The 47,611-nt window shown below is 41.3% G+C and carries 34 protein-coding genes, 1 tRNA gene and 14 pseudogenes; 32 read left to right on the top strand and 17 right to left on the bottom strand.

Going from position 1 to position 47,611, the window contains the following annotated elements; translation table 11 throughout:
* Together C3Z13_RS02025 and C3Z13_RS02020 are read right to left on the bottom strand one after the other, a co-directional pair.
* Nucleotides 1–443: pseudogene (locus C3Z13_RS02025) on the bottom strand (aromatic amino acid transport family protein); the annotation flags it as partial.
* Nucleotides 444–1,014: 571 nt separating this feature from the next.
* Nucleotides 1,015–1,818, bottom strand: a complete 804-nt coding sequence (locus tag C3Z13_RS02020) for a gluconate 5-dehydrogenase (protein ID WP_103854843.1) — start codon at nt 1,816–1,818, stop codon at nt 1,015–1,017.
* A 438-nt stretch (nt 1,819–2,256) separates the two neighbouring features.
* Between C3Z13_RS02020 and C3Z13_RS02015 the strand changes: the two are divergent.
* From C3Z13_RS02015 to truB, 11 genes and pseudogenes are all read left to right on the top strand, one after another.
* Nucleotides 2,257–3,695, top strand: a pseudogene (locus C3Z13_RS02015) (alanine/glycine:cation symporter family protein).
* A 23-nt stretch (nt 3,696–3,718) separates the two neighbouring features.
* Nucleotides 3,719–4,447 carry a BUD32 family EKC/KEOPS complex subunit gene (locus C3Z13_RS02010; protein ID WP_415777239.1) on the top strand — a complete coding sequence of 243 codons (729 nt, stop codon included), beginning with the start codon at nt 3,719–3,721 and terminating at the stop codon, nt 4,445–4,447.
* Between the two features lie 81 nt (nt 4,448–4,528).
* Nucleotides 4,529–4,606, top strand: a tRNA-Met gene (locus C3Z13_RS02005).
* Between the two features lie 122 nt (nt 4,607–4,728).
* Entirely contained in the window at nt 4,729–5,184 is a 456-nt protein-coding gene (rimP, locus tag C3Z13_RS02000) for a ribosome maturation factor RimP (RefSeq protein WP_103854841.1), read from the top strand.
* Nucleotides 5,185–5,203: 19 nt separating this feature from the next.
* A pseudogene (nusA, locus tag C3Z13_RS01995) lies at nt 5,204–6,687 on the top strand (transcription termination factor NusA).
* 16 nt (nt 6,688–6,703) lie between these two features.
* A pseudogene (gene infB / locus C3Z13_RS01985) lies at nt 6,704–9,250 on the top strand (translation initiation factor IF-2).
* Nucleotides 9,251–9,320: 70 nt separating this feature from the next.
* The gene (locus C3Z13_RS11810) at nt 9,321–9,548 is read left to right on the top strand and encodes a hypothetical protein (protein ID WP_219827870.1); all 228 of its coding nucleotides are present in this window, start codon (nt 9,321–9,323) and stop codon (nt 9,546–9,548) included.
* A gap of 413 nt (nt 9,549–9,961) precedes the next feature.
* Nucleotides 9,962–10,093, top strand: a complete 132-nt coding sequence (locus C3Z13_RS12590; protein WP_281258757.1) for a hypothetical protein — start codon at nt 9,962–9,964, stop codon at nt 10,091–10,093.
* Between the two features lie 275 nt (nt 10,094–10,368).
* On the top strand, nt 10,369–10,905 hold the full coding sequence (locus C3Z13_RS01975) for a cysteine--tRNA ligase (protein ID WP_103854839.1): 537 nt from the start codon (nt 10,369–10,371) through the stop codon (nt 10,903–10,905).
* 2 nt (nt 10,906–10,907) lie between these two features.
* A complete protein-coding gene (gene rbfA, locus C3Z13_RS01970) occupies nt 10,908–11,336 on the top strand; it encodes a 30S ribosome-binding factor RbfA (RefSeq protein ID WP_103854838.1) in 429 nt (142 codons plus the stop codon).
* 30 nt (nt 11,337–11,366) lie between these two features.
* Nucleotides 11,367–12,254, top strand: a complete 888-nt coding sequence (gene truB / locus C3Z13_RS01965) for a tRNA pseudouridine(55) synthase TruB (protein ID WP_245872498.1) — start codon at nt 11,367–11,369, stop codon at nt 12,252–12,254.
* 53 nt (nt 12,255–12,307) lie between these two features.
* Here the strand turns inward: truB and C3Z13_RS01960 are convergent, their stop codons facing one another.
* Entirely contained in the window at nt 12,308–13,330 is a 1,023-nt protein-coding gene (locus tag C3Z13_RS01960) for a branched-chain amino acid aminotransferase (RefSeq protein WP_103854836.1), read from the bottom strand.
* Nucleotides 13,331–13,813: 483 nt separating this feature from the next.
* Between C3Z13_RS01960 and C3Z13_RS01955 the strand changes: the two genes are divergently transcribed.
* The 10 genes and pseudogenes from C3Z13_RS01955 to oppF all read left to right on the top strand — a co-directional run bounded on the left by C3Z13_RS01955 (nt 13,814) and on the right by oppF (nt 25,919).
* A complete protein-coding gene (locus C3Z13_RS01955) occupies nt 13,814–14,704 on the top strand; it encodes a transcriptional regulator GcvA (RefSeq protein ID WP_103854835.1) in 891 nt (296 codons plus the stop codon).
* Entirely contained in the window at nt 14,697–15,284 is a 588-nt protein-coding gene (rlmM, locus tag C3Z13_RS12795; RefSeq protein ID WP_342750329.1) for a 23S rRNA (cytidine(2498)-2'-O)-methyltransferase RlmM, read from the top strand. Before C3Z13_RS01955 ends, rlmM (C3Z13_RS12795) begins: the two co-directional genes overlap by 8 nt.
* 156 nt (nt 15,285–15,440) lie before the next feature.
* Nucleotides 15,441–15,785, top strand: a complete 345-nt coding sequence (rlmM, locus tag C3Z13_RS12790; protein WP_342750328.1) for a 23S rRNA (cytidine(2498)-2'-O)-methyltransferase RlmM — start codon at nt 15,441–15,443, stop codon at nt 15,783–15,785.
* Nucleotides 15,786–15,930: 145 nt separating this feature from the next.
* Nucleotides 15,931–18,065, top strand: a pseudogene (gene uvrD / locus C3Z13_RS01945) (DNA helicase II).
* Nucleotides 18,066–18,367: 302 nt separating this feature from the next.
* Complete coding sequence (ggt, locus tag C3Z13_RS01940) at nt 18,368–20,131, top strand: gamma-glutamyltransferase (RefSeq protein ID WP_415777289.1); 1,764 nt, start codon at nt 18,368–18,370, stop codon at nt 20,129–20,131.
* A 248-nt stretch (nt 20,132–20,379) separates the two neighbouring features.
* Nucleotides 20,380–22,020: an ABC transporter substrate-binding protein gene (locus C3Z13_RS01935; RefSeq protein WP_103854833.1), complete on the top strand. Its 1,641-nt coding sequence runs from the start codon at nt 20,380–20,382 to the stop codon at nt 22,018–22,020.
* Between the two features lie 75 nt (nt 22,021–22,095).
* Nucleotides 22,096–23,016, top strand: a complete 921-nt coding sequence (gene oppB / locus C3Z13_RS01930) for an oligopeptide ABC transporter permease OppB (protein WP_103852558.1) — start codon at nt 22,096–22,098, stop codon at nt 23,014–23,016.
* A 29-nt stretch (nt 23,017–23,045) separates the two neighbouring features.
* Nucleotides 23,046–23,942 (top strand): annotated as a pseudogene (oppC, locus tag C3Z13_RS01925) (oligopeptide ABC transporter permease OppC); the annotation flags it as partial.
* Between the two features lie 9 nt (nt 23,943–23,951).
* Nucleotides 23,952–24,941 carry an ABC transporter ATP-binding protein gene (gene oppD / locus C3Z13_RS01920; protein WP_103854831.1) on the top strand — a complete coding sequence of 330 codons (990 nt, stop codon included), beginning with the start codon at nt 23,952–23,954 and terminating at the stop codon, nt 24,939–24,941.
* A 1-nt stretch (nt 24,942) separates the two neighbouring features.
* Nucleotides 24,943–25,919: pseudogene (gene oppF / locus C3Z13_RS01915) on the top strand (murein tripeptide/oligopeptide ABC transporter ATP binding protein OppF).
* Nucleotides 25,920–26,000: 81 nt separating this feature from the next.
* Here oppF and dolP read toward each other — a convergent pair.
* The 4 genes from dolP to C3Z13_RS01895 form a co-directional block, all read right to left on the bottom strand.
* Nucleotides 26,001–26,564, bottom strand: a complete 564-nt coding sequence (dolP, locus tag C3Z13_RS01910; protein ID WP_103854830.1) for a division/outer membrane stress-associated lipid-binding lipoprotein — start codon at nt 26,562–26,564, stop codon at nt 26,001–26,003.
* A 73-nt stretch (nt 26,565–26,637) separates the two neighbouring features.
* On the bottom strand, nt 26,638–27,222 hold the full coding sequence (locus tag C3Z13_RS01905; RefSeq protein ID WP_103854829.1) for a D-sedoheptulose-7-phosphate isomerase: 585 nt from the start codon (nt 27,220–27,222) through the stop codon (nt 26,638–26,640).
* Between the two features lie 15 nt (nt 27,223–27,237).
* The gene (locus C3Z13_RS01900; RefSeq protein WP_103852552.1) at nt 27,238–27,600 is read right to left on the bottom strand and encodes a YraN family protein; all 363 of its coding nucleotides are present in this window, start codon (nt 27,598–27,600) and stop codon (nt 27,238–27,240) included.
* 1 nt (nt 27,601) lies between these two features.
* Entirely contained in the window at nt 27,602–29,326 is a 1,725-nt protein-coding gene (locus C3Z13_RS01895) for a penicillin-binding protein activator (RefSeq protein ID WP_103854828.1), read from the bottom strand.
* Nucleotides 29,327–29,401: 75 nt separating this feature from the next.
* On the opposite strand from C3Z13_RS01895, the pseudogene rsmI reads away from it, so the two are divergent.
* Nucleotides 29,402–30,243 (top strand): annotated as a pseudogene (gene rsmI, locus C3Z13_RS01890) (16S rRNA (cytidine(1402)-2'-O)-methyltransferase).
* A gap of 50 nt (nt 30,244–30,293) precedes the next feature.
* Here the strand turns inward: rsmI and C3Z13_RS01885 are convergent.
* Both C3Z13_RS01885 and C3Z13_RS01880 read right to left on the bottom strand, forming a co-directional pair.
* Nucleotides 30,294–30,521, bottom strand: a complete 228-nt coding sequence (locus C3Z13_RS01885; RefSeq protein WP_207763683.1) for a helix-turn-helix domain-containing protein — start codon at nt 30,519–30,521, stop codon at nt 30,294–30,296.
* Between the two features lie 69 nt (nt 30,522–30,590).
* The gene (locus C3Z13_RS01880) at nt 30,591–31,019 is read right to left on the bottom strand and encodes a type II toxin-antitoxin system RelE/ParE family toxin (protein WP_245872497.1); all 429 of its coding nucleotides are present in this window, start codon (nt 31,017–31,019) and stop codon (nt 30,591–30,593) included.
* Nucleotides 31,020–31,186: 167 nt separating this feature from the next.
* Between C3Z13_RS01880 and C3Z13_RS01875 the strand changes: the two are divergent.
* From C3Z13_RS01875 to cra, 9 genes and pseudogenes are all read left to right on the top strand, one after another.
* Nucleotides 31,187–31,736: pseudogene (locus C3Z13_RS01875) on the top strand (L-threonylcarbamoyladenylate synthase).
* Nucleotides 31,737–31,822: 86 nt separating this feature from the next.
* Entirely contained in the window at nt 31,823–32,803 is a 981-nt protein-coding gene (gene rluB, locus C3Z13_RS01870; RefSeq protein WP_342750330.1) for a 23S rRNA pseudouridine(2605) synthase RluB, read from the top strand.
* 63 nt (nt 32,804–32,866) lie between these two features.
* Nucleotides 32,867–33,837, top strand: a pseudogene (gene cysB / locus C3Z13_RS01865) (HTH-type transcriptional regulator CysB).
* Between the two features lie 119 nt (nt 33,838–33,956).
* Nucleotides 33,957–34,899: pseudogene (locus tag C3Z13_RS01860) on the top strand (2-hydroxyacid dehydrogenase).
* A gap of 70 nt (nt 34,900–34,969) precedes the next feature.
* Nucleotides 34,970–36,159, top strand: a pseudogene (locus tag C3Z13_RS01855) (lipoprotein-releasing ABC transporter permease subunit).
* Between the two features lie 103 nt (nt 36,160–36,262).
* The gene (gene lolD, locus C3Z13_RS01850; protein ID WP_103854846.1) at nt 36,263–36,952 is read left to right on the top strand and encodes a lipoprotein-releasing ABC transporter ATP-binding protein LolD; all 690 of its coding nucleotides are present in this window, start codon (nt 36,263–36,265) and stop codon (nt 36,950–36,952) included.
* A complete protein-coding gene (gene lolE / locus C3Z13_RS01845; protein ID WP_103854826.1) occupies nt 36,953–38,206 on the top strand; it encodes a lipoprotein-releasing ABC transporter permease subunit LolE in 1,254 nt (417 codons plus the stop codon).
* A 133-nt stretch (nt 38,207–38,339) separates the two neighbouring features.
* Entirely contained in the window at nt 38,340–39,425 is a 1,086-nt protein-coding gene (aroG, locus tag C3Z13_RS01840; protein ID WP_103854825.1) for a 3-deoxy-7-phosphoheptulonate synthase AroG, read from the top strand.
* A gap of 181 nt (nt 39,426–39,606) precedes the next feature.
* The gene (gene cra / locus C3Z13_RS01835; protein ID WP_103854824.1) at nt 39,607–40,593 is read left to right on the top strand and encodes a catabolite repressor/activator; all 987 of its coding nucleotides are present in this window, start codon (nt 39,607–39,609) and stop codon (nt 40,591–40,593) included.
* Here cra and C3Z13_RS01830 read toward each other — a convergent pair.
* A complete protein-coding gene (locus tag C3Z13_RS01830; protein WP_103854845.1) occupies nt 40,590–41,288 on the bottom strand; it encodes a SanA/YdcF family protein in 699 nt (232 codons plus the stop codon). The genes cra and C3Z13_RS01830 overlap by 4 nt on opposite strands.
* Nucleotides 41,289–41,473: 185 nt before the next feature.
* Here C3Z13_RS01830 and metX point away from each other — a divergent pair.
* A pseudogene (metX, locus tag C3Z13_RS01825) lies at nt 41,474–42,554 on the top strand (homoserine O-acetyltransferase MetX).
* 64 nt (nt 42,555–42,618) lie between these two features.
* On the opposite strand, the gene C3Z13_RS01820 reads toward metX, so the two are convergent.
* From C3Z13_RS01820 to C3Z13_RS01795, 7 genes and pseudogenes are all read right to left on the bottom strand, one after another.
* Nucleotides 42,619–43,986, bottom strand: a complete 1,368-nt coding sequence (locus C3Z13_RS01820; RefSeq protein WP_103854823.1) for a sodium-dependent transporter — start codon at nt 43,984–43,986, stop codon at nt 42,619–42,621.
* Nucleotides 43,987–43,994: 8 nt separating this feature from the next.
* Nucleotides 43,995–44,630, bottom strand: a complete 636-nt coding sequence (gene nth / locus C3Z13_RS01815) for an endonuclease III (protein WP_103854822.1) — start codon at nt 44,628–44,630, stop codon at nt 43,995–43,997.
* 6 nt (nt 44,631–44,636) lie between these two features.
* Nucleotides 44,637–45,329 (bottom strand): electron transport complex subunit E, encoded by a 693-nt coding sequence (locus C3Z13_RS01810; protein WP_103854844.1) that lies wholly within the window; start codon nt 45,327–45,329, stop codon nt 44,637–44,639.
* A gap of 56 nt (nt 45,330–45,385) precedes the next feature.
* Complete coding sequence (gene rsxG, locus C3Z13_RS01805) at nt 45,386–46,012, bottom strand: electron transport complex subunit RsxG (RefSeq protein ID WP_103854821.1); 627 nt, start codon at nt 46,010–46,012, stop codon at nt 45,386–45,388.
* Nucleotides 46,013–46,015: 3 nt separating this feature from the next.
* Complete coding sequence (locus C3Z13_RS12955; protein WP_483860524.1) at nt 46,016–46,354, bottom strand: RnfABCDGE type electron transport complex subunit D; 339 nt, start codon at nt 46,352–46,354, stop codon at nt 46,016–46,018.
* Nucleotides 46,355–46,368: 14 nt separating this feature from the next.
* A complete protein-coding gene (locus C3Z13_RS01800) occupies nt 46,369–47,088 on the bottom strand; it encodes an RnfABCDGE type electron transport complex subunit D (RefSeq protein WP_483860523.1) in 720 nt (239 codons plus the stop codon).
* Between the two features lie 9 nt (nt 47,089–47,097).
* Nucleotides 47,098–47,611, bottom strand: a pseudogene (locus tag C3Z13_RS01795) (hypothetical protein); the annotation flags it as partial.

The raw sequence follows: 47,611 nt of genomic DNA, 5'->3' as shown, positions 1-47,611 counted from the left end.
ATAAACGGGTGAGTGCGTCCACCGCACCAGTGCTGATGACGATAAACACGCCTAGCACCACTGTGAATAGCACGATAGAAACGGAAGTCGCATTATCCCCTAAAAATGGCAATAATCCCGCTAATAACGAACCGCCACCTGTTACATAGGCGGAAAGAATGGCGTACATAAAAATCACTAGCGAAAGGGTCGCTAACACACGCCCTGTAATACCGAAGTATTGTTCAGCGAGTGTCGCAATTCCTGCGTCTTTGCGTTCAGCTTTTTGATACACTTCAACAAACAGCAACGCACTGTAAGAAAGCAAAATCCACAGGATAAAGAGCAACGCAAGGGTATAGCCAAAACCCATTTTCTGCTGAAGTGAGCGGCATCGCCAACATTCCCGCCCCAATTGTCGTCCCCGCAACAAGCAAGGCACTTCCAAATGTCTTGTTTTTCATAATATTTTCCTAGTTAAACTAAAAGTGCGGTAAATTTTACCGCACTTTTTAGAAAATGTAATCATTTTTTTACAGGGTGTTTTTATTTGTTTACAAGGTTTTTTCTTTGTTGTTAAGAACGAATTTTGCTCCTTGAGCGATCTTCTTTCTTTTGTTTGTTAGAAGGTAGGCAAAGAAAAAAGTCTTCGACTAAATTACTGATCTTTATTTGTTTCAAATTTTTTTGACGAAGAGTAAGCCTATACTAGCTATGCTGTGTTGAGCCGTTACTTTTCCTAAAATTTTATCTACATTTAGATGATGTTAGCTGGGATATGATCAGTATTAATAAAAATAAACAATTGGTTTAGGTTTTTAATCTGTTTAAGTGAAATAGTACGGGGAATCAAAAGCTAAGATTATTTTGATCGACTTTGTAATATAGGCAATCAAATAGGATGGATAAATAACATAAGTTGAGTGAAAAAGATATTTGGTAATACTAGAAGGGGGAATTGTTATTTATAAGTTATTTATAAAATGTAGAAGTCCTAACGATCTTCTACATCTAACTAAAATTACATGATAAATTTTACGGCTGTTTACCAATATACGCCAAGATACCGCCGTCAACGTATAGAATATGACCGTTGATGAAGTTTGAGGCGTCAGAGGATAAGAACACCGCAGCGCCTGCGAGATCTTCTGGCGTTCCCCAGCGAGCGGCAGGGGTTTTGGCGATGATGAATTGATCGAATGGGTGACGTGAGCCGTCTGGTTGTCTTTCGCGTAATGGTGCGGTTTGTGGGGTAGCGATGTAACCCGGGCCGATACCGTTACATTGAATGTTGGCTTCACCAAATTCTGAACAGATGTTTTTGGTTAGCATTTTTAAGCCACCTTTTGCAGAAGCGTAACCCACCACGGTTTCGCGACCTAATTCACTCATCATTGAGCAGATGTTGATGATTTTACCGTGTCCTTTTTTGATCATTGAAGGTAATACGGCTTTTGACATAATGAACGGCCCAGTTAAATCAATATCAATAATTTTACGATAGTCCGCTGCGGTGGTTTCTAACATAGGGATACGTTGAATGATACCCGCATTGTTTACAAGAATGTCAATCACGCCCACTTCGTTTTCAATTTTGGCAACGTGTTCTTTTACTGCGTTTTCATCGGTTACATCAAATAAATAACCGTGCGCATCAATGCCTGCTTCTTTATAAGCGGCAAGGCCTTTTTTCAAGTTTTCTTCATTTACATCGTTGAATACGATTTTTGCTCCTGCTTGGCTTAATGCAGAAGCGATAGCAAAGCCGATACCGTATGATGCGCCTGTAACTAAAGCAATTTTTCCTTTCAGTGAGAATTGATCTAAGATGTTTGACATAGTTGCTCCTTTTTAACTTCTTAAATTAGGTTGTCGTTAAGTTTGTTATTTTTAATTTATTAATTTTAAAATTATTAAACCATAATTTCAATTTACATTGTAAGCGTTTATTAAAAATAGAATGCGAATATAGCTCACATTTTTGCAAATTAAAGGTAAAGGCATTTTCCACTCAGCGTGTTTTGCTGTGAGGCGATCAACAGCATAGATTAAAACGGTATCGTTTTTATGGGATTATGAATAATTTTAGTTTTTACGGGAGTATGCTCACTCTTTTTAGTAAGTGTATTAAATATAAAATAATAAACTGCGATAATTTTTTGAAAAATTTTTTAAGAATATTCACTTTTTTGATTTTTTATTCTCTTTTTTATCCTAATTGTTCTCTCTTTATATAAAATCCATTAAAATGCCTGCTTTCATTATGAGGAGAAGTTTATGATTGAGCAAATTATCAGCAATGTGGAGCAGGCTCTAACGTGGTTTGTGGAAACATTTGATGGCCCACTTTGGGATATTACCGTAATCACTTTATTAGGCGTGGGTATTTTCTTTACGCTCACCACAGGATTAGTGCAGTTACGCTTATTTCCACAAAGTTTGCGTGAGATGTGGTTTGGACGTGCCTCTACGGGGGATTCTTTAACACCATTCCAAGCCTTTGCGACAGGCTTAGCCAGCCGTGTGGGCGTGGGTAACATTGGTGGGGTCGCCACAGCGATTGCCATTGGTGGTGAAGGCGCAGTGTTCTGGATGTGGGTTACGGCGTTGATCGGAATGTCCAGTGCGGTAGCGGAATCTTCTCTTGCTCAATTATATAAATTAAAAGATAAAGATGGCGTGAGCCGTGGTGGCCCCGCTTATTATATTGTGCAAGGCTTAAAATCTCGCTGGTTGGCGGCGTGCTTTGCTATTGCGTTAATTTTACTTTGGTTTGCCTTTAATGCGGTGCAATCCAATGCGATTGTAGAAGCCACAGGCAATGCGTGGAAATGGACACCAAGCTATGTAGGAATTGGGTTAGTAATTTTAACTGCCTCAATTATTTTTGGGGGGGTGAAGCGAATCGGTAAAGTTTCCGCTAAAGTTGTGCCAACAATGGCGCTGTTTTATTTAATTATGGCAGCGATCATTATGGGAATGAACATTGAAATGATCCCAACTGTAATCAGTAATATTATTCATAGTGCGTTCTCTTTTGACGCAATGGCTGGCGGTATGTTCGGGGCGATTTTCTCTAAAGCAATGTTAATGGGAATTAAGCGTGGTTTATTCTCGAATGAGGCAGGTATGGGTTCTGCGCCAAATGCTGCGGCTTCAGCAGATGTTAAGCACCCAGTAAGCCAAGGTTTAATCCAAATGCTTGGCGTGTTTGTGGATACCATCATTGTGTGTTCTTGTACGGCAATCATCATTTTGCTATCAGACAACTACGGCGGCGAAACGCTGAAAAGCATTTCTCTGACGCAAAATGCGCTACAATATCACGTTGGGGAATTTGGCTTGCATTTCCTTGCGTTCATCTTATTGTTATTTGCGTTTTCTTCGATTATTGGTAACTATGCCTACGCAGAAAGCAATATCCGCTTCCTGAAAAACCGCCCTGTGGTAGTGTTTATTTTCCGTTTAGTGGTGCTATTTTCGTTTATTTCGGTGCGGTGAATTCAGGTAATGTGGTGTGGAACTTTGCCGATACCGTAATGGCGGTGATGGCGCTAATTAACTTGGTGTCTATCGTATTGCTTTCACCGATTGTGTGGACGTTATTAAAAGATTATCAACGCCAAATTAAAGCTGGTATTCGTGAGCCAGAATTTAAAATTGAAGAACATCCAGAGCTACTTAAACGTGGCGTGAATCCTGATGTTTGGAAATAATGATTAAGTAAAAATGAGGTTGTTTGATGTCGGCACAAAATAGTGAATTTCAAGAAAAGGTGCAAGCCTTGCTTAAACAGCATAAAGGCGAGCGAATTGTGAGCTTTGATTATGACGATCAGCGCTATTGGCTCAAACAACCTGAACAACTCAAAGGCGTGTGGCGTTTACTCAAACCGCAACCGCAAAAGGCCTTTCAAAATGAATTGAAAACCTTACAATTTTTAGCCGAAAAAAATGCCCCTGTGCCACAATTAATGGCATTTGGCGAAGATTTTTTAGTGCTAAAAGATGCAGGCAAAACTATCAGTTATTGGGTGGATAAGCCTGATCTCAGTTCTGATGAAAAATTGGCGATTTTAGCAGACGGCGCAAAGGCCTTAACGGATCTGCATAAAAAAGGCTTAGTTCACGGCCGCCCAGCGCTTCGTGATATGGCGTGGCACGATGGCAAGGTGCAATTTATTGATTTTGAATCCCGTTCCAATCACGCCAAGCTAAATTGGCAAAAGGTACGGGATAGCTTAATTTTTATCCATAGCCTTGGGCGTTCTGACTGCATTTCTGATGAGCAAATGCGTTTAACGGTAGAAAAATATCAGCAATATTGTGAGCCAGAAATTTGGCAACAAACACAATCCTTTATTGCCAAAAACCGCTGGTTATATTATTTATTATTGCCTTTCAAACCTATTGCAAGAATGGATTTAATCGCCATTTATCGCTTGTTTGAAAACACGCCAAACAAATAAGTGCGGTGCTTTTTTTTGTAAGTTTTTTATAAAGCCTTGCTATTTGTTTTTCTATGCGTATAATACGCCACATATTTCGGACGCGGGGTGGAGCAGCTTGGTAGCTCGTCGGGCTCATAACCCGAAGGTCGTTGGTTCAAATCCAGCCCCCCGCAACCAATTCATAACAAGTTCAGTAGAAAGAACCCCAATTTTGGGGTTTTTTTGTACGAGCAATTTAGATGTAGAACTGGGCTGATTAGCCCTTTTTTTACGTCCTAAGTTTGATTAAGGAGGTTGTTTTGGCAACTTTAGAAGAGAAATTATCAGATTTATTAAAAGGTTCTATTGAAGATTTAGGCTGTGAACTTTGGGGTATTGAATGTCAGCGTGTTGGCCGTTTTTTAACGGTACGTCTTTACATTGATAAAGAAGGTGGGGTGAGCATTGATGATTGCGCGGATGTAAGCCGTCAAGTCAGCGCCATTTTAGATGTGGAAGATCCGATTTCGGATAAATATAACCTTGAAGTGTCTTCACCGGGCGTGGATCGTCCATTATTTACCCTTGAACAATATCAACGCTATATTGGCGAAGAAATTGTGGTGCATTTGCGTATTCCTGTGTTGGAACGCCGTAAATGGCAAGGTAAATTAGAGAAAGTAGAAAACGATATGATCACGCTGATCGTTGATGGGCAACCACAAGTTTTGGTGTATGGCAATATTCAAAAAGCCAATGTCGTGCCTCAATTTTAGTTTTATATAGGAAGGAAATATGAGTAAAGAAATTTTATTGGCGGCAGAAGCGGTCTCAAATGAAAAATTGTTACCACGCGAAAAGATTTTTGAAGCATTAGAAAGCGCAATCGCACTTTCTACTAAGAAAAAATACGATCAAGAAATTGATGTCCGTGTGGTGATTGATCCAAAAACAGGTGAATTTGATACCTTCCGCCGTTGGTTAGTGGTGGAAGAGGTAACAAATCCAACCAAAGAAATCACACTTGAAGCAGCACAGTTTGATGATCCAAGTGTGCAATTAGGTGATTACATTGAGGATCAAATTGAATCCGTTGCCTTTGATCGCATTACAATGCAAACCGCACGCCAAGTGATCAGCAGCAAAATCCGTGAAGCGGAGCGTAATAAAATCGTTGAGCAATTCCGCTCTAATGAAGGCGAAATTGTTACGGGAACGGTGAAAAAAGTAAACCGTGAAAATATTATTTTAGATTTAGGTCAGCAAGCAGAAGCGGTGATTTTGCGTGAAGATATGTTACCGCGCGAGAATTTCCGCCCAGGTGATCGTGTGCGTGGCGTGTTATATCGCGTTAGCCCAGAAAGCAAAGGCGCACAGCTTTTTGTACCCGTGCAAAACCTGAAATGATCATTGAGCTTTTCCGATTGAAGTGCCAGAAATTGGTGAAGAGCTAATTGAAATTAAAGGTGCAGCCGTGACCCAGGTTCGCGTGCCAAAATTGCTGTGAAAAGCAATGATAAACGTATTGATCCAGTGGGTGCTTGTGTGGGTATGCGTGGCGCGCGTGTGCAAGCTATCACCAATGAATTAGGTGGTGAGCGTGTGGACATCGTATTGTGGGACGACAATCCTGCACAATTTGTGATTAACGCAATGGCGCCAGCCGATGTAACGTCTATCGTGGTTGATGAAGATAACCATTCTATGGACATTGCTGTTGAAGCGGAAAACTTACCACAAGCCATCGGACGCAATGGTCAAAACGTGCGTTTAGCCAAACAGCTTACAGGTTGGGCGTTAAATGTAATGACCACAGAAGAGCTAAATGAAAAACATCAAGCTGAAGATAACAAAGTGTTGAAACTCTTTATGAACGCCTTAGAAATTGACGAAGAATTCGCGCAAATTCTGGTTGAAGAGGGCTTCACTAATTTAGAAGAGTTAGCCTATGTGCCAGTGAGCGAACTTACTGCGATTGATGGTTTAGAAGATGAAGATTTAGTGGAAGAGTTGCAAACCCGCGCGAAAGATGCACTAACAGCCGCTGCATTAGCGGAAGAAGAAGCGTTAAAACAAGCGCATATTGAAGACAAGCTACTCAATCTTGAAGGAATGAACCGTCATCTTGCGTTCAAACTTGCAGAAAACAAATCACCACCTTAGAAGAATTAGCGGAGCAAGGTGTTGATGATTTAGCCGATATTGAAGAATTAAGCACTGAGCAAGCAGCGGATTTAATTATGGCAGCACGCAACATTTGTTGGTTCAGCGAAGAATAAAAAGGGGTGTAAAATTATGGTAGATGAAGTAAAAAAATCGGATGCACCGAAAAAATTAAGCATACAGCGCCGTACGAAAACCACGGCAAGCACCACAACCAGTACAGGTAAAAACAAAACTGTACAAGTGGAAGTGCGTAAAAAACGTACTGTGCCAACGGAAGCCGCTATCCGTGCTGAAGAAGAAGCACGCTTAAAAGCAAAACAAGAAGCGGAAAAGAAAGCGGCGGAAGAGAAAGCAGCCGCAGAAAAAGCGCAGAAAGAAGCTGAAAAAGCGAAAAAAGACGCGGAAAAAAAGCTGAACAGGCAAAACGTCAAGCTGAACAAAAAGCGAAAGAAAAAGCAGAAAAATCAGCAAAAGAAACGGCCAACAAAGCGGTTGATGAAGAAAAAGAGCGCTTGAAAGCGGAAGAAGCCGAGTTACGCCGTAAAGCTGATGAATTAGCTCGTCAAAAAGCGGAAGAGCAAGCACGCAAAGCCGCAGAAGAAGCAAAACGTTATGCAGATCTTGCAAGTGCGGATGAAAAAAATGAAAATTCTGAAGATTATTCAGATTATCATCTCACTTCAAGCTATGCGCGTGAAGCGGAAGATGAAGAAGAACGCCGTAATGAAAATCGTGGTCGTGGCAAAAATAAAGTAGCCAAAGCGAAAAAAGGCGGACGCGAAGGACGATAGCAACAAAAACGAGCGTGAATCCAATCGCCGTAACCAAAAAGATGCTAAAGGCGGAAAAGGCTTTAAAGGTAAACAAGGCAAAAAAGGCAGCAGCTTACAACAGGGCTTTACTAAACCAGCCGCACCGGTAAACCGTGATGTGGTAATTGGTGAAACCATTACCGTAGCGGAATTAGCCAACAAAATGGCAGTGAAAGCCACCGAAATCATCAAAACAATGATGAAAATGGGCGAAATGGTCACCATCAACCAAGTGATCGACCAAGAAACCGCACAGCTTGTTGCTGAAGAAATGGGACACAAAGTGATCCTGCGTAAAGAAAATGAGCTAGAAGAATCTGTATTAGGCGATCGTGATGTGAATGCGGAAAAAGTAAATCGTGCACCAGTGGTTACCATTATGGGACACGTTGACCACGGTAAAACCTCTTTACTTGACTACATTCGTAAAGCGAAAGTAGCTGCAGGCGAAGCGGGTGGGATTACCCAGCACATTGGTGCATATCACGTTGAAACCGATGACGGCAAAATGATCACTTTCTTGGATACCCCAGGACACGCGGCCTTTACCTCAATGCGTGCGCGTGGTGCAAAAGCGACAGATATCGTAGTGCTAGTGGTGGCGGCTGATGATGGCGTGATGCCACAAACCATCGAAGCGATCCAACACGCGAAAGCAGCAGGCGTGCCAATTGTGGTGGCGGTGAACAAAATTGATAAACCTGAAGCCAACCCAGATCGCGTAGAGCAAGAATTACTACAACACGAAGTAATCGCCGAAAAATTCGGTGGGGATACGCAATTCGTTTATGTTTCAGCGAAAAAAGGAACGGGCGTTGATGAATTGCTTGATGCGATTTTATTGCAATCTGAAGTATTAGAACTCAGTGCAGTGAAAGATGGAATGGCAACGGGTGTGGTGATTGAATCTTACCTTGATAAAGGTCGCGGTCCAGTGGCAACAATCCTCGTTCAATCAGGCACATTACGCCGTGGTGACATTGTACTTTGTGGCTTTGAATATGGTCGTGTGCGTGCAATGCGTGATGAAAACGGTAAAGAAATTTCAGAAGCAGGCCCCTCAATTCCTGTGGAAGTGCTAGGCTTATCAGGCGTGCCGTCAGCGGGTGATGAAGCCACGGTGGTGCGTGATGAGAAAAAAGCGCGCGAAGTGGCATTGTATCGTCAAGGTAAATTCCGCGAAGTGAAACTCGCTCGTCAGCAAAAAGCGAAACTTGAAAATATGTTTAGCAATATGGCTGAGGGCGATGTGGCAGAATTGAACGTGATTGTAAAAGCCGATGTTCAAGGCTCGGTTGAAGCGATCGTTCAAGCCCTCCAAGAGCTTTCAACCCCAGAAGTGAAAGTGAATGTGGTTGGCTCAGGTGTGGGCGGAATTACCGAAACTGATGCCACCCTTGCGGCGGCTTCAAACGCGATTATTGTCGGCTTTAACGTTCGTGCCGATGCGTCAGCACGCCGTATCATTGAAAATGAAAGTATTGATTTACGTTATTATTCAATTATTTATGAACTACTTAACGAAATCAAAGCGGCAATGAGCGGAATGTTACAACCTGAATTTAAACAAGAAATTATCGGGCTTGCTGAAGTGCGTGATGTCTTCCGCCACCCTAAATTCGGTGCAATCGCAGGTTGTATGGTAACCGAAGGGGTCGTGAAACGTAACAACCCAATCCGTGTATTACGCGACAACGTGGTAATCTTTGAAGGCGAATTGGAATCTCTCCGCCGCTTCAAAGATGACGTTGCAGAAGTGCGTAGTGGTATGGAATGTGGTATTGGCGTGAAAAACTACAACGATGTCAAAGTCGGCGACCAAATCGAAGTCTTTGAAGTGGTTGAAATTAAACGCTCAATTTAGATATAAAATAAAAGATAGCCAAATTAAGATATTTGGCTATCTTTATATGAAAAACATAGGATATAGAATTATGTTAAAGAAACTGACACTGAATAATTTCACCGTATTTTCGAATGCACAGTTAGATTTTTCTAAAAAACATAAATATTATTATTGGAGAAAATGGGCAAGGAAAATCCATTTATTAAAAGTTGCTTATTCTATTATTGCAGTTCAAGCTAAATTACAAAAAATAAAGATGAACCTACAAAATCCTATTTACAAAAAGCATATGCAGAAAAATAGTGTCTGTATTTAAAGCAGAAACTTTAGGACGGTTAGTCAAAAGAAAACAAGGTAGAGACCGTTGTGAAATTTCAGCGTTTTCTCTAATGAAGAACAAAATTGTTCTTTTAGTTTTGCGACTTCGACTAAAACAGATGTCAAAATTGACAGAATTAATAAGATAGGAGAAGAATTTAGTCCAGTCTATTTCCCAACCAGAGAATTATTAACTTTATATCCTAATTTTTCATCGATATATGAAAATCGTTATCTCGAGTTTGAGGAAACCTATTATGATACTATTCTATTGTTGGGAGATCTTTTATCAAGAGGTAAAAGAGAAGATAAAGCAAAAGAGATTTTAGATCCTTTAGAAGAGGCGATGGGAGGCAAGATAAATTTAGATAAAACGGGACGTTTTATTTAGCCATTCCAGGTAAAGGAAATATGGAAATACCCTTAGTTGCGGAGGGACTCAGAAAATTAGCAATGGTAGCAAGGTTAGTGGCAACGGGGACTTTATTGGATAAAGGATGTTTGTTTTGGGATGAGCCAGAAGCAAATTTAAATCCAAAATAATAAAACTGATCGCCAAAATCATATTACTGTTATCTAAAAATGGAATCCAGATATTTATTGCGACACATTCCTTATTTTTATTAAGAGAATTAGAGATTTTACAGCATGAAGACAGTTTTAAAGAGTCTAATATTGCTTATTTTGGGTTAATGAGTGAGCAGGATTCCGTTATCGTAGAGCAAGGTAAAAATTTACAGATCTCAGCGTATTAACATTGCTTGATGAGGAGTTAATGCAGTCATCTAAGATCCTAACGTTATGATAAGGGCAAATAGATGGAAATATTTAATGAAGGCAATTTAGTTTTTGAATTTCCAACGGATAACGTCATAAAATATGATGGCACAAATTTATATAGAAAAACGCTCACTCAAAATGCTTTCGGAGGGTTCAAGGCAGTTGATTTTTTCTATATTAATAAAAATACATTATATGCGATAGAAGTGAAAGACTTTAGGCAGTGGGGAAAATTCCGGCAGGAGTCTCTTGAGGATTTGGGGATTGAACTTCAGCAATTACCTATGAAAATAATTGAAAAAGTGCGGGATTCTTTAACTGGATTAGTTTTAGGAAAATTTAATAAAACTGATGAAATCTCTATGCAAAGAGATTGTTTTCGTGACGAAATAAAGTTTTTACACGTTGTATTACATATTGAATTACCCGAGAAATATAATGATAGAGAAGTAAAACCCTATCTTTCTTTGTTAAAGTCTAAGTTAGAACAACTTTTAAGAGGGGTAAATAAAGTGAGTGTTGTTAATAAAAATATGTTAGATAACATAGAGTGGACGGTTTCAGATAGGGATTAATTATGCCAAGAGAATTTAAACGTAGCGACCGTGTCGCACAAGAATTACAAAAAGAAATTGCGGTGATTTTGCAACGCGAAGTGAAAGATCCGCGTATTGGAATGGTTACCGTGTCTGATGTGGAAGTATCGCGCGATTTGGCTTACGCAAAAGTGTTCGTAACTTTCTTATTTGATCAAGATGACAGCGTTATTGAAAGCGGAATGAAAGGGCTGGAAAAAGCCTCGCCTTATATTCGTTCTTTACTGGCTAAAGCAATGCGCTTGCGTATCGTGCCAGAGTTACGCTTTGTGTATGACAAATCCTTAGTGGAAGGAATGAGAATGTCCAACTTGGTGAGCGAAGTGATTCGTGATGATGAAAAACGCTACCAAGGCGATGTAGAAAGCCACGAAAACAATAAAGAAAACAGCAAAGAAAACAATGAGTAAGGCAAAAATAAAGGCCGTCATATTCACGGCATTTTTTTGTTAGACAAACCGCAAGGGGCGAGTTCTAACCAAATTATGCAACAAGTAAAACGGCTTTTTCAGGCAAATAAAGCAGGGCATACTGGTGCGCTAGATCCCCTTGCCACAGGAATGTTGCCCATTTGTTTAGGTGAGGCCACCAAGTTTTCGCAATATTTGCTCGATTCTGATAAGCGTTACTTGGTTACCGCAAAACTCGGTGAACGCACGGACACCTCTGACGCAGACGGGCAAGTGGTGGAAACGCGAGAAGTGCGGTCAAAAATAGAAGAGATTTTGACCGCACTTGAACAATTCCGTGGCGACATAATGCAAGTGCCGACAATGTTTTCAGCCTTAAAACATCAGGGAAAACCGCTTTATGAATATGCCCGCGCAGGGATCACTGTGGAGCGCGAAGCCCGTCCAATTACCATTTTTGAGCTGAAATTTATTGATTACCAAGCGCCTTATTTAACCTTGGAAGTGCATTGTTCGAAAGGCACTTATATCCGCACCTTAGTGGACGATCTAGGCGAAGCGCTAGGCTGTGGTGCACACGTTACAATGCTCCGCCGCCTTGCTGTGGCGGATTATCCAAAAGACGCAATGATGACCATTGAGACACTACAAGCCTTGAGCGAACAGCAAGATTTAACCTTGCTCGATCAGCATTTATTGCCAGCGGACAGTGCCGTGAAATCCTTGCCTGCGTTGGCTTTAAGTGCCGAACAAAGCCGAGCTGTTGGGTTTGGACAACGTGTGAAGTTTGATAATCCACAAGGCATTTATGGACAAGTGCGGTTATTTTCTGCCGAAAATCAATTTCTTGGTGTGGCAGAAGTGGATAAAAACAACGTTATCCGACCAAGTCGAATGGTGGCGTTGGATTTGGTATAAAACGAAAGGGGCAAACGCCCCTTTTTTATTATGTCTTGATTGAATTTGGGAAATTATTCCACTTTTACAATCCAACCTTCAGGTGCTTCAATATCACCGAATTGAATGCCTGTAAGCTCGTTATAAAGTTTTTGGGTTATTTCGCCTACTTCCGTTTCAGAATAGAAAACGTGGAAATTATCGCCATACTGAATACCACCGATTGGGGTAATTACGGCAGCTGTTCCGCACGCGCCCGCTTCTTTGAATTGATCCAGCTCATTAATATAAATATCGCCCTCAATGGCTTCTAAACCAAGGCGTTCTTTAGCTAAATAGAGCAAAGAATATTTTGTAATACTTGGCAGAATTGACGGAGAAAGTGGCGTAACAAATTTGTTGTCTTTCGTGATACCAAAGAAGTTTGCCGCACCCACTTCTTCAATTTTTGTGTGTGTGGTTGGATCAAGATAAATACAATCGCTAAAGTTACGTTGTTTGGCGAGCTTTCCTGGATAAAGGCTAGCCGCATAGTTTCCACCCACTTTAGCCGCTCCTGTGCCGTGCGGTGCGGCACGATCGTATTCGGATACGATAAAGTTAGTTGGTTTCATTCCACCTTTGAAGTAGGCACCTACTGGGCTACAGAAAATAGAGAAAATATATTCTGTAGCAGGGCTTAAGCCTAAGTTATCTCCCACGCCAATCACAAACGGGCGTAAATAAAGCGTTGCGCCAGTGCCATAAGGCGCAAGCCAATCTTGATTTGCTTTAACTAATTGTTTACAAGCATCAATGAACATTTCTGTCGGGACTTCAGGCATTAACAAACGTTGGCAGCTTTTTTGCAAGCGCTCAGCATTTTGCTCAGGACGGAATAAGTTGATTGAGCCATCTTTACAACGGTAGGCTTTTAAGCCTTCAAAACATTGTTGCCCATAATGTAATGAGCTAGAAGCCTCGCTAATGTGTAAAACATTATCTTGGGTGAGCTCACCTTTAGACCATTTGCCATCTTTCCAATATGCAATGTAGCGATAATCAGTTTTGATATAACCAAAACCAAGATTTTGCCAGTCGAGATTTTTGATTGTCATTTTATTTCCTTAATAATGATGTTGTTACAACAGAATGGTTTTAATCTACACCATTATCAAAAACTTGCAACAATAAAAGTGCGGTTATTTTTGAATTTATTTTTATTAGGAAAAAATGTGATTTATTCTTTGCTAGCTACAAGGAAATCTATTTCGGTGCAAAGTGAAATTGTGGTAGGATCTGGCACATAAAAAACACCGCTCAAATGAGCGGTGTCTAACCTAAATGGGTTAAAAAATATACAGGAAGTGAAATGAGTAACTAACCAGTTACTCCGTTCGGTTGCCCGAACTATGCAAACACAACATCATACTTAAGTCGAAACTCTTAACCAATAAGGAATTACCAATCATTAAGTATGTATGTATTGTAGTGAGATGCGTGGGCGAGAACAAAGGATATTTTTTATCCCTTGCATAAAAAAACTAATAGATAAATCAGTGAGTTAGTATAACTGATAATTTTTCATTTGAGAAGATTTTATGTATAAACGTTTGCCTCCCTTGAATTCACTGAAAGCTTTTGAATGTGCGGCACGTCATTTAAGTTTCACAAAAGCTGCTGATGAACTCTTTGTTACCCAAGCCGCAGTGAGTCATCAAATTAAATTATTAGAAGATTTTTTAGGCATTGAATTATTTAAGCGTCAGCACCGTGCGTTAGTGTTAACTGAGTTAGGGCAGATTTATTTTAAAGAAGTTACCGAGATTTTGCGCCGTTTGTCCGAAGTTACGCAAAAATTAATGCTGCAGAAAAATGAAAAACATATTGCCATCAGCGTACCACAAACCTTTGGTATTCAATGGCTTGTGCCACGTTTAAGCGGATTTAATGATCTTCACCCTGATATTGAAGTGCGTTTAACGGGTGTAGATCAAGATGAAGGCTTATTAAATCGCGAAATTGATATTGCTATTTACTATGGACGTGGTGCGTGGGAAAATCTGCAAGTAGAAAAGTTAGCCGAAGAGAATTTGCTTTTACTGGCTTCACCAAAACTTTTGGCTAAACAACCTGTACATTCTGCAGAAGATCTTAAAAAACATACGCTGATTCATATTCATACCCGTGATAACTGGCAGAATATGGCGAATTATTTGCACCTCAAAGGGCTAGAGATTCAGCACGGGCCAATTTTTAGCCATACTTTTATGGCATTACAAGCGGCTGTACACGGACAAGGTATTGTGCTTGCTAATCGATTGCTGGCTCAACAGGAAATTGATAAAGGGAATTTACAAGTGGTGCTCCCAACCCAGCTAAAAGATCCAAAATCTTTTTATGTGGTAAATCAATTAGATAAAGCCAATGATGAACAAATTTTGGCATTCCGCCAATGGATAATTAAAGAAATAAGAAATAATAATGAATAAACTTGCCTTATATTGCCGTATTGGTTTTGAAAAAGAGTTAGCCGCGGAAATCACCGATAAAGCCAGTGAGCGCGGCGTGTTTGGTTTTGCCCGTGTTGAGCCGAATTCAGGCTATGTGATTTTTGAATGTTATCAAGCAGGCGAAGCGGATCGTCTTGCACAAGAATTGCCTTTTGATCAACTGATTTTTGCTCGCCAAATGATCGTGGTGTCTGATTTATTGCAAGATCTTTCCCCTGAAGATCGTATTAGCCCCATTTTATCGCAATATCGTCAAAGTGAATTGGCGAAAAAGCTCAAAAATAGCACTGAATTATTTGTGGAAACCGCCGATACCAACGAAGCCAAAGAGCTTTCGGGATTTTGCCGTAAATTTACTGTGCCACTGCGTAACGCATTGAAAAAAGAAGGTTTTCTACAGGGTAAAGATAGCCACAAAAGTGCGGTAACGTTACACGTTTTTTTCTGCAATCCACCGCGTGCTATGTTGGATATTCCTACAACCACAACCATTCCCCTTATTTTATGGGCATTCAACGGCTTAAATTCCCCGCAGACGCGCCAAGCCGTTCAACCCTGAAATTAGAAGAAGCCATCTTAACCTTTATTCCGAAACAAAAGAAAGCCAATATCTGAACGAAAACCAATATGCGGTCGATCTTGGTGCTTGCCCTGGGGGGCTGGACATATCAACTGGTAAAACGTGGTTTATTGTTTATGCCGTGGATCCGGAAAAATGGCTGCCAGTCTGCACGAAACAGGGCGGATCGAACATTGCGCGGAAGACGGTTTTAAATTTCAGCCCCCGAAACGCCGCCGCATTGATTGGCTAGTGTGTGATATGGTGGAACAGCCTAGTCGCATCGCACAACTCATCACAAAATGGTTGATCAATGGCTGGTGTCACGCCAGTATTTTCAACTTAAAATTGCCGATGAAAAAGCGTTATGCGGAAGTCAAAGAATGTTTAGCAATGATCGAACAAGCCTTGGATAAACAAGGACTTAAATTCAAGCTCAAAGCAAAACATTTGTATCACGATAGGGAAGAGATCACCGTTTATCTCTATTTATTGCCTTAATTAAAGTGCGGTGAAATAAAAATTTCACCGCACTTCTTGCCTTTTGACAAAATCCCCCTATAATTTAAACTGTATAAAAAAACAGTGGTGATGTGATGGATATTCTGAATTACTTGATGGATTAAATGATAAACAACGCGAGGCAGTGGCTGCGCCCTTAGGCAATTATTAGTGCTAGCGGGCGCGGGTAGCGGTAAAACGCGAGTGCTGACTTTTCGCATTGCTTGGTTGATTGCTGTTGAGCAAATTTCTGAAGGAAGCATAATGGCGGTAACCTTTACCAATAAAGCCGCAGCAGAAATGCGCCATCGAATTGAAGAAACTCTGGCGAAATATTCATCACAGCGTGTAATGGGAATGTGGATCGGCACATTTCACAGCATTGCTCACCGCTTGCTACGCGCCCATTATGCCGATGCAGGGCTACCACAGGATTTTCAAATTTTAGACAGTGATGATCAACAACGCTTAGTTAAACGCTTGATTAAACTGCACAATATTGATGAAAAAGCCTATCCACCAAAGCAAGCCTGCTGGTATATCAACCACCAAAAAGAAGAAGGTTTGCGTCCACATCAAATCGATGATCAAGGGGATATGCAAGAACGCACTTGGATCAAAATTTATCAAATTTATCAAGATGCTTGCGATCGCGCAGGCTTGTTGGATTTTTCCGAATTATTGCTTCGTGCCTATGAATTATGGCTGAAAAAACCGTTGATTTTGCAACGTTATCAACAACGCTTTTCGCAAATTTTAGTTGACGAGTTTCAGGATACCAACAAAATTCAATATGCGTGGATCAAATTATTAGTAGGTGAAACGGGCAAAATAATGATCGTGGGTGATGACGATCAGTCTATTTATGGCTGGCGTGGCGCACAAGTAGAAAACATTCACCGTTTCTTAGAAGATTTTCACAATGCACAAACCATTCGCCTTGAGCAAAATTATCGCTCTACGGCCAATATTCTCAATAGCGCAAACCATTTGATCGCCAATAACAGCAACCGTCTTGGTAAAGATTTATGGACAGAGGGTGAACAGGGCGATCCTGTGGGAATTTATGCCGCATTCAATGAAATTGACGAAGCGCAGTTTGTGGCAAACCAAATCAAAATCTGGCTTGATGATGGTGGAAAACTAGATGATTGCGCCATTTTATACCGTAGCAATAGCCAATCGCGCGTGATAGAAGAAGCCTTGATTCGTGCGCAAATTCCTTATCGCATTTATGGTGGATTACGCTTCTTTGAACGACAAGAAATTAAAGATGCCTTAGCCTATTTGCGTTTAATCGCCAATCGCTTTGATGATGCCGCCTTTGAACGTGTTATTAACACGCCTGCGCGTGGTATTGGCGATCGCACCTTAGATGTTCTGCGCCAATTAACGCGTGAGCGGCAAATCACCTTATGGCAAGCCATTCAAGTTGCCATTCAGGAAAATATGCTGGCAGGACGTGCTGCCACTGCCTTGTTGCGCTTTACAGAATTAATTAATTCCTTACAGCAAGAAACGGCGGAAATGCCTTTGTTCGCGCAAACGGATTTTGTCATCAAACATTCAGGCTTATATGAAATGTATAAGCAAGAAAAAGGCGAGAAAGGCGAAGTGCGGATCGAAAACTTGGAAGAATTAGTCAGCGCCACCCGAGAATTTATCAAGCCTGAAGACGCCGAAGAAATGACAGACTTAATGGCATTTCTCACTCACGCCTCTTTAGAAGCAGGGGAAGAGCAGGCTTCACCACATCAATCCAGCGTGCAAATGATGACCTTGCATTCTGCCAAAGGGCTAGAATTTGCCCGTGTTTTTATGGTGGGCGTAGAAGAGGGAATATTCCCGAGTTTCCGTTCCTTTGAAGAACCGGGGCGTTTAGAAGAAGAACGCCGTCTGGCTTATGTTGGGATCACTCGAGCCAAACGAAAACTCACCATTAGCTATGCAGAAAGCCGCCGTTTATATGGTAAAGAAGAGCGCCATTTGCCTTCACGGTTTATTGAGGAACTGCCAGAAGATTGCATTCAAGAAGTGCGTTTACGCGGCACCGTTACCCGCGCCTATAACCGCGCAGCCGTGGGATCGCTCAATACGCATAAATCGGGCAATGCTAGTGAATGGCGAATGGGGCAAAAAGTCAAACACGCCAAATTCGGTAATGGCACAATTATTAACGTGGAGGGCGAAGACAACAACACTCGCCTACAAATTGCTTTCCAAGGCGAAGGCATCAAATGGCTCATTGCCGCGTTAGCAAAGTTAGAAAAACTCTCCTAAACCTAAATAAAAAATTAAGCGAAAAGCACCGCTCTTTGTTTTATACTCAGTCTGTTCTATGTGTACTCTTATGTGTAAAAACAAAAGTGCGGTGCTTTTATGTAATTTTGATATCTTAAATATAATCATTAAATGATTGATGGATTGTTATCTTTTGTTAAAAAATAGATGCAATCAAAAAATAGAGTGAAATTTTTCTATATGATGAGAGTTTGCTTGGTTTTTTGATTGGGATTGGTGAACAGAAGGTTGTTCATTAATCTAGCTATCTTTATAAATTATAACTATCAGGAAGGTAACACATTATGCATTTTCGTAAATCTCTTCTCGCTACATTGTTAGCGATTCCTTTTTCTTTATCTATGGTTTCTTTGCCAGCATATTCCACAGAAGCAACCCAACAGTCTATCTTAGCGGCTCAACGCTATGATCAGAGTAAGGACATTTTCCACCCTGTATATGCAAAAAATGGAATGGTAGCAACAGAGCAACATTTAGCAACGCAAGTTGGTTTGGATATTTTACGTCAGGGGGGAAATGCCATTGATGCGGCGGTTGCAGTGGGATTTGCTTTAGCTGTAGTACTACCAAATGCCGGTAATATAGGTGGCGGCGGTTTTATGGTGTTGCATGATGCCAAAAGCGGTGAAAATATAACCATCGATTTCAGAGAAATGGCACCACAAAAAGCACACCGAGATATGTATTTAGATGAAAAAGGTGATCTGGTTGATGGGAAATCGTTGTTTACTCATTCCGCTGTGGGTGTACCAGGAACGGTTGCGGGTTTACTGCTAGCATTAGAAAAATGGGGATCCTTATCTCGTGAGCAAGTGATTGCGCCAGCAATTAAATTAGCCGAGCAAGGTTTTGCGATTAGTCCAACTTTAGCAGCAACTTTAGAAATTGAAAAAGAGAATTTAGCCAAGTGGCAAAGCACGAAAGCAATCTTTTTTAATCAAGATCAGCCACTTACCTTTGGTGATAATTTAGTTCAGCAAGATTTAGCCAATTCGTTACGTCTTATTGCCAAAGAAGGAAAATCTGCTTTTTATGAAGGTGAAATTGCACAAAAAATCGTGCAAGAAATGGAAAAGCACGGCGGTTTAATTAGCCTTGATGATCTGAAAAATTATAAAGCAGTAATTCGTAAGCCAATCGTGGGAGAATATCGTGGTTATAAAGTGGTAACAATGCCACCGCCAAGTTCTGGTGGGGTACATTTGGTTCAGTTGCTGAATATTTTATCGCATTATCCAATGAAAGAATTTGGTTTTAATAGTGCCAAATCCATTCATCACTATGCCGAAGCGATGAAATTGGCTTATGCGGATCGTGCGACTTATCTCGGAGATCCCGATTTTGTTAAAGTGCCTGTCGCGGGAATTACGTCAAAGGCTTATGCCGATGAGTTAGTGAAAAAAATTAATCCAGAAAAATCAACGCCAGCAACAGAGATTAAAGAAGGCAATCCAATCCCTTATGAAAGTGATCAAACAACCCACTATTCAATTATGGATAAAGATGGAAATGCGGTAGCTGTAACTTATACGCTCAATCTCAATTTTGGCTCAGGTATTGTGGCGGAAGGAACAGGTATTTTATTAAATAATGAAATGGACGATTTTTCTGCAAAACCTGGCGTACCTAACGCATTTGGTTTGATTGGTGGCGATGCAAACGCGATCCAAGCAGGAAAACGTCCATTATCTTCAATGACGCCAACTATTCTATTAAAAGAGGGTAAGCCTTGGTTAGTTACAGGCACACCGGGTGGGGCGAGAATTATTACAACTGTATTACAAAGTATTACAAATGTGATTGATTATGGAATGAATCCTGCTGAAGCGATTACTGTTCCGCGTGTTCATCACCAATGGCAACCTGATCAGCTACGCATTGAAGAAGGCATTAGCCCAGACACCATCGAGCTGCTTAAACAAAAAGGTTACGATGTCGTGACAAAAGCGACAATGGGACGTGAACAAGTTGTTCAAGTAACCGAAGGCGGATTTTATGGCGCTTCAGATCCGCGTAATCCAGATGGCGCAGCGATGGGATATTAATCCTTTTGTAATTTAACCGATAAAGCTGATTTCAGTATGAAGTCAGCTTTTTTATGCACTATTAGTGACATTATTCAGCCCAATTAAAACAAAAGTGCGGTGCTTTTTTGTCTATTTTTTGTAAATCAACTGTTGCGATTAGGAAAGAGAGAGAAAATTCCTGATGATTTCGCAATTTCTTATTTACAACCTTGGAAAATTCCTTTATTAATAAAAGCCATTTTATAAAAACAATCTAGGAGGAAAAGATGCACACGTCATTCAAAAAAACACTTTTATCTGCCGTTTTAGGGTTATCCCTTTCTGTGGGGTCGGCAATGGCGGCTGAGGTACCCGCTGGGACACAGTTGGCTGACAAGCAAGAATTAACTTGGAATATTAGTTCTAACCCTGCCACCCTTGATCCACAAAAAATGGAAGGCGATGTAGAAAGTTATTATGCGCGTCAGTTGTTTGAAACCTTAGTGACTTCTGATCCGAAAGGGCATATTATTCCCGGGGCGGCGACCTCTTGGGAACATAGCCCAGATTCCAAAACCTGGACATTCCACCTTCGCCCTGATGCTAAATGGTCAAATGGTGATCCTGTTGTGGCAGGTGATTTCGTTTATGCGTGGCAGCGTTTAGCCGATCCGAAAACGGCAGCACCTTATGCAAGCTTCTTAGAATTTGTGAAATTGAAAAATGCGGATCAAGTTACCGCAGGCAAACTTCCTGTTACTGATCTCGGTGTTGAAGCCAAAGACGATCATACGTTAGTGTTACATTTAACCGAATCTGTGCCTTATGTTGATAAATTGGTTGAGCATTATGTGTTAGCGCCAGTAAATAAAAAAGTGGTAGAGCAATTTGGTGATAACTGGACGAAACCAGGTAATCTCGTAGGTAACGGGGCATTTGTGCTGAAATCTGCAGTTGTAAACGAAAAAGCCGTGTTAGAGCGCAATCCGAATTATTGGGACAACGCGCGCACCGTGTTGGATAAAGTAGTGTTATTGCCTATCGAATCTTCATCAACAGATGTGGCGCGTTATCGTGCAGGCGATGAAGATATTACAGGGAAAGAAATTCCAATTGAATTATATGGCAAAGTGAAAAAAGAATTAGGCGATGAGCTTTATCACGCGCCGCAACTTTGTACTTATCTTTACGAAATCAATACGGCAAAAGCACCGTTTGATAATCCAAAAGTGCGTAGAGCCTTATCTTTGGCCTTAGAACGTGAAATTTTAACAAATAAAGTGTTACAACAAGGGCAAAAACCCGCTTATATTTTCACCCCGCCATTTATCAATGGGGCTGAGAAAATGACTAACCCTGAGTGGGCAAATTGGACGCAAGATCAGCGTAATCAAGAAGCGCTTAAATTGTTGAAAGAAGCGGGCTTTGATAAATCTCACCCGTTAAATTTCAAATTGTTATATAACACCTCTGATAACCACAAAAAATTGGCGAGTGCCGCGCAGTCCATTTGGAAGAAAAATTTACAAGGCGTGGTGAATATCACCTTGGAGAATCAAGAGTGGAAAACCTACTTAGATACGCGTCATCAAGGCAACTTTGATGTGGCGCGTGCAGGTTGGTGTGCGGATTATAATGAAGCCAGCACATTCTTGAACTATTATTTATCCAATAGTGCGAACAACACTGCATTCTATAAAAATCCAGCTTATGATGCCTTGATTGATTCTTCATTCAAAGCGCAAAGCGATGATGAGCGTGCAGAAGTGTATGCCAAAGCAGAAGGATTGTTAGATGCGGATACCGCAATGGTGCCAGTTTATCACTATGTTCAACCGCGTTTAATTAAACCTTGGGTGAAAGGCTTTGCTTATGCGCACCCAGCACAAAACTATTATTTAAAAGACGTTTATATCATTAAACATTAATCTTTTTTACCCGCACTTTTGGCATTTTAAGAAAAGTGCGGGTGTTTTTTCTAAATTTTTTGTGGGAATAATTTTATGCTTAAATTAATTTTTCGCCGTATTTTAGAGGCGATCCCAACCTTATTTATTTTAATCACCGTTTCTTTTTTTATGATGCGACTTGCCCCGGGGAGTCCATTTTCCAGTGAAAAAAATTACCCACCAGAAGTCATCGCCAATATTGAAGCAAAATACCATTTGAATGAACCATTAATGGTGCAATATGGCATTTACTTGAAAGATTTGGCGCACGGTGATTTCGGGCCTTCGTTCAAATATAAAGATTACAGCGTAAACCAGCTTGTCGCGCAATCTTTCCCTGTATCGTTAAAATTAGGGTTTTCAGCCTTTTTGATTGCCTTAGTATGTGGGATTTCCGCAGGCGTTATCGCCGCGTTGAAACAAAATAAGTGGCTAGATTATTTGATAATGACCTTTGCGATGACGGGAATTGTTGTCCCCAGTTTTGTGGTCGCCCCGTTGTTGGTGCTGATTTTTTCTATTACCTTAAAATGGCTGCCATCAGGCGGTTGGGAAGGCGGGCAGCTGACCAATATGATTTTACCAATGATTGCCCTTTCCCTTTCTTATATTGCTAGTATTGCGCGGATTATGCGTAGCTCAATGATCGAAGTCTTGCATTCTAATTTTATTCGCACGGCGAAAGCAAAAGGGCTGCCAATGTCGCGAATTATTTTGAAACACGCGTTACGCCCAGCACTGTTGCCTGTCATTTCTTATATGGGGCCTGCTTTTGTGGGAATTATTACCGGCTCTATGGTGATTGAAAGTATTTTCGTGTTACCAGGAATTGGGCAGCTTTTCGTGAATGGTGCGCTAAATCGTGATTATTCCTTAGTGCTAAGTTTAACTATTTTGGTTGGCACATTAACCATTGTGTTCAATGCCATTGTAGATATTCTTTATGCCGTGATTGACCCGAAAATTCGTTATTAATGGAGTGCAGACAATGATAAAAAACAAAAGAAAATCAAGCACTAATGGAAAAATTGGGGGAGCAATTAGACAAAGTCGAAGGGCGCAGTTTATGGCAAGATGCCAGACGCCGTTTTTTCCGCAATAAAGCGGCGGTGGTGAGCCTTTTCGTGTTATTTCTCATTTTGCTTTTTGTAACCTTTGCACCAATGTTGATGCCCTTTAGCTATGATGATACCGATTGGGCAATGATGTCTTCACCGCCAGATTTTGAATCAATGCACTATTTAGGCACAGACGGCTTAGGGCGAGATCTTCTGGTTCGGCTTGCCATTGGTGGACGTATTTCCTTATTAGTTGGGATCGCAGGGGCGTTTATCGCCGTTTTAGTTGGCACGCTTTATGGCGCAACCGCAGGCTATGTGGGCGGCAAAACCGATGCGATTTTAATGCGTATTTTAGAGATCTTATATTCTTTCCCGTTTATGTTCTTTGTGATCCTATTGGTTACATTTTTTGGGCAAAATATTTTGCTTATTTTCGTGGCAATTGGCATGGTGTCTTGGCTGGATATGGCGCGTATCGTGCGTGGGCAAACCCTAAGCCTTAAACGGAAAGAATTTATCGAAGCAGCCATTGTATGTGGTGTTTCACCAAGTCAAATTGTTTGGAGACATATTGTGCCGAACGTATTAGGTGTTGTGGTGGTTTATGCCTCCTTGCTCGTGCCGGGAATGATCTTGTTTGAATCTTTTTTAAGTTTCTTAGGATTAGGTACACAAGAACCGCTTAGTAGTTGGGGCGCATTACTAAATGATGGGGCAAACTCAATGGAAGCCGCGCCTTGGTTACTTATTTTCCCCGCATTGTTCCTTGTGGTAACCCTATTTTGTTTTAATTTTATTGGTGATGGCTTGCGTGATGCGCTTGATCCGAAAGATCGATAAGGTGAGAAAATGAAAAACGAAAAACACCCTCTCCTTGATGTTCAAGATTTAAGAGTAACCTTTAAAACGCCAGACGGCGAGGTTACTGCAGTAAACAACTTAACCTTTAGCCTTAATGCTGGTGAAACCTTAGGCATTGTTGGTGAATCAGGTTCAGGAAAATCGCAAACCGCGTTTGCTTTGATGGGACTATTAGCTGATAACGGACGCACTTCAGGCTCAGCCCGTTTTAATGGTGAAGAGATTTTAGGCTTATCGCCATCACAATTAAACCGCCTAAGAGCGGAGCAAATTGCGATGATTTTCCAAGATCCAATGACTTCGCTCAATCCTTATATGAAAATTGGCGAACAGTTAATGGAAGTATTAATGTTGCATAAAGGTTTTGATCGCAAACAAGCCTTTGAAGAATCCGTAAAAATGCTTGATGCGGTGAAAATGCCAGAAGCACGCAAGCGAATGGCAATGTATCCGCACGAATTTTCTGGCGGAATGCGTCAGCGTGTGATGATTGCAATGGCATTATTATGTCGTCCAAAATTATTAATTGCTGATGAACCAACCACCGCCTTAGATGTAACTGTACAAGCACAGATAATGACGCTGTTAAATGAGTTAAAACACGAGTTTAATACAGCAATTATTATGATTACGCACGATCTTGGCGTGGTGGCTGGGAGCTGCGATCAGGTGCTGGTGATGTATGCGGGAAGAACGATGGAATATGGCTCAGCGAAAGATATTTTCTATCAGCCAACTCACCCTTATTCCATTGGTTTGATCAACGCCGTGCCACGTTTGGATTCTGAAGAAGATAAACTCTTAACCATTCCCGGCAATCCACCTAATTTATTGCATTTGCCAACGGGCTGTCCATTTAGCCCACGTTGCCAATTTGCAACGGAACAATGCCAAAACAGTCCGCCATTGGAACAATTTGCGCCAAACCGCTTGCGTGCTTGTTTTATTGAGCCAAGCCAGCTGGTAAGGGGGAATTAAGATGAAAAAATTATTATTAGAAGTTGAAGATCTGAGCGTACATTTCAAAGTACAAAGCAACGAAGGCTTTTTATTTAAGAAAAAACAAACCTTGCACGCAGTAAACCACGTTTCCTTTAAATTGTATGAAGGGGAAACCTTGGGCGTGGTAGGGGAGTCTGGTTGCGGAAAATCTACCCTTGCTCGTTCGATTATTGGCTTAGTGAAAGCCGCAGGCGGCAATATTTTATGGCTAGGTAAAGATCTCAGCCAGCAATCTGAAAAGCAGTGGCACGATACGCGTAAAGATATTCAGATGATTTTCCAAGATCCCTTGGCATCACTCAATCCGCGAATGACCATTGGAAATATTATTGCTGAACCACTGAAAATTTATTTTCCCCATTTATCGGCGCAAGAAGTCAAAGATCGCGTGCAAGCAATGATGCTAAAAGTGGGCTTATTGCCAAATTTGATCAACCGCTATCCGCACGAATTTTCAGGTGGACAATGCCAGCGGATTGGCATTGCACGCGCCTTGATTATTGAGCCAAAATTAATTATTTGCGATGAACCCGTTTCAGCGTTGGACGTATCCATTCAAGCGCAAGTAGTGAATTTGTTAAAATCCTTACAAAAGAAATGGGCTTATCGCTGATTTTTATCGCACATGATCTTGCTGTGGTTAAACACATTTCCGATCGCGTATTGGTGATGTATTTGGGCAATGCAGTAGAGCTTGGTACTTATGATAAGGTGTATCACGAAACCAAACACCCTTACACCAAAGCCTTAATGTCAGCCGTGCCAATTCCCGATCCTGATTTAGAGCGAAGCAAAAAAATTCAGCTATTAGAAGGAGATCTCCCTTCGCCAATCAATCCGCCTTCAGGCTGCGTGTTCCGTACTCGTTGTCCCATTGCAGACACTGAATGTACACTCAGCAAACCACGCTTGGAAGGAAATGAACAGCATTTAGTGGCTTGTTTTAAGGTTTGAGCAAAAGTATAAAAATAAAGTGCGGTGTGTATTTTTATTTTAAGAAAATATTACAAAAAAAGCACCGCACTTATTATTAGATTAATTCAAGTATTTAAACACTTTCACCACTTTTACTACGCCCGAAACATTTCTTGCAACTTCAGTGGCAGCATCGGCTTGTTGTTGGGTGAGGTTGCCCATTAGGAATACTTCGCCATTTTCGGTGATCACTTTTACATCTGTGGATTTCACGCCTGAATTGACGAAGAGTTTGGATTTGATTTGGGTGGTGATCCAGCTGTCTTTGCTGATTTGTCCAAGGGAGATTGGTGAGCCTACACGCAGTTCGTTATAAACTTCGGAAACGTTATCGATGCCTTTAGCAAGCCCTGTAGCAATTTCTTTTAAACTTTCATTTGGTACTTGCCCAATAAGTAAAATTCTTCCGCTATATGAAACCACATTGATGCGAGCTTCGCTATCCAGTTGTTGATCTTTATTAATGGCGTGTAAAACTTTTTTTTCTTCAAGGGTTTCGTCATCAACCTGTGTTCCTACTGTTCTTGGATCGGTGGCAACTTTGGTTGCAACAGCTGTTGCCCCAACAATGCCTGCCACTGTGGCGCTAACACAGCCTTGTAGAACAAATGTAGTGCCGAGAATAAGGGCTTATTTTTTTTAAATTCCTTGTTTTCATTAGTTGTACTCCTTTTGATTATCTATAAAGGGTTGAGATCTATGAATGAGAAAAAAGAGAATGATCAATTAACTCACAAATCGTATTAATAATAAATAGGTGATGCTCCAAAATACGGCTTTCTTTTACCGTGGGGGCGGTGATTTCCAAATCCTGTTCGGTGAGAAAGCCTTGAATATGATCGTTATTTGCTCCCGTTAATGCTATGACACTAATTTCTTTATTTAGTGCAGAATTAATTGTATTTAGCACCATTTCTTCATTACCAAAAGGGGAGAACACTATCAACAGATCCCCTTGTTGTGCCACCGCATTGAATTGGCGTTGGTAGAATTGTTGCTTGGGGCGATCGGCAATAATCGCTGATCCAATGGCGTTATCCAAACTTAATAACACGGAAGGAAAGCTCGGTCTTTCTAGCTCATAGCGATTGAGCAAATTCGCCACCAGAAATTGCGCATTGGCATAAGAGCGCCCTTGCCCACAGACGATAATTTTATTGCCACGCAATAGGCAAGCGACAATGTTTTGCACCGCTTGAAAAATGGCATTAGGCAATAAGCTCGAAGCAGAAATCTGGGTTTGTATGCTTTCGCTGTAAAGATCTTTTATTTTATCTAACATTGTGATTTATCAGGCTTATTCATCAAGAAAATTAGGAATCCACTGTAAGTCTTGTATTGTATTACCAAATGCCACTAAGTCAAAACGGCAATCAGTATCTTCTAGGCTGCAATCTTGTTTTGCCAGCCACATATTGGCGGCATCTAGCCATTTTTGCTGTTTTTGCCAATCTACACTTTCCACGGCAGAGCCAAAAAAATCATTTTTTCTTTGCCGCACTTCAACAAAAACAATGGTTTCGCCATCTTGCATAATTAAATCCAGTTCACCACATTTAAAATGCTGGTTGGCGGCAATAAATTTTAGCCCTTTAGATTGCAAAAAAAGGCGAGCTTGTTGCTCAAAGCTCGCCCCTTGCTGACGTTTGGATTTAAACATATTAATTGCTTAATACAACCACTGACGCATTTTGGTATTGATACCACGTCATATCACGTTCGATATTACAATTCGGGCCAGCGCTTAATTTACCGGTTAAGCCGTTAATATTGAAGCCTGGAACTTGGCGTAACTCATTGAATTGATTGATCAATAACCACGCATCTGCGCCCATTGCATACAAACGCATTAAGGAATAATCCCCATTGGTAAAGCCTGCCACTTTTTTGTATTGTGCAGAATCCACATCTTTAAAGAATGGAATATCACTAAATTCTAACCCATTCATTAATAAGCGATATTCAGGCGTATTATTTGATGAATTGCTGCGTGAACTTGCAAATAATTTCAAGTTAATGTTGCTGTTATCAATCGCCATTTTAATATCACTAAGCTGATTGTTTGTTGCCACAATATATAAAGCTTGAATATTTTGGTTTAAGCCTGATTGTAGTGTGTAAGTGATGTCATCAGCATTATTGTAGAATTTGATATTGGCATCTGTACCTGAAAGCTGTTGCCAGCGAGTGTTAAATGCAGAAGCGGTGCGGCGACCGAGATCGCTTTGCGGCACAATAATAAATGGATTTTGAATACCCTGATCCCAAATACGATTTGCCGCAGATTCTGCTTCATCTTCAGGGGCTAAGCCGTAATAGCAAAGCTGACCAATGGCACGAGAATTTGCTGTTGAGTTTAAGGTAAGCACATTTAGCCCTTGTAATAAATCAGGGCGGTTAGTCAATTTATCCACATTTTGCTTTAATAATGGACCAACAACGGTACTAATGCCTTCAAGTTTCGCTTGCTCAATGATGCTTTCCACTGGCGTAGCAAGGGTATCAAACACTTTCACTTGAATGTCTGAACCGCCTCTTGCATCATCAAAACCACGCTTAATGGTGCTACCAATGATCTGCGCATCACCACTTAATGGCAGAAGTAGGGCAACTTGGTTTAACTGCGTTTGTTGGAAGTTAAATAGCCCTTGTAATTCCGTTGGGAAAAGATAACTGGCGCTATGTCTTGGATAAGCCGCTTTCCAGCTTTGTAAGGCTTGGCTTAATTGAGCTGGGTGATTTAAGTTATCGTTGTAGGCTTTAGTTAATGCTAACCAGCCACCTAAAGCAGCACTGCCTTCCGCCGATGTATTGTTAATTAAACCACGGTTTGCATTGCGTAATAAGGCCCAAGTGCGGTCATTATTTTCTTGTTTTCTTTGTGTGTCGGTTAATAGGGAATCAATTTGAATACGCGCTTTTACGGCATTCATAATTTGATTACGATTTTTTGCCACACGCGCAACCACTTCATAGTAACGTGCTTTTTGCGAAGGGCTTAATAAAGCAAGATCAATCGCTTTTAAACGTGTGTCGGCGGCTTTATTATTGCCTTTCACAGCAGCGATATGGGCCTCAATGATAGCTTTATCAAGCAGCTGTTCTTCATTAAGATCGTTTAATTCTGCTAACATTGCTTGCGCTTGCGGGATTTTATTCTCACGCACCAACACACGCGCAGCAAGCAATTTGTAAGTTTGTTGATCTTCAAGATTTTGTGTACGTTGAATTTGATTGATGTAATATTCCGAACTGGCATTTGCATCGTTTTTCAGCACATTTGTAAAGCTGTTACCGAACAAATTGGTACAGCCCGCCAAAACCAATGCAAATAAAAAAGGCATTAATCGATTTTTTAAATTAATGCGTTGTAATAGAATAGTCATAATTACTCCGTTGTTGAAAACAATCTCGGGGATCTTACTTATCTCAATAATTAAAATCAAATAAAAGAAGTAAAAATGGACAATTTAACTGGAATTTTATATATCGTAGCAACGCCCATTGGCAATTTGCAAGACATCAGCCAACGCGCATTACAAGTGTTGGAACAAGTGGATTTAGTTGCCGCAGAAGATACGCGCCATAGTGGCTTATTGCTGAGTCATTACGGCATTAAAAAGCCTTTTTTTGCCTTGCACGATCATAATGAACACAAAAAGCCGATATTCTGTGCGAAAAACTATTGCAAGGCACAACGATCGCCTTAGTTTCTGATGCAGGTACGCCACTGATTAGCGATCCAGGCTTTCATCTGGTGAGAAAATGTCGCCAAGCTGGCATTAAAATCGTACCAATTCCGGGCGCTTGTGCCGCAATAGCAGGGCTTTGCGCCTCAGGCATTGCTTCCGATCGTTTTTGTTTTGAAGGCTTTCTGCCCGCTAAATCGAAAGCCCGTTGCGATAAATTGGAAAATCTCGCAAAAGAAGACCGCACTTTGATTTTCTATGAATCCACCCACCGCATTTTAGATTGCCTTGCGGATATGGAAAAGGTATTCGGCGCTGATCGTTATGTGGTGCTAGCACGCGAGCTGAGCAAAACTTGGGAAACTATTCACGGCGATGAAGTCGGCGCATTACGCCAGTGGGTGAGCGAAGATCCAAACCGCAGCAAAGGCGAAATGGTGCTGATTGTAGAAGGCAATGTAAACAGTGAAGAAGAAAGCTTTTCCCCCGAGGCCATCAAAGCCTTAGCACTTATCGCCAAAGAACTTCCGCTCAAAAAAGCCGCCGCGATTGTCGCAGAGCTTTATGGCTATAAGAAAAATGCGTTGTATCAGTTTGGGTTGGAGAATTTGTAAATTTTATCGTAAAAAGAAAACGCTTTATCTTTTGATAAAGCGTTTTTAAGTTAAGCGAGAATTTCAATACCGCGGCGTTGTACTAAATTCAACAATTTAAGTGCCGCACCACTGGGTTTTTTCACCCCTCTTTCCCATTCTGAAATCATATTTTTGCTCACATTGAGATAATGGGCAAAAACAGTTTGAGAAACCTGTTCTTTTTCACGAATGGCTTTGATTTCTTCAGGGGTGAAAGGTGAAACAGGCGTTAAACAGAGTTCATCAAATTTTTTCATTGTTTTTTATCCATTAATCCGCCTCGTATAGATCCGAAGCATTTTCGTGGATCATTGCAAGTAGTTCACTCATTTTTTTCTCTCCCATAATATTTCAATGAAGGCGCCATTTTTTATTTGCGCCTCAATTTGTTCTGGCATTAACTCAGCGTATTCTTTTTGCAATGCTTTCAAGGCAACTAATTCTTGTGCTGAAATGTTGTCTTGTGTATTTTTGCTAATCCCTGCAACAAAATAGTGATTTTCATTAATTCGGTAGAAAATAAACGATCGAAAACCACCACTTCTCCCTTGTCCCGCTCTTGCTATGCGTTGTTTGATAATATTACTGCCAAGATCGGCATCAATTAATCCTTGTTCCACCCGCAAGATGGCTTCAACTAACAACGCATCGCTGATGGCGTGCTTTAGAGCAAATTTGTGAAATGCTTTTGTCTTGAATATTCGCATTAAAAACTTCCTGTCATCTTTAGCGTTATAGTAACAAAGGGATAGCATCGGGGCAACAGCGAAAAGTAAATTTATTTTCCCCTAACCCTATAATCAACGGGGAATTTCGGTATAATGCCCAAGTTAATGATGACAGGATAAAGGTTATGAGCCAATTTTTTTATATACATCCAGAAAATCCGCAGCCGCGTTTGATTAATCAAGCGGTGGATATTTTGAAACAAGGTGGGGTGATTGTTTACCCAACGGATTCAGGTTATGCCTTGGGTTGTATGCTCGGCGATAAGCACGCAATGGATCGCATTGTGCAAATTCGCCAACTGCCAGAAAATCATAATTTCACCCTTGTGTGTAGCGATTTATCAGAACTTTCAACCTATGCCACGGTGAACAATATGGCGTATCGACTGATTAAAAATAACACACCGGGGCGTTACACCTTTATTTGCCACCAAAGAAGTGCCACGCCGTTTGATGACATCAAAACGCAAAACGATTGGCTTGCGCGTGCCAGATAATCAAATTGCACTCGCTTTACTAAATGCCTTAGGCGAGCCGATTTTATCTTGTTCTTTGATGTTGCCGGGGGAAGAATTTATTACGCAATCTGATCCAGAAGAAATTCGCGATCGTTTAGAACATCAAGTGGATTTAATTATTAACGGTGGCTATTTAGGGCAAGAGCCAACAACCGTGGTGGATTTAACCGACAACACGCCTGTAATTTTGCGTGAGGGCAGCGGTTCAACCACACCATTTATTTAATCTTTTCAAACTGTTAGACGCTTGGGAAAGCGACAAGAGGAAATATGAAAACAACATCTTATTCACAACGCAATGCCGCCAAGGGAATGCGTTTTGCTGAAAAAAATAACACGGAAAGAAAACGTACAGACAAGCCTTTCGCATCAAATGCAGAAAGCAAAGAAAAAAGTGCGGTAAAAAAGACCGCACTTTCTACCACTCATAAAGTGGAAGGGGAAAAATTACAAAAAGTGTTAGCGCGCGCAGGGCAAGGATCTCGCCGTGAAATTGAAGCGATGATCGCCGCCAACCGCGTGAGCGTAAACGGCAAAATGGCAACACTGGGCGATCGCGTTGTGGTGAATGCGAATTTAAAGATCCGCATTGACGGGCACGTTGTAAATTTACAACAAGCACAAAAAGAAGTGTGTCGCGTGTTGATGTATTATAAACCTGAAGGCGAACTCTGTACCCGCCACGATCCCGAAGGGCGCGCCACCGTGTTTGATCGTTTGCCGCGCTTAACTGGATCACGTTGGATTGCGGTAGGCCGCTTGGATATTAACACCTCTGGCTTATTGCTGTTTACCACAGACGGCGAATTAGCAAACCGCTTAATGCACCCAAGCCGTGAAGTGGAGCGTGAATATTCCGTGCGCGTTTTTGGTCAGGTGGACGAAGCAATGATCGCCCGTTTACGCAAAGGCGTACAGTTAGAAGATGGGCCAGCCAATTTCAAAGCCATCAAGCCAATGGGCGGACAAGGAATGAACCAATGGTTTGACGTTACCCTAATGGAGGGGCGTAACCGTGAAGTTCGCCGCTTATGGGAATCGCAAGGCATTCAAGTGAGCCGTTTGATCCGCATTCGTTACGGCAATATCAAATTAATGAAAACCTTACCACGCGGTGGATGGGAAGAAATGGATCTTACCAATGTGAATTATCTGCGTGAATTGGTGGGGCTTGAACCAGAAACCCAAAGCAAATTAGACGTCACCAAACAACGCAGACGCGCCAAAACTGGGCAAATCCGTCGTGCGGTAAAACGTTATGCGGATATGAATAAACGTTACAAAAAAACTTAAAAACTCTATAAAAAGCCTAAAAAATTTCATAAAAAAGCACCGCACTTTGATCAAGGAGTGATGATGAAAATTCAGCAATTACGTTATATCGTTGAAATCGTAAATCAAAATTTGAATGTAACCGAAGCGGCAAATACCTTGTTTACCTCGCAGCCTGGGATCAGTAAACAAGTGCGGTTGTTGGAAGATGAATTAGGCTTAGAGATTTTTGAGCGTAACGGTAAACATATCAAAGCCCTTACCCCAGCGGGCAAAAAATTGTTGCGATTGCACGCGAATTATTGGTGAAAACGCAAAGTATTAAAGCCGTGGCAGATGAATATACGCAGCCTAATCACGGCGTGTTACGCATTGCCACCACTAACACGCAGGCGCGTTATATGCTGCCTTCTGTGGTAGAGCGTTTTTCCAAAAAATATCCCGATGTGAGCTTGCATATTCATCAGGGTTCGCCAACGCAAATTTATGACGCATTACTTTCTGGCGAAGTGGATTTGGCGATCACTACGGAAGCGCAATATTTATTTGATGACTTGGTGCTATTGCCTTGTTACTTATGGAATCGTTCCGTGATCGTTAAAAATGATCATCCCTTAGCGCAATGTCAAGATCTGACGATTGAAGAACTGAGTAAATATCCCCTTGTTACCTATACCTTTGGTTTTACAGGCGTTTCGGATTTGGATTATGCCTTCAACAGCGCAGGGCTATTGCCGAATATTGTGTTTACCGCCACAGATGCAGATGTCATCAAAACCTATGTGCGCTTAGGCTTAGGCGTGGGCATTATGGCTTCAATGGCCCATACGCCAGAAGATAAAGATCTAGTGGCGATCGATGCTAGCCATATTTTCCGTTCCAGTATGACGCAAATTGCTTTCAAACATAGCATTTTCTTACGCAATTATATGTACGATTTTATCAATATGTTTTCACCGCACTTAACCCGCCCAATGGTGGAGCAAGCAGAGCGTTTGCACGATAACAACGCGGTGAAAAAATTATTTGATGATATTGTGTTGGAAGTGCGGTAGTTTTTTGTAACAATTAGTTAACTTATAGGGTAAAATCGCTTATATTTTAATAGACTTATTTAGCCCCTGATGAATTTTTGCAGATAGGGCATATCCCTAAAATAGATAAGGAGCATTTTATGAAAATTGTTTTTCTTGATAGCACAGCCATTCCAAAACATATTCCTATTCCACGCCCTAACTTTGAGCATCAATGGGTGGAATATGAGCATACTTCGCCTGAACAAACCATTGAGCGCGCGAAAGATGCGGATATTGTGATTACGAGCAAAGTCGTGTTTGATCGTGAAACAATGAAACAGCTCCCGAACTTAAAATTGATCGCAATTACCGCCACAGGAACAAATAATGTGGATTTAGAGGCGGCGAAAGAGTTAGGCATCGCAGTGAAAAATGTGACGGGCTATTCTTCTGTTACCGTGCCTGAACACGTTTTTAGGGTTAATTTTTGCTTTAAAACACAGTTTAATGAACTGGTATAAAGATCAGCTCAGCGCCAAATGGGCGGATAGCAAACAGTTCTGTTATTTTGATTACCCGATCACCGATGTGAAAGGTTCAACCTTAGGTGTTGTGGGTAAAGGCAATCTTGGTAAAGAAATTGGCCGTTTAGCTGAAGCGCTAGGAATGAAGGTGATTTATGCAGAACGCAAAGGGGCGACAACAGTGCGTGAGGGCTATTTACCTTTTGAGCAAGTGTTGCAAGAAGCGGACATTGTTACCCTACATTGCCCTTTAACACCTGAAACCACCAATTTGATCAACGCCGAAACATTAAAATTAATGAAGCCAACGGCATATTTAATCAACACAGGGCGCGGGCCTTTAGTAGATGAAAAAGCCTTAGCAGAAGCGTTAGAAAATGGCACAATCGCAGCCGCGGCTTTAGATGTGTTAGTGAAAGAGCCGCCTGAGAAAGATAACCCACTTATCCAAGCGGCAACGCGTTTACCAAATTTAATCATCACCCCACACATTGCTTGGGCATCTGATGGTGCGGTGGAAATTTTGGTGAAAAAAGTAACACAAAATATGGAAGAATTTGTCGCAACGGGCAAATAAATTTATTATCGAACGAAATTTCCCCTGTTATGCAGGGGAAATTTGTTATTTCAACCCTTAAATAATAATGATGAATTTACCGATTTCTTTATTTATTGCCCTGCGTTATTGGCGAGCGAAAAGTGCGGATCGTTTTGGGCGATTAGTTACCAACCTTGCAATGATGGGGATTGTGCTGGGTATTATGGCGTTAATCATCGTGCTTTCGGTAATGAATGGTTTGGAAAATCAACAGAAGAAGCAAGTGCTTTCCACCATTCCCCACGCCATAATTATGCCAAAGTCAGGTCATTTATCCCGTGAAGCGCCAACACCGACAATGCCAGCTTTTGTGCAGCGCGCCATTCCGATTAACACCACGAATGTGATTTTACAAGCACCACAAGGCGTGAGTGCTGGGCAAGTGATAGGTATTCAACATTTTTCTGATGATTCTTTACTGAGCCATTTTCAACCCCAATCTTTTGAGCAATTATTACCCGCAGGCGAATTTAAATTGGTAATGGGATCGCAATTAGCGCAAAAATTACATTTACAAATTGGCGATAAAGTCCGTTTAATGATCACGGAAAACAGCCAATATACGCCCTTTGGTCGTGTGCCTGTGCAACGCTTATTTACCATTAGCGATATTTATTTTGCTTCAGGGCAAAATGACAGCAACGCCGTGTTTGCCAATCTTTCCGATATTGGCAGATTGATGCGTATTGGCCCACAGCAAATGCAAGGTTATCGCTTATTTTTACGCGATCCTTTTGATATTACCGAACTTCCTAACTATTTCAGTGCAGATGAATGGCAGATAACCGATTGGCGTAGTCAAAAAGGGGAGTTTTTCCAAGCGGTAAAAATGGAAAAAAATATGATGGGCTTGTTGATTAGCTTGATTATTGTGGTTGCCATTTCAAATATTATCACATCGCTCAGCTTAATGGTGGTGGATAAGCAAGGGGAAATTGCCATTTTGCAAACCCAAGGGCTGAATAAATCGCAAGTGCGCAGCCTGTTATTTGGCAAGGGCTATTAGTAGGCATTAGTGGAACCTTGATTGGCACGCTGCTTGGCGTGCTAACCACATTAAATTTAGATTCCATTATGGCGTGGTTTAGTGCAGAAAATATTCGTTTACCGACAGAATTAAATCTTTCACAGATTGTGATTATTGTTGCGGTATCCTTATTATTTTCTTTATGTTCAACGATTTATCCTGCTTACCGCGCGGCACAAATTGAGCCAGCAGAAGCCTTGCGCTATGAATAATGCGTAACAAAGTGCGGTGCTTTTTTACGAATACGAAATTTTTTTTTTTTACTTTTACTATAAAGCGAAAGCGAAACAGAAAAAGAAAAATAACGAGAAAAGAATGACAGAGAAGCAAATTTTACTCAGCTGCCAAAATTTAACCAAAGTTTACCAAGAAGGGGAAAACCAAACACAAGTGCTAAAAGACGTTACTTTCTCAATGGAAGAAGGCGAATTGGTGGCGATTGTGGGCAGTTCAGGTTCGGGCAAAAGTACCTTATTGCATACCCTAGGTGGCTTAGATCAGCCAACCAGCGGTGAAGTGTTCATTAAAGGGCAATCTTTGCAAAAGGCAAGCGCTGATGAATTAGCGAAATTGCGCAATCAATATATGGGGTTTGTCTATCAATTTCATCATTTAATGGCAGATTTTAGCGCGCTAGAAAACGTGATGATGCCGATGTTGATTGGTAAGCAAAATCGTAGTGAAGCGCAAGACCGTGCCGAAAAAATGTTGCAGGCGGTGGGCTTAGCACATCGCATTAAGCATCGTCCTTCTGCGTTGTCTGGCGGTGAGCGCCAGCGTGTCGCCATTGCTCGTGCGTTAGTGAATAATCCTGCTTTAGTGCTAGCTGATGAACCCACAGGGAATTTGGATCGCAAAACCACAGAAAGCATTTTTGAGCTTATTTTGAAATTAAACCAAGAGCAAAGAATTGCCTTTTTATTGGTCACGCACGATTTGCAGTTGGCGGAGAAACTTTCTCGCCGAATGGTGATGCAAGACGGTGTATTGCGTGGAGAAAGCTAGATGAACGCACCCTTTTTTATTAGCTGGCGTTATCAGCGTGGTAAGCAGAAAAATCGTTTGGTTTCACTGATTTCAATGTTTTCTACCCTTGGCATTGCCCTTGGTGTAATGGTGTTGATCGTGGGGCTAAGTGCGATGAACGGCTTTGAACGTGAGCTAAATAAACGCATTTTAGCGGTTGTGCCACACGTTGAAATCTCTGCTTATTCTGAACAGGGCGAGAGTACGCCAATAAAAAATTGGCAAAATTTAACCGCACTTTTAAAACAAGATCCTAGCGTGTTGGCGAGTTCCCCTTTTGTCAGTTTTACTGCTTTGGTAGAAAATGGCACGAAGTTAAAAGTGGTGCAAGTGAAAGGCATTGAAGCAGACAAGCAAGATCAAGTGAGTGCCTTAGGACAATTTGTATTAGGCGATGGCTGGCAAAATTTCTCTCGTGAAGGCGGGTTAGTCCTAGGCTCTGGCATTGCGCGTGAATTAGCGGTGCAAGAGGGGGATTGGGTAACATTGTTGATTTCTCAATCAGACGGCACCAATAATTTTACCCAGCCAATGCGTGAGCGTATGCAAATTACAGGGATTCTGCGCCTTGACGGCCAGCTCGATCACAGTTATGCCTTAATTCCCCTTGCAACTGCGCAGCAATTCTTGGATTATTCCGCCGATGAAGCCACAGGTGTTGAACTCAAAGTGCAGCACCCTTTTGCTGTGCAACAATTGGATTACCCAACCTTGCAACAGTATCCACAATTTTTGTCCGCGCAAAATTGGATTAGTAAATTTGGCTATATGTACCGCGATATTCAGCTTATTCGTACCGTGATGTATTTAGCAATGGTGCTAGTGATTGGCGTGGCGTGCTTTAATATTATTTCAACCTTGATTATGGCGGTGAAAGACAAGCAAGGCGATATTGCTATTATGCGTACCCTTGGCGCAAATGATGGCTTTATTAAACGAATTTTTATTTGGTATGGCTTACAAGCTGGAATGAAAGGCTGTGTCATCGGGCTGCTGTTAGGCTGCGTAACGGCATTAAATCTCACCCAATTAATTAAAGGCATTGAATTTTTAATTGGCAGAAAACTGCTTTCAGACGGCGTGTATTTCGTGGACTTTTTGCCGAGTGAACTTCATTGGCAAGATATTGCGGTGGTCTTTGTGGTGGCCTTAGTGCTAAGTTTGATCGCTAGTTTATATCCAGCAAGTCGCGCGGCAAAATTGCAACCTGCGCAAGTTTTAAGCAGTCATTAAAAATTTATTAATAATGTTTTTAAACTAGTTTACTAGTACAAAAATGCATGTTACATTGACACACAATTAAGTATTCGCAATGCGGATAAGCAAGTAATTATAAAATACAAACCAAGATGTAAGAGAGTGATGTATGACAAAAAGCAAAAATGACATTTATATTGCTAACGATGACACCCGAATTGGCAAAGTAGAGCAGGTGCTACCACCCATTGCGTTAATTGAAAAATATCCAGCAAGCGAAGTGGCGATCAACACCGTAAAAAAAGCTCGCCAACAAGCACACAATATTATTCATCGCAAAGATGATCGTTTACTTGTCGTGATTGGGCCTTGTTCCATTCACGATCCAAAATCGGCTTTGGAATATGCGCAACGCATCAAAGCAATGCGTGAAAAATATCAAGATAGCCTAGAAATTATTATGCGTGTTTATTTTGAAAAACCGCGTACAACCGTAGGTTGGAAAGGGCTAATCAACGATCCTTACCTAAATAACAGCTATGCGCTCAATGATGGTTTACGCATCGCACGAAAATTATTGTTAGATATTAATAACTTAGAAGTGCCAACCGCAGGCGAATTTTTGGATATGATCACACCGCAATATGTGGCAGATTTTATGAGCTGGGGCGCAATTGGGGCAAGAACCACAGAATCGCAAGTTCACCGCGAATTAGCTTCAGGCTTATCTTGTGCCGTAGGCTTTAAAAATGCCACCTATGGTGGTGTACGCATTGCCCTTGATGCCATTGGCGCGGCAGAAGCACCGCATTATTTCCTTTCTGTAACCAAATTTGGCCATTCTGCTATCGTTTCCACTAAAGGAAATGCAGATTGTCACATTATTTTACGCGGCGGTGATAACGGGCCAAATTACAGCGCAAAAGATGTCAATGAAGTTTGCGAAAGCATTGAAAAGAGCGGTCGAATTCCACACGTTATGGTGGATTTCAGCCACGCAAACAGCAATAAGCAATTCAAAAAACAATTAGAGGTTTGCGCAGATGTTTGCCAGCAAATTGCACAGGGTTCAAACCAAATCTTCGGCGTAATGATCGAAAGCCATTTAGTGGAAGGCAGACAAGATCTAGTAGAAGGCAAAGAATTAGTTTACGGACAAAGTATCACTGATGCCTGCATCGGTTGGGAAGACTCCGAATTAGTGCTGGAGCAACTTTCAAATGCGGTGATTACCCGCCGCCGTGCTAACAGCTAATTTGATTTTTATAAAGAAAAGGCTGAATTGAAAAAATTCAGTCTTTTTTATGTTCAGCAGATGAGGTGATTTTTTGCGAGATAGATCAAATTTCGAGAATTTCCGCATAAAAATGACTGAAAATTTGGTGTTATAATTCACCGCACTTTAAAATTGAAATGGCATATTAAAAGGAGTTAATGTGAAATTAGACGAGCTAGCTAAACTTGCTGGGGTTTCCAGAACAACAGTAAGTTATGTGGTAAATGGCAAAGCAAAACAGTATCGAGTAAGTGATAAAACCATTGAAAAGGTACAATCGCTAATCAAGGAATATGATTTCAAACCTAACGCAATGGCAGCAGGCTTGAGAGCGGGAAAAACCAATACTATTGGGTTGATTATTCCTGATTTTGAAAATATGAGTTATGCAAGAATTACTCATCAGCTTGAACAAAAGTTTCGCGAAAAAGGCTATCAACTGCTGATTGCCTGTTCTAATGATAATCCAAATAATGAGATGGCTTGTGCCAAGCACCTTTTCCAACGCAAAATTGATGCGCTGATTGTTTCAACTTCCTTGCCAGCGGACAATTTGTTTTATCAGCAAAGTGAAGTGCCAGTTTTTGGTTTTGACCGTAAGATAAGTGGCGATAATGTGATCAATGTGCTCTCTGATGATAGAAATGATGCTTATCGTTTGGCACAAGATTTGTTTAAACAGCAATCTTTTAACAATGTACTCTTTTTTGGTGCATTACCTGAATTACCAACGAGCAAGGAGCGTGAATTAGGCTTTCGTGAGGCATTAAAAGAGCGGTCAGAAAATTCGGTAGAATTTCTTTATAGTGAACAATTTCACCGTGATTCTGCTGCGTACACCTTTGAGCAATGGCTTGTAACAAATTCGTTACCAGATGCTTTGTTTGTTACGTCTTTGACGTTGTTACAGGGCATATTCCAAGTGCTATTAAGGCAGAATAAAGGGATTCCACAACAATTAGTGATTGCCACTTTTGGGGATCACGAAATGTTAGAATTATTAGCCAACAAAACCCTATGTGCGGTGCAAGATCACAAGAAAATTGCCGATAAATTGCTTGATTTAGTGCTAGAACGGCTTAACCATAAATCAGAAAGCTTACCAGAACCAACTAAGGTATTGCGCGATTTAGTTCATCATTGTTAATCGGAGAAAGGCGGTGGTGGTAGTGGTTCTGGTTTGCCTAAAAAGTGCGGTTCTTTTTCAACAAGAAGATCCAATACTGCCTGTAAACGAGCAAAAAACTCACGGAAGCGCACAAAGGTATAGCCACTAGGGTATTCCGCCGCAAAGCAGATTGCGTCAATATTATGATATTTGGCAATGAATAAAGCCCGTTCACAATGAAAACGCTGTGTAATGATGGTGATAGAATGAGCTTTAAACACTTGATCGGCGCGGATCACGGAATCTAAGGTACGAAACCCTGCATAGTCCAAATACATAAATTCTTCTGGCACACCCATTTTCTTCAAATCTTTGAACATAGTGCGCGGTTCGTTATATTCCACCGTGCGGTTATCTCCGCTAAGCAATAAATAATCCACTTTCCGTTCTTTAAATAGGTTATTCGCGGCTAATAGTCGATAAGAATAGAACAAATTTGGCGTATTTTTGCTGAAATATTTTGACGTGCCTAGCACTAAGCCATAAGGACGATAGGGCAGTTTTTTTATATCCGTATAAATACCTTGGCGAACGTAAAAGCCAATCGCTTGATCAACAAGCACAAGCAATAGTCCGCAAAGAAAAATAAGGAATAGGCAATACCGTAGAAATTTTCGAAGCAGAGCGTTAAACCACCGAAAAGAAAAAAGGTAACGGAAAAAGGATTTCAGCATAAAATTCATATTTTTTTACATCTTGAGCATCAAAATAATAAAAAATACTAGTAAATTCAAGTAAATTTATTCTAAAATACGTCTAGAAGTTTAGACGTCTAAAATTTCTTGACAAGGTATAGGGCTAAGGGTAGTTTATGTAGCCTACCTTGGCAAGATCGCATCAATGAAGTAATGGATAGGAAATGGCAGTACAAACAGCAACACTCTTTACACAAACACCGCTCAAACTTACCTTAGGTGGGGAACTTGGGCATATTGATGTTGCCTACCAAACCTATGGCAAATTGAATGCGGATAAAAGCAATGCGGTACTGATTTGTCACGCCTTAACCGGCGATGCTGAACCCTATAATGATGATCCTAATCAAGCTGGTTGGTGGCAAAATTTTATGGGGGAGGGCTTGGCGTTAGATACGTCAAAATATTTCTTCATTTGCTCTAACGTGCTAGGTGGCTGCAAAGGCACAACAGGGCCTGCGTCAATCAATCCACAGACACAAAAGCCTTACGGCAGCCAGTTTCCGCATATCCTTGTGCAGGATATTGTCAAGGTGCAGAAAGTGCTGCTCGATTATCTTAAAATTCCCCATTTAAAAGGTATTGTTGGTGGTTCGTTCGGCGGAATGCAAGCCACTCAATGGGCGATTGATTATCCTGATTTTATGGATAATATCGTCAATCTTTGCTCTTCTCTTTATTTTAGTGCAGAAGCCATCGGGTTTAATCACGTGATGCGCCAAGCCATTATCACCGATCCTCATTTTAATCATGGCGATTATTATGACGGTGAACCGCCCTCGCAAGGGCTGGCAATTGCGCGAATGTTAGGAATGCTGACTTATCGCACCGATATTCAACTAACCAAAGCCTTTGGACGCGCCACGAAAGTAGAAGGGCAGTATTGGGGCGATTATTTTCAAGTGGAATCCTATCTCAGTTATCAAGGGCAAAAGTTTCTCGATCGTTTTGATGCCAACAGCTATTTGCATTTGTTACGCGCATTGGATTTGTATGATCCTGCGTTGGGTTATGAAAGTACAGAGCAGGCATTGTCGCGTATTAAGGCACGTTATACGTTTAATTGGGGTGACTAATGATCAGCTTTTCAAAGCCGTGGACGTGAGAAAAAGTAAAGCAATGCTTGAACAAGCTGGCGTTGATTTGAGCTATCACGAATTCCCTTCCGATTACGGCCACGATGCCTTTTTGGTGGCTTATGATGCGTTTGAAACGCTAATTCGCAATGGATTAGAAAGCCATTAATTTAGCACATAGTGAAAAATAAGGGGCTGAAAAAAATCAGCTCCTTATTTTATAGGAAAACAGGTTAAATTAAATTACTCACAAAAATCACCAAAATAATCAATGGCACGACATATTTCACATAATTAAACCAAATTTTTGTGAAAGTGGAATTTGGTTTGCTGGAAAGTTCTTTTTTCGCTTCGTCTTTAAGCACAAAGCCCACGAAAATGGCGCAGCCAAGTGCGGTGAGTAAAAAGAGAATATTTCCGCTCACATAATCGAAAGCATCGAAAATGCTTTTGCCGAAGAAAGTGTAATCTTTCAGTAAGTTATCGCTCAAAATAGAAGGAATATTACCGAGCAAGAAAATGCCACCAAGGGTTAAGGCAATGGCTTTTCCACGGCGCATTCTGAGCTTTTCTTGAAGTGCGGTGATAATCACTTCATAAATAGTAATAGAAGTGGTTAGCGCGGCGATCAATAATAAACTAAAGAAGATAATGGCGAAAATTCGCCCTGCCCACATATGCGAGAACACAATTGGCAAACTTTGGAAAACCAGTGTTGGGCCTGCGTTCGGTTCAATGCCAAAGCTGAATAAAGACGGAAAAATCATAAAGCCCGCTAAAACCGCAATAACGGTATTGGTAAACCCAGTGATTACAGCGGTTTGCACTAGGTTTTCTTCCTTGCTCAGATAGCTTGAAAGAGTGATTAGCACGCCAAAACCTAAACTCAGAGCAAAGAAAACTTGACCTAGCACCATAATAAATAACTGCGGTGTAATTTTAGAAAAATCAGGTTTGAGATAATAAATAATCCCTTCCGCCGCACCGGGTAAGGTAATGTTGCGGATCACCATTCCAATTAAAAACACAAACAGCAATGGCATTAAATATTTTACCGAACGCTCAATACCACCGATAATCCCTTTGGCTAAGATCACATAGTTGATGGCCACAAAAATAAAGGTGTAAAGTGCGATTTGGAGCGGGCTATTACTAATGCTTTGTTCATAGAAAGTTTTGGCATAGTCTTTGCTGATGGTGCTAGAAATATCTAGGCTGCCAGAAATCAGGCTGATAATATAATTCATCACCCAGCCGCCAAGCACCATATAGTAAGCCATAATGCCGAAGGCACCGAGCAAGCCCATATAACCAATGATTTTCCAATATTTTGAATGGGGTTTGGCGGTGAGTTTATCTTCAAAGGCATCAATGGAATTCACACGCAAGCGGCGACCAATCACGTTTTCCACTAAGATCATTGGAATACCGATGACGATCATCGCAATGCAGAATAATAAAACGTATGCACCGCCACCGTTTTCACCCACTAAATAAGGGAAACGCCAAGTTGCACCAAACCCTACGGTTGCGCCAGCGACAGTCATAATATAGGTTAATCGGCTTGACCAAGTTTGTCGTTCAGATTTTTTTGTTGTCATAAACTACCTTAATTTTCAGTTTTGTCTTTGTATTCACAAAGATCTTCAATAATACAAGAACCGCAACGTGGCTTGCGCGCAATGCAGGTGTAACGTCCGTGCAAAATCAGCCAATGATGCACGTCCACTTTAAATTCTACCGGCACAACCTTGAGTAATTTTTCTTCTACTTGCAACACGGTTTTACCAGGGGCAAAGTTGGTGCGATTGCAGACGCGGAAAATATGCGTATCCACCGCAATAGTCGGCTGACCAAAGGCGGTATTTAACACCACATTCGCGGTTTTACGCCCAACTCCAGCTAAGGCTTCAAGTTCTTCACGGGTTTGGGGAATTTCGCCATTGTGTTTTTCGATCAGATCACGGCAGGTTTTAATAATATTTTCGGCTTTACTATTAAATAGTCCAATGGTTTTGATATAGCTCTTTAAGCCATCTAACCCAAGTTCTAAAATCGCTTGTGGGGTGTTCGCCACAGGGAAGAGTTTAGCCGTGGCTTTATTCACCCCTTTATCAGTGGCTTGTGCCGATAAAATCACCGCAATTAATAATTCAAAGGGCGAATTATAATGTAATTCAGTGGTGGGGTGGGGATTTTGATCCCGCAGTCGCGTTAAAATTTCAATACGTTTTTGTTTATTCATTGTGATTTATGGTTTTTGGTTATCGATTAAGTTTTTTACTGCCAACATTAAACCTAAACCAAGGAATGCTCCTGGGGGAAGAATAGCGAGCAAAAAGCTACTGTTTAGCTCAAAAAGGTTTAAATGTAACGCTGTTGCCCAGTTGCCGAGCAGGTTTTCCATTCCCATAAACAGTTTACCTGTGCCTAACACTTCACGAATTGCACCTAGCACAAACAAGCTGAACGCCATTCCCACGCCCATTGCAAAGCCATCAAAGAGCGAAAGCAGCACGCCATTTTTTGATGCAAAGGCTTCCGCGCGGCCAATGACAATACAGTTTGTTACAATCAACGGAATGAAGATCCCTAAGGATTGATAAAGCGTATAAGTGTAGGCATTCATAATCAGTTGCACAATGGTTACCGTGGTGGCGATAATCATCACATAAATAGGAATACGAATGGCGTGCGGAATATGCTTGCGGAACAACGAAACCACCACATTGGTACAGATTAATACCGCAATGGTGGCAATGCCTAAACCAAGGGCGTTGGTTGCCGAGCTAGACACCGCAAGTAGCGGGCAAAGCCCCAACAGTTGCACAAGAGCGGGGTTATTATGCCAAAAACCTTGCTTAAATAATTCGCTCCATTGGCTTTTTAGCCCAGTCGGCACGCTTTGTTGCGGTTGTTGTGGTTCAATGGAAGCCAAACCCATTTCGTTTTCTGATGTATGCTCTAAAGTGCGGTGGTTTTTTTCGTGATTTTCTTGCATTAGTTTTGCTCCTGTTTCACCGCGTTATTATTCATTTGTTGCAATAATGGCAAGGCTGAACGCTTGGTTTGATTGACGATGGCGCGCGGTGTAATGGTTGCGCCAGTAAATTGATCGAATTTACCGCCATCTTTTTTTACCGCCCAATCATTGAGATTATCGGCACTGATTTTTTGTTGATTAAAGCTCAGCACCCAATCAGAAATACGCAGTTCAATTTTATCACCTAAGCCTGGAGTTTCTTTGTGTTCAAGCACACGCAAACCTAGCACTTTACCCTGTGGTGTAATCCCTACCAGAAAGCGAATATTACCTGAATAGCCATCTGGCGCAATGGTTTCATAAGCATAAGCCACAGGCTGATGATTTTTCTCTGCGATACAAATTTTCTCAATGCGTAAGGTTTTGGCTTCAGCGAAATCAGGCTGTGAGCAACTGGAGAGCAAATCGTTATCGTAACTTTGCGGTGGAATAATTTGTGCAAGCAATTCTGCTTGTTGTTTGGCGATGGCTTGCTCAATAGGGGCTTTCGTTAAGAAATACACAGCGGTAGAAAGTGCGGTGCAAATTAACGCAATAATGCCCAAGATCACGCCATAACGGGTGCTAATTTTTACCGTTTGCATTGCTTATTTCCTTTTGTATCCAGCCACGCGCGGGCGAGTGTAGTGATCAATCAGTGGCACACAAATATTTGCCAGTAACACAGCAAATGCCACGCCATCAGGGTAGTTGCCATTAAAGCGAATTAGGCACACAAGCAAGCCCACAATCGCACCGAAAATCAGTTTTCCTTTTGGCGTGATTGAAGATGTGACAGGGTCAGTGGCAATAAAAAATGCGCCGAACATTGTTGCCCCACTAAACCAATGCCATAAAGGACTTGGTGCATAAGAAGAAGTAAGCCAGTGAATACCGTTTACCAGTAACATTATGGCTAAAAAAGCAGTAGGAATTTGCCAATGAATAATTTTCTTCCAAATTAGGAAAACACCGCCAAGTAAAAGAAAAGATTGATTTGTGCCCAGCCTAAACCAAGATTGAGTTCACTCTCAAAAGGCATCACTTCCACAAAAATAGGAGATTGATTAATTTCGCTTATCGCCATATTAATTTTGCTTGCGGTTTTGACGGAATCCAATGGCGTGGCTTGGGTAATCCCATCAATGGAATTGGCTAATTGATGCAGGCTGAAGCCGTCCGTAGTAATGCCGTGGAAAATCAGCTGATAAGCATCTTGCAAGCTAGGCGGCTCATTTAATAACGCCACGGGCGGCAACCAAGCGGTCATTTGCACAGGGAAAGAAATGAGCAACACTACATAACCCACCATTGCAGGGTTAAACAGATTTTGTCCCAAGCCACCGTAAACGTGCTTACCTAAAATGACCGCACAGAATGTCCCGATTAAAATCACCCAATAAGGTGCGTAAGGTGGGATTGCCATCGCGAGCATTAATGCCGTTAGCACCACGCTGAAATCACTGATATAAAACAGGTTTGGCTTTTTGCGTAAGCGCGTAACCATAAATTCCAACACTAACGCAAGGGTAATGGCGAGCAGGCTTTGAATTAACACACCAAAACCAAAATAATAAACTTGTGCGCCCAATGCAGGCAACATTGCCAACGCAACCCACAGCATAATACGAGCAGTCAATTTGCCCGAGTGGGTGTGTGGCGAACTCATCATTTTAAACATTGCTAAACCTTATTCTTTTTCTTGGGATCGATTTTCTTTTGCTTGTTTCTTCGCTTTCGCTCGTGCAATGGCAGCAGCGATAGCCGCTTTTTTCGGATCAAGTGCGGTGGAATTTTCTTGCGTTTTTTCTTTTGTTTTTTCAGCCGCACTTTGGGTTTCCACTTGTTCAGCTATACCTTGATTTTCCACATTTTTCTCTGTTGAGCCTGCAGATTGAACTGTGCTGTTCTGCGCTTGTTTCTTCGCTTTTGCTCGAGCAATTGCTGCAGCAATAGCCGCTTTTTTTGGGTCAAGCGCGGTGGTATTTTCTTGCGTTTTTTCTTTTGTTTTTTCAGCCGCGCTTTGGGTTTCTGCTTGTTCGGCTAAACCTTGATTTTCCACAATGTTCTCTGCTGAGTTTGTAGATTGCTCCGTGCCGTTCTGTGCTTGTTTCTTCGCTTTCGCTCGTGCAATGGCTGCAGCGATAGCGGCTTTTTTCGGATCAAGTGTGGTGGAGTTTTCTGGTGTTTTTTCTTTTGTTTTT

This window comes from Avibacterium endocarditidis, assembly GCF_002921145.1.
Classification (GTDB): domain Bacteria; phylum Pseudomonadota; class Gammaproteobacteria; order Enterobacterales; family Pasteurellaceae; genus Avibacterium; species Avibacterium endocarditidis.
The sequence above is the reverse complement of the archived record's forward strand: the minus strand, read 5'-3'. Positions and strand labels throughout refer to the sequence as shown.

Coding starts and splice junctions, on each gene's coding strand:
- C3Z13_RS02020 (WP_103854843.1), bottom strand. CDS start 1,818: ATGTCAAACATCTTAGATCAATTCTCACTGAAAGGAAAAATTGCTTTA.
- C3Z13_RS11810 (WP_219827870.1), top strand. CDS start 9,321: ATGTTAAAGAAACTGACACTGAATAATTTCACCGTATTTTCGAATGCA.
- C3Z13_RS12590 (WP_281258757.1), top strand. CDS start 9,962: ATGGAAATACCCTTAGTTGCGGAGGGACTCAGAAAATTAGCAATGGTA.
- C3Z13_RS01975 (WP_103854839.1), top strand. CDS start 10,369: ATGGAAATATTTAATGAAGGCAATTTAGTTTTTGAATTTCCAACGGAT.
- rbfA (WP_103854838.1), top strand. CDS start 10,908: ATGCCAAGAGAATTTAAACGTAGCGACCGTGTCGCACAAGAATTACAA.
- C3Z13_RS01960 (WP_103854836.1), bottom strand. CDS start 13,330: ATGACAATCAAAAATCTCGACTGGCAAAATCTTGGTTTTGGTTATATC.
- C3Z13_RS01955 (WP_103854835.1), top strand. CDS start 13,814: ATGTATAAACGTTTGCCTCCCTTGAATTCACTGAAAGCTTTTGAATGT.
- rlmM (WP_342750329.1), top strand. CDS start 14,697: ATGAATAAACTTGCCTTATATTGCCGTATTGGTTTTGAAAAAGAGTTA.
- rlmM (WP_342750328.1), top strand. CDS start 15,441: ATGGCTGCCAGTCTGCACGAAACAGGGCGGATCGAACATTGCGCGGAA.
- C3Z13_RS01935 (WP_103854833.1), top strand. CDS start 20,380: ATGCACACGTCATTCAAAAAAACACTTTTATCTGCCGTTTTAGGGTTA.
- oppB (WP_103852558.1), top strand. CDS start 22,096: ATGCTTAAATTAATTTTTCGCCGTATTTTAGAGGCGATCCCAACCTTA.
- oppD (WP_103854831.1), top strand. CDS start 23,952: ATGAAAAACGAAAAACACCCTCTCCTTGATGTTCAAGATTTAAGAGTA.
- C3Z13_RS01905 (WP_103854829.1), bottom strand. CDS start 27,222: ATGTTAGATAAAATAAAAGATCTTTACAGCGAAAGCATACAAACCCAG.
- C3Z13_RS01900 (WP_103852552.1), bottom strand. CDS start 27,600: ATGTTTAAATCCAAACGTCAGCAAGGGGCGAGCTTTGAGCAACAAGCT.
- C3Z13_RS01895 (WP_103854828.1), bottom strand. CDS start 29,326: ATGACTATTCTATTACAACGCATTAATTTAAAAAATCGATTAATGCCT.
- C3Z13_RS01885 (WP_207763683.1), bottom strand. CDS start 30,521: ATGAAAAAATTTGATGAACTCTGTTTAACGCCTGTTTCACCTTTCACC.
- C3Z13_RS01880 (WP_245872497.1), bottom strand. CDS start 31,019: ATGCTATCCCTTTGTTACTATAACGCTAAAGATGACAGGAAGTTTTTA.
- rluB (WP_342750330.1), top strand. CDS start 31,823: ATGCGTTTTGCTGAAAAAAATAACACGGAAAGAAAACGTACAGACAAG.
- lolD (WP_103854846.1), top strand. CDS start 36,263: ATGACAGAGAAGCAAATTTTACTCAGCTGCCAAAATTTAACCAAAGTT.
- lolE (WP_103854826.1), top strand. CDS start 36,953: ATGAACGCACCCTTTTTTATTAGCTGGCGTTATCAGCGTGGTAAGCAG.
- aroG (WP_103854825.1), top strand. CDS start 38,340: ATGACAAAAAGCAAAAATGACATTTATATTGCTAACGATGACACCCGA.
- C3Z13_RS01830 (WP_103854845.1), bottom strand. CDS start 41,288: ATGCTGAAATCCTTTTTCCGTTACCTTTTTTCTTTTCGGTGGTTTAAC.
- C3Z13_RS01820 (WP_103854823.1), bottom strand. CDS start 43,986: ATGACAACAAAAAAATCTGAACGACAAACTTGGTCAAGCCGATTAACC.
- nth (WP_103854822.1), bottom strand. CDS start 44,630: ATGAATAAACAAAAACGTATTGAAATTTTAACGCGACTGCGGGATCAA.
- C3Z13_RS01810 (WP_103854844.1), bottom strand. CDS start 45,329: ATGGGTTTGGCTTCCATTGAACCACAACAACCGCAACAAAGCGTGCCG.
- rsxG (WP_103854821.1), bottom strand. CDS start 46,012: ATGCAAACGGTAAAAATTAGCACCCGTTATGGCGTGATCTTGGGCATT.
- C3Z13_RS01800 (WP_483860523.1), bottom strand. CDS start 47,088: ATGTTTAAAATGATGAGTTCGCCACACACCCACTCGGGCAAATTGACT.